The sequence below is a fragment of the Streptomyces sp. NPDC052682 genome (assembly GCF_040678435.1).
Classification (GTDB): Bacteria; Actinomycetota; Actinomycetes; order Streptomycetales; family Streptomycetaceae; genus Streptomyces.
The window spans coordinates 1-55,795 of the sequence record NZ_JBFATS010000028.1 but is presented as its reverse complement, the minus strand read 5'-3'; the positions used below and the strand labels follow the sequence as shown (position 1 = coordinate 55,795).

The window sequence follows — 55,795 nt, the reverse complement described above, 5'->3', positions numbered from 1 at the left end:
TCGGCGGCGGCAGGGTCATCTTCGGCTGTGCCCGGCGAAGTTGGCTGTAGGGCGGCTGTGAGCGCCTGCTCGATGTCGCGGCGCAGGATGACGCCGTAGGGCCCGCTGGGCACCACGCGTGTCAGGTCCATGCCGTGCCGTCGTGCCAGCGCGCGGACCAAGGGGGAGATCACCAGCGGTGCGGCGCCCGGGGTCCGGTGGGCGGCCCCGGTCGTTGCCGGTGGCGTCACCGCACGCTGGCTGCGCGGGCGGGGCAGCGTGGCGGTCGGGCTGGTCCCGTAGCCGACGAGGACGTTCCCGCTGCCGGACGGTGTCTCCTCGCCGCCGACGGTGATCAGGGGTGCGCCCACCGGGAGCATGTCGCCGGCTGCGCCGTGCAGTTCCAGCACCACGCCCTCGTACGGGACGGGCACCTCGACCACGGCCTTCGCCGTCTCGACCTCGGCGACCACCTGATCGACCGCGACCTGCTCGCCGGGGGCCACCCGCCACTCGACGATCTCCGCCTCCGTCAGCCCTTCGCCGAGGTCGGGCAGCCGGAACACCCGGACGTCGGACCCGGTCGTCATGCCGGCTCCGGGGCGAGGTGCCGGAGGTCTGGTTGCTCGTCGAGTTGGAGGCGGTGGACGGCGTCCAGTACGCGGTCCACGCCGGGCAGACAGGCGTGCTCCAGCTTCGGCGGCGGATACGGTATGTCGAAGCCGGCCACCCGCAGCACCGGCGCCGCCAGTGAGTGGAAGCAGCGTTCCTGCACCCGCGCCGCGATCTCGGCGCCCATGCCGGCGTACCCCTGCGCCTCCTGGACGACCACGCAGCGGCCGGTGCGCCGTACCGAGGCCGCCACCGTCTCGTCGTCGAAGGGGACGAGCGTGCGCAAGTCCACCACCTCGACGTCGATGCCGGCGCGGGCCGCCTCTGCCGCGGCCTCCAGTCCGACGGGCACGGCGGGGCCGTACGCGACGAGCGTGACGTCGCGGCCCGGGCGCCGGATCACGGCCTGGCCGCAGGGGGCGGCGTGCCGTCGCCCCAGGTCGGCGTCCTCTTTGGTCCAGTACAGCTTCTTGGGTTCCAGGAACACCACGGGGTCGGGGTCGCGGATCGCGTCCCGCAGCAGCCAGTAGGCGTCCTCGGCGGTGGCCGGGGTGATCACCTTCAGGCCGGGGGTGTGCGCGTAGTACGCCTCGCTGGAGTCGCTGTGGTGCTCCACCGCGCCGATCCCGCCGCCGTAGGGGATGCGGATCACCATCGGCACCGTCATCTTTCCCCGGGTGCGGTTGCGCATCTTGGCCACGTGTGAGGCGATCTGCTCGAACGCCGGGTACGCGAAGGCGTCGAACTGGAGCTCCACCACCGGGCGGAACCCGCCCGCGGCCAGGCCGACTGCGTACCCCACGATCCCGGACTCGGCGAGCGGTGTGTCGAAGCAGCGCTGCTCGCCGAACTCGTCGCGCAGCCCGTCCGTGATGCGGAAGACCCCGCCGAGTCGGCCGACGTCCTCGCCGAGGGCCAGCACGCGGTCGTCCTCGCGCAGCGCGTCCCGCAGCGCGGTGTTGAGGGCCTGCGCCATCGTCAGTGTGGGCATGTCACTCCTGCCTGGCTTTCAGTTCGGCCTCCAGCTGCCGGCGCTGCTCTTGCAGCTGGCTCGTCGGCTCGGCGTAGACGTGGTCGAAGAGTTCCAGCGGGTCCGGCCCGCTGTCCGTGCCGATGCGGGTCCGCAGGTCGGCGGCGAGGGCCTCGGCCGCCGTCCGCGCGGCGTCGATGTCCTGTTCGCTCAGGGCTCCGCGGCCGCGCAGCCAGGTCGCGAGCCGCTCGATCGGGTCCGCGGCCGCCCAGCGCCGCACCTCCGCCTCGTCCCGGTAGCGGCGCGGGTCGTCGGCGTTGGTGTGGCCGCTGACGCGGTAGGTATGGGCCTCGATGAGGCAGGGGCCGTGCCCGGCGCGGGCCCGCTCCACGGCCTCGGTCACCACTGACAGCACAGCCACCACGTCGTTGCCGTCGACCTGCTCGGAGCGCACTCCGTAACCGATGCCCTTGTAGGCCAGTGCCGGTGCCGCCGTCTGGTCCGCGAGCGGGACGGAGATGGCGTACTGGTTGTTCTGGATGAGGAAGACGACGGGGGCGTTGCGGACCGCGGCGAAGTTGAGCGCCTCGTGGAAGTCGCCCTCGCTCGTGCCGCCGTCACCCACGAAGGCCATCACGACGCTGTCCGCGCCCTGGCGGCGCAGCGCGTCGGCCATCCCGACGGCGTGCGGGAGCTGGGTGGCGAGCGGGGTGCACAGGGGTGCCACGCGGGTCGCCGCGGGGTCGTAGCCGCAGTGACGGTCGCCGCGCAGCAGGGTCAGGACCTCCACCGGGTCCAGGCCGCGGGCGACCACAGCGGCGGTGTCCCGGTAGGTCGGGAAGAGCCAGTCCTGCCGGCGCAGCGCGAGGACCCCGCCCACCTGGCATGCCTCCTGGCCGCGACTGGACGGGTAGACGGCCAGCTGCCCCTGCCTGGTCAGGGCGGACGCCTGCTCGTCGAAGCGCCGGGCGATGACCATGCGGCGGTAGGCCTCGCGCAGTGTGTCGTGCGGGGGCGGGGCGAAGTCGGGGGGCGGTGAGTCGGCATCCGTGCCTGCCTCGGTGACGAAGCGCAGTGGCAGGGGCGAGGGCAGCAGTGCTTGGGGCAGCGGGCGGAGGTCGTTGAGTGGCTCGTCGGCGAGCGTGGTCATGAGCTGTGCTGGCTCCCTGTGCGCGTTGCGGACGGTTTTCTGTTGATCCAGGTGCGTTCCAGCTTGGCCACCACGTCGGGGCTGTGCATGCGGGTCGACTGCTCCAGCGCGTACCGGCTCATGTAGGTGCGGAAGAGGTCGTCGGGCTCCTCGGCCAGGTTCAGCATGCGGCGGTTGCCGACGACGGCGGGGTCGGCGAGGCGGTCGGCGGCCGTCGCCACCGCGGCTCCGACCGCGTCCGGCGCGACGACCTCGTCGCACAACGCGAGGGCCTGGGGGCTGTCCGCCTCGACGCGCTCGCCGAAGAAGATCAGCCGTTCGGCCATGCGGCGGCCCACCACGCGGCCGAGCCGCATGTTGGCCGCGCCGGGGATGATGCCCTCGGTGAGGGCGGGCAGGGAGAAGTAGGCGTCGCAGCCCGCGATCACCCGGTCCAGCACCAGTGCGACCTGGGTGGCGCCGCCGATGGCGAAGGTGTCGATGGCGCCCACCCATGGCTTGCCGCCCGGCAGGTGGTACAGGTCGTCGGCCGGGCCGTGGGCGAGGCCGTGGACCAGTTTGCGGATGTAGCCGAGTTCACGGCGGAGCATGAAGTCCAGGAAGGAGATCCGGCCGGTGTAGAGGTGGGTGAGGTTGATTCCGGCGCCGAAGGCGCGTCGGCCGCTGTAGCGCGGGTGGGTCAGGACGCTGCCGCGCAGTACGCCCACCTTCACGCAGTCGTCGAGCAGGGCGAGGTCGACGGCTGTCTCCAGGGCCTCGACCACCGCGTCGTCCTCGGCGTTGAGGGCGTGCTGGTTGCAGATGGTCACCTCGGCCACGCAGCCGTCGCGGCGGATCTGCGCCTGGCCGAGGTCAAGCCGGCCGGTGCGGCCGAATTCGGGGAGGAGTTCCAGCGCCCGCGGGGTGGGTGCGAGCATCGCGCGCATGAGGTGCTCGCCGGTGTCGCGGCGGTCCAGCAGGTGTCCGAAGAAGATTCCCTGGTCGACTTCCCCGCCGGACTTCGCGGCCTGCGGCAGCAGCCGGTCAGCGGCGTCCTGGGCGCGGGTGGGGACCAGGCCCGGGTACTGTGCCGCTGCCTGGAAGGCGAGTTCGTCCAGCCGGAGCCGGAGCCGGCGGGCGTCGGTCAGCTCGTCGTAGACCCGCCCGGCGTGCACGGCGAGGAAGTCGTGCCGGGCGCGGCGGGCCGTGCGCTCCGCGCGGTCGGCGGTGTCCCGCTGGCCGGGCGTGCGTTCGGCGCGGGGCGGCAGCCTTGCGGTCAGCTCCGCGCAGGCTTCGGCGCAGCCGCTCAGCAGTCGCGCGTCGGTCTCGACGGCACCGCGGAACTGCGGCACTTTCAGCATCTGGTCGCCCTCCGCGCCGGACAGCTGCGGCGGCGAAGGTGATCGGGTGGTCACAACGGTGTCCATGCCGGGTTGTCTCCTCATCGTTGGCTGCGCACGATCGTGTGGAAGAACCCACCGGAGGGGTCGTAGACCGCGTAGTGATCGCCGGGGCCCCGGTGCGTGACGAACTCCCCGGCCGTGTAGTGCTGCCAGCCCTCCATCTCCGCCGGTGACACCACGGGGTCGTCCTCCGCGGCGAAGACGGTGACCGGGCAGGGCAGGGCCGCGGCGCGGGTGGGTTGGAACTCGGCGGCGATCCGCAGGTCGGTGCGGACAACGTCGAGCAGGCGGCGCACGAACGTAGGGTGTTCGAGCAGGGGTGCGCAGATGCCGCCCGTGTCGCGTACGTGGCTGAGCAACTCGTCGTGGCCAAGTGCGTGGTAGGCGTCCTTGGCCGCGAGGTGCGGCGGTCGCGCGCCGGAGATCAGCAGCTGTCGCGGCAACGGGTGCCCGCGCCGGTGCAGTTCGGCCGCGAGGGCATAGCAGACGAGGCCGCCGAAGCTGTGGCCGAACAGCAGGTAGGGGGGCCGGAGCAGCGGCAGCAGGTCGTCGGCCAGCCGGGCGGCGAGCTCGTCGAGGGTGTCCGGCATGGGTTCGCCGCTGCGGTTCTCCCGCCCGGGCAGCTGCACCGGGTACAGCTCCACCGCCTCCGGCAGGTGGGCGCGCCAGGCCGTGAAGGCGCTCGCGCCGGAGCCGGCGTGCGGGAAGCACAAGAGGCGATCCCTGTCGGGGCCGCCGGCCGGTGTGCCGAGGATCCAGCGGGTCGGATCGCCGCTCATGCACGTCCCTGTGCTGTGTCCAGGAGTCCGGCGATGCGGGCGCCGGTGCGGTTGTCGAGCAGGTCCGCGAGTTCCAGGCCGGCGTCGGGGAAGCGTTCCTGGAGCCGGGTGAAGAGGTCGACCAGGAGCAGCGAGTTGCCGCCGTACTCGAAGAAGTCGTCGTCCGGGCCGATGCCTTCCGTCTGGAGGACCTCGGCCATGGCCGCCAGGACCTGGCCCTGCGGCGTGTCCGCCGGTGCTGTGGCGGGGGGCGGTGCGCCGCCGCTCCTGGGTGCCGGCAGGTTCCTGCGGTCCAGCTTTCCGTTCGCCGTCAGCGGCAGCTCGTCGAGGCGGACGAAGGCCGCGGGCACCATGTACGACGGCAGCCGGGACGACAGGTGCTCGCGCAGCGCCGCGTCCTGGGGAAGGTCGTCGCCGACGAGGTAGGCCGCCAGTGCCCGCCCGCCGGGCGCGTCGTCGCGTACCACGACGGCCACCGAACGGATTCGGGGATGCTCCGCCAGCGCCGCCTCGATCTCGCCCAGTTCGATCCGGTAGCCCCTGATCTTGACCTGGTCGTCACCGCGGCCGAGGAACTCCAGCCGCCCGTTGGGCAGCCACCGGGCGAGGTCGCCGCTGCGGTACATCCTGCTGCCCGGCGCGCCGAACGGGCTCGCGACGAACCGCTGCGCGTCGAGGTCCGGCCGGCCGAGATACCCTCTGGCCAGTCCGTCGCCGCCGAGCCACAGCTCACCGGGTACGCCGACCGGCGCCGGGTTCAGCCGCTCGTCGAGGACATACGCCTGGGTGTTGGCCAGCGGCCTGCCGATGGGGATGGTGGGGCGGAGGGTGTCCGCGGCCTCGATGGGCTGCCAGGTGGCGAAGAGCGTGCACTCGGTGGGGCCGTAGACGTGCAGGAACCGGGTGTCGTCCAGGTGCGGCAGGAGGCGGGCGGCGGCGGCCGGCGAGAGGACGTCGCCGCCCACGAGCAGCTGCCGCACTCGTGCCAGGTCCTCGGGAAACTGCTCGGCCCCCACTTGCAGCTGCGGGGAGATCAGCAGCAGCGTGGTGATCCGGTGGTTGCGCAGCGCCGCCTTCAGCTGGTCCGGGAAGGGCAGGCCGGAAGGCGGCAGCACCACCGTGCCGCCGTTCAGCAGCGGCCCCCACACCTCCAGCAAGGAGGCGTCGAAGGTGAGCGGGGACAGGTGCAGATGCGCCTCGCCGGGGCCGAGCCGGGCGTAGTCGGCGCCCTTGACGAGGCGGCTGAGGGCCCGGTGCGTGACGGCGACGCCCTTGGGCCGCCCGGTGGAGCCGGACGTGTAGATGACATACGCGAGGTGCTCGGCCGTGGCCGCCACCCGCGGGTCGGCCGGTTCGGGGCCGGGCGCGTGCGGATCCGGCTGCTCCGGGCGCAGGACGGTGGCCGGCGTGTCGGCGAACGCGTCCGCGTGGGCCGTGTCCGTGACGACGATCCGGGCGCCGGCGTCCTGGACGACGAAGGCCAGCCGCTGTGCCGGGTGGCCGGGGTCGAGGGGCAGGTAGGCACCGCCCGCCTTCAGGATGGCGATGAGCGACACCACCATGTCGACCGAGCGGGGCAGGCACAGCCCGACCGGGTGGTCGGGGCGCACGCCGGCATCGATCAGCCGGTGTGCCAGCCGGTTGGCGCGCAGGTTGAGTTCCCGGTAGGTGAGCTGTTCGTTGTCGTGCTGCACGGCGATCGCGTGCGGAGCGCGCGTGACCTGTTCCTCGAAGAGAGAGGAGGTGGTACGGGTCCGGGGGAAGTCGCGCGCGGTGCGGTTCCATTCGGTGACCACCAGGGCCCGCTCCTCGGGCGGGAGCACCGGCAGTTCGGCGACCGGGCGGTGCGGGTCGTCCGCGACCGCGGCCAGCAGGTGTTCCAGGCGCCGGATCAGCCGCCGCGCGGTCACCGGCTCGAAAAGGCCGCTGTCGTACTCCAGCGTCGCGCTCAGCGCCTCTTCGTGGAGGTCGAAGCGGAGCGAGAGGTCGCGGGCCGCCGTACCGGGATCGGCTTCGACGCAGGTGCAGGAGGCGCCGGGGTATTGCAGCGGCGGACCGGCCGGGGCACGGGCGGCGACCTTGACCGGTACGGGCTGGCGGCCAAGGTCGCCGCCCGTGCCGACGGCTGCCGCCAGAGCGCCCGCAGTCAGCGCGCCCGCGTCGGCGCGGGCGCGGGCGAGTTCCTCACGGATGTGTTCTGCCAGCTGGTGGAAGGTCGGGTTCTCCGCCAGCCGGAGGGTGAGCACGACGTCCGTCTCCGGCCGGCGAAGCACCGTACCCGGCTGGTCCTGCTCGGGCGACACCGGCACCAGCAGCGGTACGGCGCCCTGCCCGGTGTGGCGGGCGAGCAGGACGGCCGTGGCCGCGTACAGCACGCTTGGGTCCTGCGGTGCCGCGGCCAGCGCGTGCAGCCGCCGCGCCAGCGGGTGCGGGAGAGTACAGCGCACCACGGCTGCGGCGCGTTCCGGGCGCGACGGCCGGGGGTGGTCGGTCGGCAGGTCGAGGACGGGCAGCCCGGCCGCCTCACGCAGCCCGCGGTCCCGGGCGGCGGCTGCCTCCTCGGCCGCCGGCCAGACCGCGTCCGCGGGCTGGGCGGGGCCCCGGCCGGCGGCCGGGCCGCCGCGCAGCACGGCAGCGTACGTGCGCGCGTGTTCGGCGAGGAAAGCGTCCAGCGTGCCGGGGTCGAGCACCAGTCGGTGGGCCACGGCCACCAGCAGCCACTCGCCGTCACCCAGTCCGAGAACACGCAAACGCAGCAGCGGTCCGCGGGCGAGGTCGAAGGGCTCGGCCGCCACCGTGGCTGCCCGGGCGAGGGCCTGTGCAGCCGGCACCTCGCTCGTGCCGAAGTCGACGCGCGCGGGGTCCGGTGCGGTGACAGCCGGGACGGCGGCACCGCCCGGGAGCACGGTGCGCAGCAGCGGGTGCCGTTCGAGCAGCGCCGCGAAGGCGGTCCTGGCCGCCTGGATTTCGAAGTCGCCCTTGATGTGCAGGCAGCGCACGACGTGCTGGGCCGGGTGCGACCAGGTGCCGGACGCGGACGCCGGCCGGGCGGATTCCGGCAGGGCTACGGATGTCACTGCGCTTCCTCCATGGGGTTGCCGAGCGGCGGCAGGTCTTTCAGCGCGTGCCCGTCGGGGCTGAGCACCGAGCGCACGGGGAGGTTCTTGATCCCCGCGATGAAGGTCGAGTGCAGATGGCGGGGTTCACCGGCCAGCTCGATCCGCTCGAAGTTCTTGTCGATCTCCTCGAACAGCACGTTCAGCGCGAGTCGGGCCAGGTGGGCGCCGATGCACCGGTGCACTCCGGCCCCGAAGGCGATGTGCCGGTTGGGGCTGCGGTCGGCGCGGAAGCGGAACGGCTCCGGGAAGACGTTCTCGTCGCGGTTGGCGGAGCCCAGCCAGGCCGTCACCGGCTGTCCGGCGCCGACGGCCGTGTCGTTCAGTCGGGCCGCCTCGGTGGTGTGGCGCAGCGCGTGGTTGGCGGGTGAGGACCAGCGCAGGATCTCCTCCACCAGGGTCACGGTGTCCCCGCTGTGCTGCCAGCGGTCGTATTCGCGCGGGTTCTCCAGCAGCGCCAGCAGACCGGCGCTGGCCGCGTGGGAGGTGGTGACGGTGGCGCCGATCAGCAGGCTGTAGGCGTTGAGGATCACCTCCTCCTGGGTCATCGGCCGCCCGTCGGGGGCCGCCCGCAGCAGCGCTCCGATGAGGTCGTCGGCCTCGGCGCGCCCCGGGCGGGACACCTCGGTGCGGAAGTACAGGAAGATCTCGGAGTGGGCCCGGCTCAGCACGGCGGCGCGGGACTTCCCGGCCACGGCGAAGTCCGGGTCGGACTCGGCGACGGCCGCGTAGGTGAAATGCCTCAGCTTCTCCCAGGCGGATTCCGGGATGCCCAGGAGCAGACCACCGAGGGCGATCGGGAAGTACGTCGCTTCGGCCGCGAAGTCCCAGGTGCCCTCACGGGCGCCGACCGACAGCAGGCGGCGCGCGAACTTTCGCAGCTGGGGCTCCAAGCCGCCCACCGCCCGCTTGCTGCCCAGGTAGGGGGTGAGCGGGCTCTTGAGCCGGTGGTGGTCGGGCGGATCGCTGACCGCCAGCATCTTGCCGCCCGCTATGTCGGTACGGCCCAGCGTGGTCAGGATGTTGCCCTGGGAAGCGGTGAACTCCTCGTGCCGGCTCAGCACCCGGGACACGTCCGCGTACCGGGTCACGACCCAGAACTCCGTCTGGTCACCCACGGGGCACGTACGGCGAACCGGTCCGTCACGACGCAGCCGGGCCCATACCGGGTGCGGGTCGCCGGTACCGTAGAAGTGCGGGTCGGACAGGTCTGGTTCGACTTCGCCCTCCGCGTCCTGGCCAGAGGTGATGCGCATACTTCAGTCCTCCCTGCGAGCGGGTCGGGGGCCTCGAAAAGGGGGCGAGGCGGGCGAGGCGGGGGCGCCGCCGGGCGGTGTCCTGCGCACCAACACCGGGCGACGGGGCGCACGGGACGCCTCACCGTGCGAGGGCTCCGCCTCCAGGCGGCCGGCCAGCTCGGCGACGGTGGGTGACTCGAAGATCCAGCGCACCGGCACGTCCAGGGACAGCGTGGTGCCGATCCGGTTGACCAGGCGGGTCGCCAGCAGCGAGGACCCGCCGAGCTCGAAGAAGCCGTCCCGCACGCCGACGGTGTCGACGCCGAGGACCTCCGCGAACAGACGGCACAGCAGCCGCTCGTGGGCGCTGCCCGGCTCGCGGCCGGCACCGCCACGGCGTGCCGGCCGCGGCAGGCTGCGCCGGTCCAGCTTGCCGTTGGCTGTCAGCGGCAGCGCGGGCAGCAGCACGAAAGCCGCCGGGACCATCGCCTCGGGCAGTGCACCGGCGACGAAGCGGCGCATGCGGGTCCAGCAGCCCCAATCAGGATAGATTCAGTGCCTCCTGCCGGAAATGATGAGAGCCAAAATATAATGATTCATGGCGATGACAGTGAAATGCCCGAACTCATGGGCCTTTATCTCCGCGTTTCTCGTCGCCGAGTGCACCTCACTTCTGCCGTTTCCGATAATAGACAATAATTCCGAAAACGCACGCGAGGGCAGCGATGAAGATGAGAGGCCCCCATCCTTCGGGAATCCACCACCCTTTACCCTCTGAGGCGATCTGAATCACGGTTTCTCCTTGCCGTGAGCGGGGCGGCGTATGGTGACGCCACCCCGTCGGGAACTATTTAGGACCAGGCTTTCACAGTCTGTTCCTCTGCGAAGGAACCGGCATACTCGCCAGCCACCATGCAGGGAACAGCAGAAGCTGCTGCTCCGGTACCTCCCGTAAGGGCCCCGGCGACACCGATGCAGGTTCCCTCGACCGCTTTACCGAAGGCCAAACCGAAGGTGATACCGGCGGCCCTGCCGTAGTCACCGTCAACTGCCGCATTCCATGCTTTGCCCACGGTTGCGGCATCGTTGCCCAAAGAGATGGCGTCCAGAACTGGCCCGAACGACAGTGTTCCGTTGGGGTCGATGCGGTTGACGGGATCGCCTTCGGCGTAGAGGTAGGGGTTCTTCTCCTGGCCGGAGGGGTCGGGCTGGGTGAAGCGGCCGATGTTGGCGTCGTAGTAGCGGGCCTGGAAGTGGTACAGGCCCGTGGGGTCCTGGAAGCCGCCGGCGAAGCGGTAGGGCTGGGCGACCGGTTCGGAGGACTGGGCCAGGATGCGCACTCCGCGGGGGCTGTAGGTGTAGGTGTTGACCTTGTTGCCGTCCGCGTCCGCCAGGGCGACCACGCTGCCGATGGCGTCCGTGAGGTAGTAGTACGTCTTGCCCCCGGTCGTCATGGAGTTCAACGTGCCCCCGGGTTCGCGGTTGAAGCCCATGTCCACACCGGCAGTGGTCTTCGCCGACAGGCCGAGCGGGCCGTTGTGGAAGAAGGTGTCACCGAGCTTGATGCGCTCGCTCTGGTCGGTGGAGCCGTACTGACCGGCGTATGCCTTGCCCGCCACCGTGATCGACGTCAGTTGCGAGTGGTCGGTGTACGACTCTCCCGTGCGGGCGTAGTCGTCCGTGGAGGCGCCGGCCGTCTCGTTGCCGATGGCGTCGTACGACCAGGGGCCGCTCGTGGTGGACTTGGACGTGAGCTGCTGGGCGTCGTTGTAGGTGTAGGTGGTGCCGCGCGGGCAGCCCTGCTCGGTGCCCTGGGAGGTGAGGTTGCCGGCCAGGTCGTAGCAGTACTGCCAGGAGTCCGTGACCGCTCCGGACTTCTCCTCCTTGGCGTAGGAGAAGCGGCCCGCGCCGTCGTAGGAGTAGGTGCGCTTGGTGCCGCGGACGTTGTCCGTGGAGGTGCGGATCTTGGCGCCGTCGGTCTTGCCGTCTGTGCCGTAGTTGTAGGTGTAGGCAAGGTCGACCAGGGTGCCCTGCGGTGAGGTCGCCTTGATGGACTTGGGACGGCTGGAGTTGTCGACGTCGACCTTCTGGACGGTGCCGCCTGGGTAGGCGGTCGTGGTGCGGACGTCGTTGTTGTTGTACTGGTACGTCGTCACGCGGCCCTGCGGGTCCTTCAGCTCCTTGAGCTTGTTGACCTCGTTCCACGTGTAGTCGACCGTGCCGGCCGGGTCCTGGTAGTAGTCGACGTTGCCGGCGGGCGTGTAGGCGAGCAGGGTCTGCGAGCCGTCCTGCAGGTGGCGGACCGTCTCACGCTGCAGCGGGTCGAAGTCGTACTTCACCGTTCCCGTGCCGTCCGAGCGCTGCACCAGGTTGCCGTCGCCGTCGTACCAGTACTCGACCTTCACGGTGTTCGGGGAGGTGACGGTGCGGATGCGGTCGAGGTTGTCGTACGTGTACGTCTTGGTGATGCCGCGGGCGTCGGTGACCGTCCTGGTGCGGCCCAGGTCGTCGTAGGTGAAGGTGGTCTTGTCCAGCGGCGCGGGGGGCTTGACCCACTCCAGGTTGCCCTTGTCGTCGTAGTGGAAGTCGGTGACGACGGTCTTGGTGGACGTCATCTTCGTCTTCGCCTTGCAGCGCTGGCCCTCGAAGCCGCCGCAGGTGGGTGTGGCGGGGTTGTACTCGTAGGTGACGCTGCCGCCGCCGGTGCCGGTCTGCGCCACCGACGTGGTGTTGCCGACGGTGTCATAGGTGAAGCTGGTCTTCTCGCCGTCGGCGTTGGTGGAGTCCTTGGGCACGTCGCCGCCGGCGATGGTCTGCCAGGTGTTGACCGTCTTGGCGCCGGTCGGCAGGGTGACGGTCTCCAGGTTGTTGCGGGTGTTGAAGCCGTAGTCGGTGACGTTGCCCGGGGTGGTGCCCGAGCCCATCGCGTCCGTGGCGGAGTCGATGTTGTTGTTGGCGTCGAACTTCGTCGACCGCTTGCGGCCCAGGGCGTCGGTCACCTCGGTGACCCTGCCGTCGCCGTCATGGACGTACTTGGTGGCGTGCAGCTCCGGGTCCTTGGCCGTGGTCGTCCCGGCGGCCGTCGGGGATGCGGCGCTGTAGCCGTAGGTCCAGGTCGGGCCGGTGTGGCCGTCGCTGTTGAAGCCGGTGCCGCGCAGCATGGAGGTGACGCGATTGGTGTCGTCGTAGGTGAAGACCGTCACCCGGCCCTCGGCCGTGGTGATCTTGTCGATCCGGCCGGAGGAGTCGTAGCGGAAGGTGACCGTCTTGCCCTCGGTGTCGGTGGTGGAGGTCAGGTTGCCGTTCGCGTCGAGGTTGTAGACGGCGGTGCGGCCGGTGTTGTCCTTGGCCTGCCACTGCGACGGGTAGGTCTTCACCAGGTCGATGAAGCGGCCCGAGCGGGTCTCGGTGAGCTTGAACCCCTTGTTCTGACCGTTCTCGTCGTGCTGCGTGACGGTGATCGTGCCCTTGTTGCGGTCGGTGATCTTCGTCAGGCTGCCGTACTGGTTGTAGGTCTCCTTCGCGCCCGACTTCCACTTGGTCAGCGTGTAGGTGCCGTCCGCGTTCTTCTTCAGGTCCTGCGAGTAGCCCTTCGGCGTTGTGAAGGAGCCGTCGCTGTTCTTGGTGAAGCGGACCGTGGCACCGGAAGCGTCATAGAAGATCACTTCCGAGGAGCCGACGGACAGGTAGCGCTCGTACTGCTGCCACCAGCGCTGCGAGACCCGGCCCCAGGGAGCGTCAAGGGAGTTGTAGGTCCGCGCCAGTTGCAGGCGCTGGCCGACGCCGGCGATGTCGAAGTCCGTCGCCGTCAGCATCAGGTTGCCGGTCGAGTAGTCGATCTTCGCGGTGAGCGCGTCCGTGATTGCGAAGCTGGTGTGGCGGTGCCAGGGAACGTTGCCCTGGCCCTCGGGGACGACGCTCGACGTCGAGGTGTCCGCGGCGGCGGCGCGCTCCGGCGCCTGTTTGCCGCCGCCCGCCTTGCCCGCGCTGCCCCTGACGCGCTCGCGCTGCTCGCGCTGCCACGGCAGGAACTTGTCGTCCGTCGGGTTCTGGGACGGCTCGGAGGCCACCGGCCGGTTGGCGCCGACCTTCACCGCCGGCATCTCGAAGTCCGGGCTGTCCTTGCCCCATACCGACACCGGCTTGTCGTCGGCCACCGCCGGGCTCGCGCCGGGCAGCACCGAGACGGCCAGCGCTGCCGAGGTGAGCGCCGCCAGGGCGACGCCGGTGGCTGATCTCTTGCGGGCACGCCGAAACGGCATGCCGAAGGCACGCTTGTGCATCCTTCCCCCACAGGAAGACAGACCCCGGTGGCCCCACTGGTCACCGGGCGCCCACAACCTGTCACAGGACTCGCACAAACGTCCGGGCCATGCCCGGCAATTCGCCTCTCATGCGGGCAGGAATCAGCCCCTCCCGTTCACTTGGCAAAACGGCGTGAACAGGACACATCAAAGTTCCGACGGCTCTGGGGCCACCGCTATGGGCAGGTACAGCTCGTGGCAATTGGCCAATACCCCTCTCCTCAGCAGTGGCCTTAGCGCTCGGCGCGCTGTGCGACCCAGTCCCGCCCTCCCGTGCGTCGCGACCGGCCACCGGTCGGGCGCCGGCCCCCGGCCGCAGAGGGCACCCGGCGCGCCCTGAACCCGACGGCGGTAACGCAGTTCGCGGCGGGCCGCTCGACGGAGATCGAGACCGTACCCGTTGGTCCGCAGCCCCGTTGTCGCCGTCGATCACCGTCCTGCACAATCTGTGATCCGGCATGGCGCACCGCACGCCGGAACGGACGGAGCGGGGGGCCGCATGTCACTGAGTTCCACGAGACTGCGCAGAACGGCGGAGAAGGAGAGCCGGGCCGCCGTCGAGCACTGGCAGAGCGGAAGCATTCAGCGTGCGCTGGTGAGCAGCCGCAAGGCGGAGCAGGCGGTCAGGGCACTGCAGACAGCCGAGCCCAACGACGTCCAGCACGCGCTGGTGCTCGGTTCGGTGCTGTACAACCAGGCGGCGATCCTGGCCGCGGGCGGCGCCGTCTCCGAGGGGGTGCGGGTCGCCCGTTCCGCTCTCGCGACCTACGAGTCCCTGGTGCCCGGCATCGGCCCCCTGGACGGCCACGTCAGCCGTGATGCGCTCCGCCGGAGGTTTCCTGCACGGCCCGCCGGACGGCGTGCCCGCCCACGAGGTCGCGCTGTACGCGGCCGACGTCAAGGCCCGTCTGTGCCGCCTGCTGGCCGAGGATGAGGGCCCGTCCGCCCTGCAGGAGGTGCACCGCCTGGGGCAGGAGGCCGTGGAGACGTACGAACGCGTCTGCGCCGTCCTCCCTGACCAGCGGTTCGGCCTGGAGAGGGTGCGGAGCCAGTACGCGGCCGCCGTGCGCAAGCTGGCCCCCACGGAGGAACTGAGGGAGGTCACGCACCTGCGTGGCCTGGCCCGTTTCAGGGTGCCGAAGGACTGGGTGGTCGCCCAGGCCGACGGTGTCACCACGGCCGACGCCGCGGGCATCGGCCGCCTGTCCGTGCGGGCCAGGATCGTCGACAGTGACCCGGGGCCGGCCGACGATCCCGGGACCCGGCTGCCCAACGGCTGCACCCCGCACGGGAGAGACCGCGGAGCCGTCGCCGGACCGCCCTGCCCGGCGGGTACGGCACTGGGAGGTCGTCCAGCCCACGGGCGACCAGGTGCGGATCCTGACGTTCACCTTCGACTACGACGCGGAGGGACGGCACGCCGCCGCACTCGCCGTGCTGGACCGCGAGATCCCCGCGGCCGCGCTCGGGCCCGCCTAGCCCTCCCGGCGTGGGTCGCGCGGCGACCTGGTCGACGGCGCCGTCAGGGTACGGCGGCGCCTGCGTTCGGTCATCATCCCGGGTCTCTCCCTTGCGTCGTGGCGTCCTCACGGGCAAAGTCCCCGACCGGCCAGGGCTACAGGCACCGCGGCCCGGCTCTACGTCCTGGCGGACTTCCTGCCCGCCGTTGAGTCCGCTGGTCAGATACGCAGCTCAGTGCGCCAGCAGCCCCTGTCTGGCCAGCAGCGTCATCGCCTACCACACCAACCGGTGACCGGCCGGGCGCGGTGACGCCCGGGTGCACGGCTCGTTGAGCAGAATGCCTCCCCGGCACAGCGCGGGGCCCCGGCGCTGTCATGGCAGAGGGAGCCGGGGCCCTGCCTCACCTCCTCAGCCGGATTGCACGAAGTCACGTCGGCTGCGCTGATGGCGGTGTCGCTGAGTGCCCGACAGGGTGAATGCGGGCCGTGATGCGCTCGTCGGCCTCGGGCTGTAGGGCGCGTACGGTCAGTCCTCGCCCAGAATTGCGTCGAGCGCCGCCCTTTGCCGCAGTTCAAGCAGCACTCAGCCTTGTCCCAAAGGGTGCCGGTCTGTGCCCGAAGTCCAAGGGGCCACCGGTCGATGTCCAGGCCCCGCGGGACGGTGCCGGGCGAACCTGCGGCGGCGCAGGCCATAGGAGTTCGCGGTGAGGTGCGGTGGTGGGTCAGGGTGCGGTGAAGACGACGCTGGCGAAGGCCAGGCTCGCCGAGCCCTTCGGCGGCAGCGTGCCAAGCGGCTCGCCCTGGCAGGCAGGGCTGGGCTACAGCGTGACGTTGCTGCTGGTGTTGTTGGTCGTCGGGCCGTTGGCGGTGGTCTGGATGCAGGATGCGTCGGCTGGGTTGTTCAGCGTGACGGGCAGCTTGGTGTAGGCGTGTGTGTAGGTGAACGTGCCGGTCGCCGCGTGGGCGCTCGTCGGCACCGCAACGGTCAGCAGTGCGGCAGCGCCGGCAGCGGCTATGACCGCGGGGATGTGTCTTCTCATGACGTCCTCCTGTGAGGGGAAGGGATCACCTTTCACAACAGATACGGCAGACGCGCAGGTCCGGCCTTTCGAAGCTCGCCGTTCGAGTCCCATGGCCGCTCCTCAGGGGGTTGTGGTGGCCTGGTCGGTGGCTGTGAGGGGCAGGCGTGCGGTGACCGTGGTGCCCTGGCCCTGGCGGGAGTGGATCTCGGTGGTGCCGCCGTGGTTGTCGATGATGGTGCGGACGATGGTCAGGCCCAGTCCGGTGCCGGGGATGGCCGCGTCGTTGGCGTTGGAGGCGCGGAAGAAGCGGGTGAACAGCTGTTTCTGCTCGGCGTCGGGGATGCCGATGCCGGTGTCGCTGACGCTGATGACGGCGTGTCCGTCCTGCTGGGCAGCATGGACGCGGACCTGCCCGTTGTGGGGGGTGAACTTGACAGCGTTGGAGAGCAGGTTCATCAGGACCCGGTCGAGCTGGTCGCTGTCGGCTTCGCACACCAGCGGGCGGTCGGGGCAGTCGGCGTCGAGGTGCACGGCAGCGGCTTCGGCGGCGGGCCGGATGGCGTCGACCGCGGCAGTCACCAGGTGGCGCAGGTCGACCGGTTTCTTGTGCGAGGTGTACTTGCCGGATTCGATGCGGGAGAGGGTCAGCAGGTCCTCGATGAGCGTGCGCAGGCGGTGGGCGTTGCGGGCGATGACGTCGAGCATCTTGTGCTGAGTGCCGGTCAGCGGGCCGGTGTCTTCGTCTTCGAGGAGTTCGATGTAGCCGACGATGCTGGTCAGCGGGGTGCGCAGTTCGTGGGAGACGGTTGACAGGAAGTCGCTCTTGGCCCGGTCCAGGGCACGTAGTTCTTCGACCAGGTGTGCTTCTTGCTCGTAGAGCATGGAGGTGTGCAGGGCTCGGGCCACACTGATGGCCATGGCTTCGGCTGTTTCGACCTCCACGCGCTGCCAGGGACGCTCGCGCCGGGTGCGGGCCAGGCAGATCGCTCCCAGGGGTTCGTCGCCGACGCCGAGCGGGACGACCGCCACCGCGTGCAGGCCCAGCCGGGCCGAGACGGTGCGGTTGGCCTCCGGCAGGCCGATCTCGCCGAAGGAACCGGGCGCGCCGGGCACCGGCCGGGTGGTCGCGAGGTAGCCGGTCAGGTCCGGGACCAGCCAGGCCGTTCCCTGCTGGTAATGGTCGCGGACCACGTCGGCGGGGATGCCCGGCAGGGCTTGCTGGTCGTCGGCTGGCAGCAGGCCTTTTTCGGCCGACCAGGCCCGCACGACGGGCACGAGCGGACTGTCGCCGTCCCGCAGGAGGAGGAAGACGTAGTCGGCGTCCAGGCCCTCGCCGATTCCGGCACACGCTTTGTCGAGCACCTCATCGACGTCCAGGCGCTCGCGGATCCGCATCCCGGCCTGCCGGGCGATCTCCGCGAGCCGGTTGCGGTCCTGCTCGATGCGGCGCAGGCGGTCGCTCTCGTCGGCCAGCTGGTTCACAGACTCGGCCACCGCCCGGGTCTCGCGGGGCCCCTCCGGCCGGACACGGGCGGAGTGCTCACCGGCCGTCAGCCTGGCAAGCGCCTGCTGGATCTGCCTCAGCGGGCTCACCACGCCACGCGTGGCCCGCCTCGCCGTATACAGAGACAGGGCAAGGGCCGCGGCGACCAGCGCCGTAAGCGCCGCGATGCCAGCAGTGATGGTGGTGTCCGAGCGGTCCTGCAGCCGCTGAATCTCGCTGCTGAGCTGGGCCTGCAGCTGCTGATTGGTGTCAGCGAAACGCTCGAGCGCGGCACTGCCCGTGCGGGCGAGCTTCACCGCCTGATCACTTCGGGGCGACGCCTTGCCCTGCTCGTCAGCGATCCTCACATACGCGCGCAACTGCCGGTGCTGCCTGTCGAGATTGTCCTCCATCGCGGGCGTGGCGTAGCGGCGTACCACAGCCAGCAGGTCCGGATAACGGTCGCGGGCCTGACGGTAGTCATCGAGCAGGCCACGGTCGCCGAGCAGAAGGTAGCCGCGCATCGAGCGCTGCATCTGCACCGCCTCCTGGTGCAGGCGCATATTGGCGGCCCAAGCAGGCTGCACACGGTCAGCGATCCGGTCCTCTACCGCGTTTTGCATGACCGCCCCGGTCACCGCCCCCGCCCCCACCAGAGCGATGAGTGCGGTAAGCACGCCGAACGCAATGCCCAGCCGCCGCCCGACGCAGTCACGCTCCGCCCCCATAAAGCCCGGCCTCTTCACGTGTCCTCGCCTCCTGGCAGACGTCACCGGCCGGCCCTGGCCAGCACCGCCTCGACCCGGCTGGACAGCTCCCGCGGACTGAACGGCTTGGTGATGTAGTCGTCCGCACCCGCGGCAAAACCCGCCTCCACATCGTCTTCCTGGGAGCGGGCGGTGATCAGAACGATCGGCAGCACCGCGGTCGGGGCGGCGGCACGCAACTGACGGCAGACCTCCAGTCCGGACATTCCCGGCATGCGGATATCCAGCAGGGCAAGATCCACTTTGTGGTCCTGGATGGTCTGCAGCGCCTGCAGGCCGTCTTCGACGGCCGTCACCTCATGGCCGTCCTGCGTCAGCTTGAACGCGACCAGCTCCCGGATGTCCGTGTCGTCGTCCGCGACCAGCACGTGGGCCATCAGTCCTCCGGGGCCTGGGAGGCTCTGTAGGAGTCGACGATCTCGGTCACCGACGCCCGCCCGAACGGCTTGGCCAACAGCTCCGTCGCCAGATAGAGCAGATCCGGCGGATCAAGCACGGAGGAAACCACCAGATGACACCTCCTGGTCCGCTCGTCCGCACGCAGCCGGCGCACGATCTCCCGGCCGTCGATATCCGGCAGCAGAATGTCGATGATCACCATGTCCGGCGGATCCGCGAACGCCAGCTCCAGGCCCTTCACGCCGTTCTCTGCTGCCGACACCCGACACCCCAGTGCCCGCAGATGCCGCTCCAGCAGTACCCGCAGATCCAGCTCATCCTCGATCACCAGCACATGCGGATGCTCCACCACGGCCTCCTGTCAGGAGAGCGGGAACTCTCAAGATCAATGTCACATTGCTGGACATATACCGCATCCGCGCGAAAGGTTCCGCCTCCTGGCAACGACGCGCCGACGCACGACACACACGGCGCTTCGACACCACGTTCCTTATAGCCATCCGGACATCAATATGGACAAATCCGGCTCACGTACGTGTGCCAGCCGCTGAAGGAAGGGCCTGAAATGAGATTCCGGTTGCGCGGCCGCCGCGCATGTCTGACCCTCACGGCCGTGCTGGCCGTGTTCTCCCTGGGCAGCGGGGAAGCTTCCACCAGCGCGCTGCCCGCGCCGCCGCAGGGCGTTCCACCAGCCGTGGGCGACGGCCCGGCCGTCGACCGTGAGGGTGACCCGGTACCGGCCGGGTGCGGGAGTGGTCATGGGAGCCGGAGGGCCGGGACGAGTTCGGTGGTGGTTCGGGGCGTTGTCTAACAGCGTCGGGTAGGTGGCCTCTGCCAGGCTGCACTCGTCGAAGAACACCGACCGCTGCGAGTGGCGGGGGCCCTCCTTCGGGTACTGCGGCAACAGCCACACAGACAGGGCGGCCTCCTGGTGGTCGGCGTCGATGACGCGCACCCGGTACCCGGCCGCAGCCCACGCGGCGGCGAGCTCCACGGCGCTCGTGGTCTTGCCCGCGCCGCCCTTCTGGTTCACGACGACGTACACCCTGGTCGGCTCCGCCGGGCGGAACGTCGGTGGTACGAGGATCTGCGGCCGCCATGCTTGATACGGGGTGTCGGCGTCCCAGGCCGTGACGCTCTCCAGGCGGTCGCCCCCGGAGGGCTGTGCAGGGACGGCAGGGCCGTCCTCGGTGATTCGGTCATGCCCCGGAACCTAACCCCCTGGGGGGTCACGTCCGCCAGACACCCGGTCGACGCGCAGGCGAACCGGTTCGGTACGAGCGCCCGGCCTCCTCGCCCGGACGCCTCGGTGTCCACACTCCGCAGTGGGGCGAGGAGGCCGGCCACCTACTTTGAGGAGGCGCGGGTGTCACGACGGGCACGCCGTCACGGCAGCGGGGACAGGACCGGGCAGCACCACAACGCCGCCCCTGCCCTGCGGTCTTACAGCCAGCCGCCGGCGGGACCGGTCACCATCACGCGCCCGGACGGCACGGTCGAGGTGGAGGCGCCGCAGAAGGCGGTGCGGGACGTCCCGAAAAAACCGCGCCGTAAGGCGTTGGGGCAGAAGAAGCCGCCGCCCCTGCCCACGATGGAGCAGCTCCTCACGGTCGAGTGTCCCGCCTGTGGCCGCGAGCCGGGGCAGCCGTGCACGCTCCGCCAGGGCCACCGGGCACGGGTGGAGATGTACCGCGCGTCGACCGGCCAGGGCAGCAGTCCGGAGGCGGTCAGGGTGGTTGTGCAGAAGGGCGCGGAGGTCCTGGAGGACAAGCGGGCTGCACGTCGCACGGTGACTCCGGAGGAACGCGCCAAGCGAGCCGCGCAGTCCGCGGCCGCGAAGGAGGCCACCCGACGTAAGGGCAGCAGGGGGAACCCGTACAAGTCGGCGAACACCCGCGCTGCCTCGCCAGAGCAGGTCACGGCGCTCCGGTGCCCGGCGTGCGGGGCACCCAGTCGGTAAGCCGTGCGCCGCGCGCCTGGGCAACGGCCGCCCTGCGTTCCACATCGGGCGCCAGCAGGCCGCCCGGGCGGTACTCCAGAGGAAACTGGACGCGTAGCGCAAACGTACGACGAAGGGCCCCACGCCAGCTTCCCGGCGGCGGGGCCCTTCGATGAGTCTGGTGTTATCGCGGCAGGTCAGCTGGTCGATTCGCTGGCCTTCTGAGCCCGCCGGGCGGCTGCATCGTCGAGTCGCTTCTGCCGGGGGGTGAGTTCCTTCAGGCAGACTTTCACCGCGTCTTCGGCGAATCCCTGTTCCACCAGCTGGTGCCGGTGAGGCTCGTACCGCTCCCGGCTTATCCGGGCAATGTCAGCGAAATCCTCAGCGAATGGGTCATGTCGCTCATGTCAGGCTCCACTTCTGGTTGTTCTGACCGTTGCAGGCCCACAGCACGAGCTTCGTGCCGTTGGCGGTCGCCGCCTGGTAGGCGTCCAGGCAGAGCCCGGCGTTGACATTGGTGATCGTGCCGTCGGCGTTGACGTTCCACTTCTGGTTGGTGCCGCCGGTGCAGTTCCAGATGACGACGCGGGTGCCGTTGGTGGTGCCGTGGTTGTAGGCGTCGAGGCACTTGTTGCCGTACACCACCAGTTCCTTGCGGGTGCTGCTGTACGACCATTGCTGGTTGAGGCCGCCGTTGCAGGTCCACAGCTGGGCGTCGGTGCCGTTGGTGATGGTGTTGTCGTTGATGTCCGCGCAGCGGCCGGACTGGGTGCCGGTGACGAGGGTGGCGTCGGTGCCGGGCAGCGGCCGGACGACGATGCCTTCGAGGGTGGGGGCTCCCGAGAAGGCGATCGTGTTGGCGGTGCCCTTGGTGAGGCCGACCTGCACGGAGATGCTGCCGGGGGTGGAGCCGGTCGGCGGGAAGGAGACCTTCGTCGGGGTCTGGCCGTTGACCGTGAGGGTGCCGACACGGGCCGAGGACGAGGTGTTGGTGTAGGAGACGTCGACGGTCTTCAGGCCGGTGCTGCCGACGCTGACCCCGGAGAAGCTCGCCGTGCCGTTGTAGGTGGCCGCCGGCTGCTCGGTGCCCCCGGTGACCGTGAGCATCACGGAACCGCCCGCGGGGACGCTGGTCGTGTAGCTTGTGCCGGGTGTGCCGACGTTCTGCCGCGCCCACAGGTCACGTACGGTCGCGGCGGCGTTCGTCAGACCCAGGTCGGACCAGCGGACCGTCATGTTCTGCGTGGTGGAGGTGCGGTTGAGCAGGACGACGGCGCGGTTGCCGGTGCCGGAGAGGACCTTGCCGTACACCTGGAGGCCGGAGGTGTCCTCGGCGACCTTGACGCCCTGGAGACCGCGCGGGTCCTGGTCGACGGCGATGACCTCGGGGTTGGTCAGGACACTCCTGGTGTCGGCGGACATGGTGGTCAGATCGAGGCCGGTGAGCAGCGGCGCGCCGGAGATCGCCCACAGGTTCATGTGGGAGCGGTTCTGGGCGGCGGTCAGGCCGTTCATCCCGGCGACCATCATGTCGGCGTCGTTGTAGTAGCCGGTGTGCTGGGCGGTGGGGTGGATGTTGCGGTCGAAGGCCGTGAGGACGTTGGCGTACGACGGTGTCCCGCCGTGGAAGAAGATGTCGGTGTTGGTGCGCCACATCGGGCCCATGCCCGGCGCCCAGTTCCAGGGGTTGGAGTAGCCCCAGTTGCACAGGGAGAGGGCGAGCGGGCGGCCGGTGGTGGCGGCGGCCTGCGTCACGGCGTCGCTGATCGCCTGGTAGGTGGTCTTCGGGTCGAGGCCCTCGCGGTCGCCGCCGCACCAGTCGACCTTCACGAAGTCGAAGCCCCAGCGGGAGAACTGGGTCATGTCCTGGACGTAGTGGCCCTCGCTGCCGCTGCCGGGCGCGGCGGGGCGGCCGGTGGGGAAGTAGTAGCCGCAGCCGTCCTTGCCGGCGTCGGTGTAGATGCCGGCCTTGAGTCCCTTGCTGTGGATGTAGTCGGCGATGGCCTTCATGCCGCCGGGCCACTCGGCCTCGTCGACCGTGATGTTGCCCGCGCTGTCGCGGGTGCCCTGCCACCAGCCCTCGTCGATGTTGATGTACTCGTATCCGGCCTCGGGAAGCCCGGCGGCGACGAACGCGTCGACCTGCTTCTTGATGACGTCGTAGTCCACCTTGGCGGCGAACGCGTTCCAGGAGGCCCAGCCCATGGGGGCTTCCGGTACCGGGATCTGACGGTTGGTCACGGCCACGGGCCGCACGTCGAGCGGGGTGTCCGGGGTCGGTGCCGGCCCCGGCTGAGCGAGGACCAGAGCGACCGTGGCGGTGGTCGCGAGGGCGAGGGCGCGTACTGCGGCGGATCTGCAACGCCGCCTGAGGTCAGGGGCGCCGGTGCGGGGGGCGGGGAACATGCGGCTCCTTCGAGCGATTTCGGATCGATATCTCGAACAAGGATCGGCGTGCCGAACGTTTTGGCTGGCCGAAAGTAGAGCTGCACGGGGTGGAAGTCAACGGCTGTGGCAGAACGGGGTGATAGCCCTTGGCGGCCGTTCGGCTACGTGCCCCGGCGCCACTCCCTACAACCGGTGCCCCGGCACGCGGGGCGAAGCGCCTCGCCCCGCTCGTTGCCCCGGTACCCGCCGGCCGTGCTGACGAACGACGTCGTTGCGGCGCTGCTTCGTCCTCCTGGACGTCGTCGGTGATTCGGTCGGGAGTCGGTGGTGCCACCGGGCGTGCTCTTCGGTCGTCATGCGGTCCTAGAACGGCGGTCCGTCCGGGTCGCGCGGTTCGCCGCGCTCGGGCCAGATGCGCAGCACAACGGCCTCGTCCTCGGGTGTGGGTCCGCCGTGGACGGCGATAGCGGTCTGGTCCTCGGGGCGGCGGCCGCCGTCGCGGAGGATCGCCCGGGCCGTCGCGATGACGTGCGTATCGCCCTCGCACGGGCCGTCCGCGACACCCGCCAGGAACTTGCGGCCGCCCGGGATGCGGCCACGGCGGTCCGCACCGAAGGTGATCACATGGCGATCGTCGTGCTGCGCGAGCTGCGCAAGGAACTGTCGGAGGACTTCGGCCCGGGCGATCCGCTCTCGTACATCGAGGCGGTACACGCGGCACCGGCCGACCCTGACGCCTCAGAAGATGCGGACGACCGGACGTTCTTGCCCTGGCTCCAGGAAGACGCAGCCCGGGCCCTGGCCGACGACCTCCGTGCCCAGCTCGACCACCTGCAGACCCGGTTGCGGGAGGCCGAGACGCACCTGGACCACCTCACGATCACCCGCAAGGCCGTCACCGGCCTCGCCGACCGGCTCCCGGCCGTCGCACCGGACCTGCCCGAGCACCCGGACTACCCCCGCATCCTCGCCGCCTTCAACCACGCGACCGGACCACTGCGGGCCAAGGACGTCTGCGAAGCCCTCGGCCACGAACTGCTGCCGAAGAACGTCGAAGGCACCCGCGCCAAACTGAAACGCCTGGTCAAACTCGGGATCCTCACCGAGGCCGACACCGGCAACTTCGCCAGGAAGCAATAGCCGACAGAACCTTCACCAGCGGCCTTGCTCCCACCTAAGCCAGAAACGCATCACCTTACGAACCGCCCGCTGAGGTCCCACAGGGCCTACGACAGAGCCCCGGTCCAGATCCCGTCTGGACCGGGACTCTCGGCGTTTTCACTGCCTGGCTGACAGTTGGCTCAGCCGACGCTCAACCCCGAACTGACGGGGCCGCCCTGCTCTGACGCCTCGCCTGGTGGGCAGCCGCGGTCCTCGACTTACTTGGTCGTCTGGTCGTCGAAGATCTCCTGGATGTACTGGTCCATGGTCTTGGCGTCGACGTCGTCGCAGGCGTCGGGGCGCTTGCTTTGTGTGCCCTTGAACTCCTTGACCTGCTTCTCCAAAGCGGCCTTACAGGCGGCGAGGTCGGGCTTGTCGCTGCTGCTGCTGCAGGCGGCTGTCGTAGCGACGAGGGCGAGCAGGACGGCTGTGATGGCTGTACGGGTGCGCATGTTTCCTCCTGGGACTGTTTGGCACTGATGGGAATGGTGCGGCAGGTGGGAGCCAGGTGACGGCGCTGTCGTTGTTCTGTGACGTGAACCTGCCGCCCGATTGCCGCGCACGCGCAGCAACGGCCGGGCAGTTGCCGAGCCGCAGCGACGGTGTCGGCCCGTTGATGCTCGAGGCGACGGCACAGGCAGCGGCGTGGAAACCGTGCAAGAGCGAACATGGAGGAACCGATCACCGAAACCGCCGTTCATGAGCTCTCAAAAAGAGACCGGCCTTGTCGATGTGGGTCGGTTCGGCGTTTCGCTGTTGTGACAGAAGCGTTGACGAGGTGCTGCGCAGGACCTCTCTTCTGGCCGAATTCACGAACGTGGTTCGAAATGCGGACGGCGTGACAGTCGGCATCCCTGCACCACCCGCACCAGAGGGAGTCCTGCGCCTGGTCAAACTCGGGATCCTCACCGAGGCCGACACCGGCAACTTCTCCTACGAACCGCGCAGCGCGTTGCTGAGCGACCACTCCGCGGACTTGGCCGCACAGTAGGCGCCGGACTGCGGGAAACTGAACCAGGACAGGACGGACAGGATTTTTCCCGACCTGCTCGTTCGTGGTCACCCCTGGGGGCACCGCCCGGCCGAAGGCCCTTGCGAGCAACTCCGCGGATGTCCCCGGCAGGCCGGGCGAGTGGCGAAACTCGCGAAGTTCCGGGGAGCCCCGGAACTGGACTCGGCCCCTGACACGGAGCTGAGGCCGCCACCGGAGACAGCCGCAAGCGCCATCCATGGAGGTCAGGACCGCACAGAGACCTCGGCGTGGGCAGCGCGCAGCGAGACCTTGTCGATCTTTCCGACCGCGTTCTTCGCGATGGCTTACACCACGAAGAACGCGGTCGGGCGCTTGAAGCCTGTGAGGCTGTGCGCGCAGAGCTCCTGCAGTGCCGTCGGATCGACGGTCCGGCCCGGTCGGGGCTGGACGTAGGCGACGACCACTTGTCCCCATTTCTCGTCAGGACGCCGATCACGGCGGCCTCGAGCACAGACGGGTCACCGGTGAACGTCCGACCAGGGTCAGGTATCCGTCGGCGTCGAGCCGGCCCACATCGCCGGTGTGCAGCCAGCCGTCGACGATGACTTTGGCTGTTTCTTCCGGGCGGCCGAGGTGGCCCCGCATGACGTTGGGGCCCGCACGACAACCTCTCCCTCTACGTCCGGCGGCACTTCGCTGCCGTCGGCGTCGACGATCCGGATTTCCTGGCCGGGGAAGGGCAGTCCCACGGTTCCGGCGCGTTGAGGGCCCGCGACAGGATTGATGGTGGATGCGCAGGTTCCCTCGGACAGACCGTACCCCTCGACAAGCGGGAACCCGTAACGGACCTCGAACCGGGTCAGCAGCTCGACGGGGGCGGGTGCCGCGCCGCAGACTCCGAAGCGCAGGGACGAAGTGTCGGAGCGGACCTGGTTCCAGCCCTCCGACTACTCACCTGGTCCTTGAGGGTGCCCACGTCAACGCCGGTGTACCGTGGCCTGCACGGAAGCAAGGAGAGAGCATGGCGGCCGAGGTCGTAGCCCGCGGGGTGGACGAGCTCGTAACGGAGCACACGCCTGCCGAGGTGGTCGGCCCGCTGATGCGTGGGATCGCCGTCCTCAGGGCGCTGACAGAGGCAGGCGGGCGAGAGGACTTGCAGCAGCTCGCCCATCGCACGAGCCTGCCCCGGGCCACTCTCGACCGCATCACGAGCACCTTGGGCTCTCTGGGCTATCTCCGCGTCGAGGGACGCGAGGTAATGCTGGCACCCCCGTTGCTGGAAGTGGGCAATGCCTACCTGTCCGCCGTGAGAATTCCCGAGCTGCTTGGGCCCCACGCCGACGCTCTGGCCGAGGAACTGGACGAAGTCGTCACGTTGACCGTCCCGGACCAGCACGGCGCCCACTTCGTCCACTCGTCCAAGCGGGACCGCCGGATGGGCATCGTCTGCAGCATCGGCGACCGGCTGCCGCTCGACGCCTCGGCGCCCGGCGCTCTGCTGGCCGCTACCTGGAGCTCTGACGAGTGGGAACGGCATCAGGCAGAGCACCACTGCGTGCGAGGGCCGGGGCACGCTCAGGCGTGTACGAATGACCTTCGCGAACGTGCCGCCGCTGCCAGATCCGAGGGCTGGTCCCTCGACGACCAGTGGTTGGAACCGGGCCTGATCGCCTTCGGCGTCCCCGTCCACGGTCCCGACGGAGACCTCCTCTGCGTGGTGAACGTCGTCAGCCTCATCGGGCGCTATCCGAGCGCCGAAGCCCTGGCGCGGGCCGCACTGCCGGCCGCCCGCCGTGCCGCAGCGGACATGGAGCGGGAACTGGGCCGACAGCAACCGGTGTCACGGTCCGGACCCATGGGCAGGCGGGTGGAGGACACCAGGACTCTCACGACCGGCCGCGACTTCGTCGAGTCCCTCGCCCGCGGCCTGAGCGTGCTGACAGCCTTCGGTGAGGGCCGCCACGCCCTCAAGAGCTCCGACGTCGCTCGTATCACCGGTCTGCCGCGTGCCACCGCGCGGCGTGCTCTCATCACCCTGGACCACCTCGGCTACATCACGAACCGGGGAGGGCTGTACCGTCCCAACGCCGCGATCCTTTCCCTCGGCTACGCCCCGCTGTCGCGTCTGACGTTGTCGCAGTTGGCCCAGCCACATCTGACGGAGCTGTCCCGTCGGCTCTCGGACTCTGTGTCGATGTCAGTGCTTTCCGGCTCGGAGATCGTCTACGTCGCCCGCGCCGCCAGCTTCCGCTTGGTGACGGTCGAGGCCTCCGTGGGCACCCGCCTGCCCGCTTACGCCACCTCCATGGGCCGGGTCCTGCTCGCCGACGTCCCCAGAGACGAATGTGCCGCACTGCTCGCCGCCTCGCCGCTCGCACGGCTCACCCCGAACACGGTGACGGAAGTCGACGAACTTCTCAGGCTTCTTGAGAGGACGGCCGACTGCGGCTACGCCCTGGTCGACGAGGAACTCGAAGTCGGCCTGCGATCGATGGCCGTACCCGTGCGCGGCAAGGACGGCGAGGTGCTGGCTGCGATCAACGTAGCCATGCACCCCAGTCGGCGCACCATCGCCGAGTGCTTCGAGCAGGTCCTGCCAGCACTCCTTGCGACGGCTGAAGCGGTCGAGGCTGATCTCTCTGCCGTACCCCACTCCGGACGCTCCAGCTGACCTGACGGACCACCGCGTCCAGGTGTCTCCTCAGCCCTGGCACCGAGGTGTGCTTCGTTGCACTCCTGCGTGCTGCGGTCTCATCGCCTTGCCGTTCGGCATGTCGGTCTGCGAGGTCCGGGCTCTGAGAAGAGCTGGCGTGGACCCCTGGGGTCGCGAGGCCCCCTTCTTCAGCATTGACACCGAAGCGTGTCGGTCCCACACTCATGCCCACACCGCACAGCGAAATCCATTTCGCTACGCGAACAAGCAGGGAGGTGGGAGGCTACACGCGGTCGGCCCCTTCCGCCCGCATTTCGTATGCGCACCGCTCGCCAGGCGAAACGTCTGTACGTCACGCCCGCCGTCACCCCGGCCGCTCCGCCGGCTCCGACGACGGCATCTGCCGACTGCGCCGCACTCGAAGAGGAGCGAACATGATGTTCCGGCGTCTACTGCCAGCCGTGCCGAGGAGCCGCCTTCTGCTGGCCCTTGCAGGGGGGGTCATGGCGGTGGCGATGACCGCCGCGTCCGGATTCGCGACCCCGTCCACGCCCGCGCCCGTGGCGGTGAATGTCACCAAGGACGTCGCCTATGCGCCTGCCCAGCCGGCCGACAGCCAGGGGCACCTGTTGGACCTCTATGTCCCGCGTTCATCGCGGCCGGTACCGCTGGTGATCTTCTCTGCCGGCTCGGCGTGGATGGCCGACAACGGTCGCCAAGGGGCCGACAAGGTCGCCGCCGAGCTCAACCCGTACGGGTTCGCGGTCGCGGGTGTGTCGATCCGTTCCAGCTCTCAGGCCAAGTTCCCGGCCCAGCTCTATGACATCAAGGGCGCCATCCGCTGGCTGCGCGCGCACGCGAAGACCTACAACCTCGACCCCCAGCGCTTCGCGATCATGGGCGACTCCTCTGGCGGCTGGACCGCGGCGATGGCCGGGGTCACCGGGGACATCCCGGCGCTGGAGGGCGATGTCGGTGTACGCGGTCCCTCGAGTGCGGTTCAGGCGGCCCTGCCGTTCTATCCGCCGACCGACTTCTCGCAGATGGACGCGCACATGCTGGACAACTGCACGTTCTTCAACACCGTCTTGGGACTCACCGGTTGCCATGAAGACGCGCGTTCGCCCGAGTCGCTGTTGCTCGGCTGCCCCATCAACGACTGCCCGGACAAGGTCGCGGCCGCGAGCCCGCTGACCTACGTCGGCGGTCGGCGCACACCGCCGTTCCTGATCTTCCACGGCGAGCAGGATCCTCTGGTGCCCTATCACCAGGGCCGGCTGCTCCGCGACGCACTGGCCTCCGCAGGCGACGAGGTGCGTTTCGTTTCCTTCCCGCACGCCGGCCACGGCCCGCTCTTCGACATGCTGAGCGACCCCGACACCCGCAAGGACGCTTATGAGGAGACCACGTGGGACGGTCACACCACACCGCCTCGTCCGGTGACCCCGTCCTGGCAGACCATCGTCACCTTCCTTGAGGCGCAACTGCGCCCCAGCGCACGCTAGACGGCCGACGGCCGCCACCGATCATGTGGCTGGTGGCGGCCGCCGTGGTGACGCCCGTGCTCGTTCAGGTGATCGGAACCCGAACGAATCGTCGAGCCGTGTGCAAGTCGGCTTCAATGAGCGCAGCTGTGGCACGCAGTTCCGGAAGAGTGGTCGTGACGCACTCGTCAGCCGATCCCCGGCTCCTGTGCCCGGTGACGTTGATCGCCGCGAGACAGCTGCCGTCGCGGTCGCGTACCGGTACGGCGACGGAGCGAAGACCTTCTTCCAGTTCCCCGTCGACCAGGGCGTGCCCCTCCTCACGCACAAGGTCGAGGACGGCTGTGAGGTCGTGGGCGGTGGTGATGGTGAACGGGGTCGGCGCCCTCATCTGCGTACGCGCCAGCAGGGCCGAAAGTTCCTCGTCCGGCAGGTTCGCGAGCAGGACGCGGCCCGTGGAGGTCGCGTGGGCGGGCAGGCGTGCGCCCACGGCGATGTCGGCGTCCATGATGCCTCCCGCTGCCACCGCGGCCGCGCACTGGACGTCGTTGCCGGTGAGCACGGCCAGAGATGTCGAGTCCCGAACCCTCCCGGTGAGAGCGACGAGGTGCGGGTGTGCGATGCGGGCGAGTGACGTCTTGGACAACGGGGGGAAACCGAGGGAGAGCACCCGTGGAGCGAGTCGGAACCCCCGTTGGTGCCGTGTGACATAGCCGAGGTACTCCAGAGTGATCAGGGCGCGTCGCGCCGTGGCACGGGGCAGGCCGGTGGTTTCGGCGACTTCTGAGAGCGTCAGCTCGGCACGTCCCTCACCGAACGCGGTGACAACAGTCAAACCCCGGGCCAGGGAGGTGATGAACTCCCCGCCCAGTTCCTGTTTCGCGGTGCTCGCCCATGCGGCGAGGCCGGAGGGCGCGCTGAGAGGTTCGCAGGGCGGGGAGTCTGCCAACTCCTGTTCCATGACCCTCACTGTGCTGCGAAGGCTGGGCAACAGAGATTCACGCAGTGATGCCGCGCTGTGCCGGCTGGTGTGGCTCACGAGGCTCGCCACACACACGATCCGGCCGTCCGGGGCGCGAACCGGGACGGATACCGCGACAAGGCCCGGCTCGATCAGTTGGTCGTCCAGCGCCCAACCGCGCGCACGCGCCTGTTCCACCCGCTGTCTGAAGTCCGTGGCCGCGCCTTGCGGCCGAGGGGGAACGGTCGGGAAGCCGCGGTATTCGGAATCGTCGATCTGTCGCTGCTCCCAGAGCGCCCAGCCTTGCGTGTCCCATTCGGTTGCCAACAGCGGGCCCGGTGCCGTGCGTTCGGCCGGCAACAGGTCGCCGAGGCGGAAGCTCAGCGACAAGGTGCGGCGGCGGATCGCCTGGTGGATGAAGCGAATGCCGTCCCCGTCCGCCACCGCGAGGGAGACCGACTCGTCGAGTGCGTCGGCAAGGCTGTCCGCGTGGGTGCCCAGAAGGTCTGGGAGACGCAGAGCGGCCAGGTAGGCGTTACCCAGCTCCATGAGTCGAGGAGCAAGGACCGCGCTGCTGCCGCCGAGGCGTAGGTAGCCCATGTGGGCAAGTGTTCCGGTGACGCGATCGACGGCGCGTGCGAGGCCCGTTGCCCGGCCCAGGTCGCTGAGGCTCGCCGACCCACCGACGTCGGTGAGCTCGCGCAGTACGAAGATCCCGCGCATCAGAGGTGCGACGGCAGCCTCCGGGGGCGGCGCCTGAGCCACCACCGGCAGTGCAGGAGGGAGGGCACGGATCCGTGGCATGAGCTCTCCGCGGCGGCGGTCGGCGGTCTCCTACAGGTGGTCCGGCGGGCCGGGGGAGGGCTGGTCGGGCCTGTCCCGGCAGTGAAGCGTCGGCCCAGGCCGGCCACCGCTACGGACTCCGCACGGACCGCCGTCTTCGAGGTGTCGCCGTGCCGCGCAAACGAGTGTCGATCAAGATGTCAGGATTCCGGTCGCTGCAGGTCCTGGGGGGAGGTTCTGACTGCGGGCGAACGGCGATGCGTCAGCGTCCCCGGTCCCGTGTTTGGCCTTCTGGATCTGCTCGTACACGTGGGCGCGCAGCTCGGTGAACCGGGCGCTGGAGCGAGTGTGCAACTGGTCGCGTTCGTCCGGCAGATCGATGGTCAGGTCCTCCTGCACGACGGTCGGTGACGTGGAGAGGATGATGGTGCGCTGACCGAGGTAGACCGCCTCGTCGATGTCGTGAGTGACGAACAGGACGGTGACGCCCAGTTCGTGCCACAACCGCCGGATGAGGTCCTCCAGTTCGGCACGGGTCTGCGCATCGACCGCGGCGAACGGCTCGTCCATGAGCAGCACCTTCGGTTCGAAGGCGACGGCGCGGGCGATGGCGACGCGCTGCTGCATTCCTCCGGAGAGCTGCCACGGGTAGGCCTGGTGGGCGTCGGCGAGACCGACCACTTCCAGGGCGTGGTCGACCAGCTCCTTCTCGCGGGCCTTGCCGAGTTTCTTGCGGCGCAGCGGGAGGGCGACGTTGTCGCGGACGTTCATCCAGGCGAACAGGGAGCGGCCGTACTCCTGGAAGACCACTGCCATGCCGGGCGGGGGCCCGGTGACCGGGCTGCCGTCCAGGCGCACCTCGCCGCCGGTAGGGGTCAGCAGTCCGGCCATGCACTTCAGCAGGGTGGTCTTGCCGCATCCCGAAGGGCCCACGAGGCAGACGAGTTCACCGGCACCGATGTGAAAGGTCAGGTCCCGCAGGGCCTCGACGTTGCGGTGCCGTCCGGTGTAGATCTTCTGCAGGTTGCGTACGTCGAGCATCGCTCGTCTCCTTGTCAGGGGTTGCGCTGGGCGCGGCGCAGGCCGTGGTACCAGGCCAGGACCCGGTTCTCGGCGAGCCGGAAGAGCAGCGACAGGACGAATCCGAGCAGGCCGAGCAATAGGACGCCGCTCCACATCTCGGGGATGGCGAAGGTGCGCTGGAACTGCACGATCGTGAAGCCGAGCCCGTTGCTGGCGGCGAACATCTCGCTGATGACCATGAGGATGATCCCGATCGACAGCGACTGCCGCATGCCGGTGACGATCTGCGGGCTCGCCGAGCGCAGCACGAGGTGCCACAGACGGGAGGGGCCGGTGATGCCGTAGGACCGGCAGGTGTCGCTGAGCACCTCGTCGACGGCGCGGACGCCTTCGACGGTGTTGAGCAGGATCGGCCACATGCAGCCGCTGACGATGACAAGCACCTTCATGGTGTCGCCGATGCCCGCGAAGAGCATGATCACCGGTACCAGCACGGGAGGCGGAATGGCCCGGAAGAGCTCCAGGACCGGCTCCAGGACGTCCCGCACGAGGCGGCTCGTGCCAACCACCAGTCCGAGGCCGACTCCGATGACAACGGCCAGTAGGTAACCGGCGGTCAAGCGGACCAGGCTGGGCCCCACGTCCGAGGCCAGCCGCTCACCCGTCCATACCTCCGTGAACTTCTGAAGGATGACGGACAGAGGCGGGACGTAGAAGTCCGTGCTGCCGGCGGTGGCGAGCCACCACACACTGAACAGCGTCAGAGGCAGGCCAAGGACCAGCAGGGCCCGTCGGGTCATATTGAGGACAGACGTCCGGATCATCCGGCTACCCCTCCCTGCGGACGGATTGATGCCAGTGCAGCGTCCGACGCTCCACGATCCGTGCCACCAGATTGATGGCGATTCCCAGCAGCCCGGTGACCAGGACCAGGGCGTAGACGTCGGGCACGGCACCGGAGGTCTGGGCGACGGCGATCTGGTTGCCCAGGCCCGGCGAGCCGATGACGAGTTCCGCGGTGATCGCCAGGACCAGAGCCACGGTGGCGGCAAGCCGCACACCCGTCATCACATACGGCAGTGCGGTGGGCCACATGACGTAGCGCACCCGCCCCCAGGTCCCCATCCGGTAGCTGCGGGCAGTGTCCTCGGCGACCGGGTCGACGTCTTGCATCCCGGCCAGCACCTGGACAATCACCTGCCAAAAGGAGGCGTACACCACCAGCAGCAGCTTCGACCTCAGGTCCGTGCCGTACAGCAGCACCGCCACCGGGATCAGAGCCACCGACGGGATGGGCCGCAGGAACTCGATGGTCGACGCGGTGGCTGCCCGCAGCAGGGGCACCGACCCGATCACGATGCCGGCTGCCACGCCCGCCACGACGGCGACGGCCAACCCGATGCCCCACCCGGTCAGGGTGTCGCCGAAAGCGGTCCAGAACGCTTCCTGGGCGAGCAGACGCCACAGAGCCCGGCCCATCTCGGACGCCGGAGGGAGGTAGTCGGCGGAGACCAGACCGGTGTGCGGCAGCACCTCGAGCAGGACCGCCAGCCCCACCAGGCCGGCTGCCCCGCGCAACGGAGTGGCGGCCTTCTCCCGGATGCGCCGCTCCCGGCCGGACCCCGGCCCGCCGGGACCGACACCGGTCCCGGCGGCGCCGGCGGTCTTCGACAGCACAGGAGTGCTTCCGCGACCGCTCATGAGAACAGGGCGTTCAGATCGGGCTTCTTGCCGCCGAAGATGCCGTCCTTCTCTCCGAGGGAGGCCAGCTTCTCCAGGGACGCCATGTCGTACTGCGCCGGCCAGTTCGGCAGCGTCAGGCTCTTCAGCACGTCGCCGTTGATCTTGGTGTAGGTGGTGAGCGTCTGGCGCGCTTCGTCGGGGTGGTCGGAGGCGTACTGCAGCGACTCGGTCATCGCCTCGGTGAACTTCTTCACCAGCTCGGGGTTCTCCTTCGTCAGCTTGGTGGAGGCGAAGTAGGTCGCGACGGTGAGCTTGGGATCGGTGTCGGCGAACGGCGACGCCACGACACGCGCGCCCTGGCTCTTGGCGATGGCCAGTGCGGGCTCGGCCATCCAGGCGGCGTCGACCCGGCCGCCGGCCAGCGCGGCCGGCATCTGGTCGAACGGCATCTCGACGAACTTGACCTTCGAGGGATCGCCGCCGTCCTTGCGCACCGCCTCGCGGACCGTGGTGTCACCGATGTTCTGCAGGGTGTTGACCGCCACTGTCTTCCCGGCGAGGTCTTTGGCGGACTTGACCGAGCTGCCCTTCTTGACGGCCACCCCGGTGAGGTCCTTGCCGGTGACACCGGTGGTGGCGGCACCGTTGACCACGGACTTGACCGGCACCCCCTTGGTCTGGGCGATCATCAGCGAGGTGACGTTGCTGAATCCGAACTGGAACTGGCCGCTCACGACACCAGGGATGATCGCGGCTCCACCTTGGGCCGTCACCATCTCCAACTTGATACCGCGACTACTGAAGAACCCCTTCTTCTCCCCCAGGTACAGCGGCGCCACATCGACGATGGGGATGACTCCTACTTTGACCTGCGTGGTCTTGCTCCCGTCCGAGGGCGACGCCCCGCCGGTCGCAGAAGACGAGGATCCGCATCCGGTCGCGACCGCGACCGTCACCACCGCTGCGGCAAACCCAAACGCGCGCCTTCGCATGGCCCCTCCTGACGAGACTATGTGCGCACTGCGAAATCTTGTCCGTGTGCCGAACAAGACGTGCGGAGGCTATGGCCCCGCCCGGGGTGCGTCAATAGGTGGCCTACAGGTAGCCGGGGATCAAGCGCTACGCGTTCCGGCGCGGGGGCCCACGACGATCTCCGTAGCGGCTGAATGCCAGGGGTCAGTACTCAGTGGCGACCCTCGGGCGGCTGTCGCGGCGACACGGCTTCACCCCGCAGCGTCCCGCGTCTGCCCACTTCAATCACCCTGAGCATCGGTCAACTCCTGCCATCGCAGCCACCCTGCCCAGGCCCGGCCCTGCACCGCTACCTGCGCTGGCGCACCGCCACTGCCCGCCATCCCGACACACTCACCGCCCCACGCAAGAAACGCGCCCGCATCCGCAGTGAGAAGGGCAGACGGAGATCGCCCAGATCTTCACGGACCGCTGCGTCGGCGAACTGACCGCCGACCGCCTGACGGCCACCGAGACGGCGATGGCCACGTGGTGGGTGACCGAGCGCCTGCAGCAACTCGCCTCCCGGTGCCCGCAACTGCACGGCAACTACGGCTACATGACGGAGTGCCCGATCGTCAGGGACTTCGGCGGCACCCGCGCCGGCACGCCGTTCGCCGGCACCACAGAGATCATAAGGAGGCCATCGGCAAGCCTCTCCTTCACTGACGCGCCACGAGATACGACGGGCGCGCAGTGGTCCGCTCGGTTCTCTCCCTTGCCAATGCGGGACGAGCCACCCATCATCAGGAAACCTGTTATTCAAACTTTGGAAGAAGTGGGCACGCTCATGGTGTTCAGCTCAAGAGTCCAGGCCAGAGGCGTCCAACTGCTGCTCGGCCGCATGATGGCCCGCGTGCACAAGGATCTGCGCTTCACCGACGTCCCGAAGCGCACGGAAGCACTCCGGGTGGAGACCGGTGCCGGACCGGTGACCTGCACCGTCTACCGCCCGCCGGCCACGACCGAATCCCACGCTCCCGTGTACGTCAACTTCCACGGCGGCGGTTTCGTGGTCGGCCGCCCGGAGCAGGACGACCACATCTGCCGCTACATCGCCGCCACGGCCGGCTGTGTCGTGATCAACGTGGACTACGCCGTTGCCCCGCAGCGGCAGTTCCCCGTACCGGTCACCCAGGCGTACGACGTCACCGCCTGGGTCGCCGAGAACGGCGCCGCCAATGGCTGGGACGGTTCGCGTCTTGCGGTGGGCGGACACAGTGCCGGAGCCAACCTGACCGCTGCGGTCTGTCGCCTGGCCCGGGACCGCGGCACGTTCTCGCCCCGTCTGCAGATCATCGACTCCGCACCGCTCGACCAGCTCGCCGACCCGGCCACCAAGCAGTCCCTCATAGACAAGCCGCTACTCAACCCTAACCTCATGCGGATTTTCACCGCCGCCTACGTCCCGGATCCCGCCGACCGTGCGCATCCCCTCGTCTCTCCCGGGCTGGCCGACGACCTCGCCGGACTTCCTCCCGCGCTGGTCATCACCGCGGAGAACGACCGCCTGCGCGACGAGGGCGATGCCTATGCCAAGGCTCTGGAGGCCGCCGGCGTCCCGGTCGCCCACCATGTCTTCGAGGGTGTCGACCACTACTTCACCCACACCGGCCCGGTACCGGCAGCGAAACAGGCCATCGATCTGATGGCCACCACCCTGCGCACCGCACTCAGTGACTGACACCGGTGCTCCGGCTGGCGGTCTTACCGTCGTGATACGTCGGCTCGACGACCCCGGCAGGAGCATCCTCCCGGGCCGATGCGGATGACGCGTCCGGGCACTTTGCGCAGGTAGGCAGCGAGTTTACGGATCGACGGAGCGAGTGTCGGCAGACGTTCGTCTGCCGACACTTCGCAGCCCGCCCAGGAGTGCCGCTGATTCATGTCGGCCGGTCAGCTGGTGCTCGGCGTGGGTCCGGCCAGGCCGTGCAGTAGCAGGGCGGTGAGGGTGTCGACGATCTCCTCGTCGGTTACCTGCGGGCCGCCTTCCCCCGCGGTGATGACGGCGTAGCCGAGCAGCGAGACCATCGCCCCCCATGGCCGCGGCGACGAGCTCGGGGTCGCCCGGGAGCGGGTGCCCCCGTCGGCGGAGCCAGTCCAGGTGCTCGCGGAGGGTGCTCGTCTCCCCGGTTAGGATCGCCCAGGCGCGCCCCTCGCCGGGCGGGCCGGCGAAGTTCGTCTGTATCAGGGCCCGCGGAGATCGGCGCGGACGGCCACCCGGCCGACCGTGATCTGACCGGCGGCAGGCAGCTGCGCGAGCATCTGGCCGTCACCTGGCGCGTGATCCGCGACCATCTGCCAGTGGTCGCGATCACCCCGGTCCGTGAGGCGGCGCTTGGCAGGGATCGCGGCGCCGGAGCCTCTCCCCGTGAGATCGCACGGACAGTGTGTGCGGTGGCGGAAGTGCGTCGAGTGTCCGTAACAGCGGTGAAGAAACCAGGGAAATCGGCTGCGTGTTCGTCGATTGATCGGGCATCTGGTGCATCGGAGGTTGATAACTATGGTTCCCCTGCTTCTGGTTCTGCTGCTGGCTCTGATTCTGTTTGGTGCGGGTTTCGCGCTGAAGGCACTGTGGTGGATCGCCGTGATCGTGCTGGTGGTCTGGCTGCTGGGCTTCGTCGTGCGGACGGCGGATGCCAGCGGCCGTAAGGGCCGCTGGTATCGCTGGTAACCATCAAGCGGCAACGCGCCACTGCGGGCCCCGGGTGCACCCGGGGCCCGCAGATATGTCCGGCACCAGGACATCCCACCGGTGAAAACGGTGTAATCGCCACCTTCATGGGCACCAGGCCTCATAGCTGGGGCCCGGTGAAGCAGCGGAACCTGCGCCTCCATCCATCGGCCCCAGCTCCCTCCTGTCGGCCTCCCCATCGGGCCCCTATGGCGCAGTGCGGCCGGCGATGTTCCCGCCGGGGTCATCGGCCAGAGCGATCAACGCCGTGACGCGTTTGCCGACCGGTTCACGGTGGACTTCATAGCCCTGGCTGACGGCGAGGGTGATCTCCAGGCCGTGCCGGCCCACTCGCTGCGGGTCCGTGGCGGAGACGTCCGGCAGGACCGGGTCGCTGTCCCACACCGAAACCCGTACCGCACCGCCGATCTGCAGATCCAGCATGGGCGGCCCAGGCGCGTAGTTCACCGCGTTGGTGACCAGTTCGCTGACCACCAGCTGAGTCATGCCCATCGCCCGCTCGGACACCGGCAGCCCGTGCACGGCCTGCACGTCGGTGAGGAAGCCGATGGCCGGGCGCCGCGCGGCGGCCCCGTGACGCCTGCCCCGGCACCGAGGCGACAGCGCCTTTGGACCATGTCCTTGGAACGCCGCACAAGCCTCTGGTGTGGCAGACCAGAGGCTGCTTACCTGTTCGCGGAGGCGGGTGGGCTGTCGGTCGAGGCGGCGACCGCGTCGGCGGGTGTGGCATGGACAGGCAGGAGTGAGTCGACGCCGGTCATGCTGAGCATGCGCATCAGGCGGTCGGGGACGGCTGCGAGGCTGAGTGAGCCGCCCGCTTCCTGAGCTGCGTGCCAGATGCCGATGATCGCGCTGAGACCGGCGGAGTCGCAGAAGCCGACCTGTGCCAGGTCCAGGGCCAGGCGCGCATGCCCTTGCTGAATGATCTCCAGGGCCCCGGAGCGCAAGGTGGGCGCGGTGTGCACGTCCACATCGCCGACGACCGTGGCGAGGGCGAGGCCGGGGTGGGGATGCTGGACGGTCAGGTGAAGCGTGTGAGTCACGTCGGTCATCACTCCTGGCCGAAGTGTTCGGGTGCGGCGGTGGTGTGGGCGGTGGCGGCGACGCCGGTGTCGGGTGCGGTTTCAGCGTCGGGCACGGACAGGGCCAGCAGGGCCACGTCATCGCCGGCTCCGTCGGGCAGTGAGGCCAGCAACGTGACGGCGTCTTCGACCAGGGTGGCGGCGGTAAGCCGACCAGTGCGCTGGTGGAGGAAGCCGGTCAGGCCCTCCTCACCGAGCATCGTGCCCTGGGCGGTGCGGGCTTCGGTCAGCCCGTCGGTGTAGAGGAACAAGCCCTCCCCGGGGGCCAGCAAGAAGGTGGACTCGGCGAAGAGTGCCTGAGGGAAGGCTCCGATGAGCATGCCGCCCTTGGGGCGTACCGCCTTGACCCATACCGCGCCGCTGTCGTCGGGGCGCAGGTGGTAGGCCGGCGGGTGGCCGCCAGTGGCCACGGTGACGGTGAAGCCGCCGTCCTCCCGTGGTGCCAGCAGGCCGAAGAGAGCGGTGCAAAAGCGGCTTCCGGCGGTGACATCCGTGAGCAGGGCGGTGTTGAGCGTGCGCAGGACGGCGACCGGGTCCGGATCCATCTGGGCCGCAACGCGCAGGGTGTGGCGAGCCAGGGCGGTGACCGTCGCCGCCTCGGGGCCCTTGCCGCACACATCACCGAGGAAGAACGCCCACCGACCGCCGCCGACGGGGAAGACATCGTAGAAGTCGCCGCCCACGTCGTGGACGGAGGCGGTGCGGTAGTGGCAGGCCAGCTCCAGGCCCGGCACCACGGGAAGCGCCGGGGGCAGCAGGGTCCGCTGGAGAGTGGAAGCGAACGCGGCGATGGCGGCCTTGTCCCTCTCCGCCTGTTCCCGCGCCGCCCGTTCCGCCTCCCTCCGCTCCTGCTCGTCGCGTAGTGCGCGCAGCGCCGACAGCCGCAGCTCCATCTCGTCCAGCACAATCGCGGCGAGGTCGGCCAGTGTGGCGGTGTCGTCCTCGGTGATGGATCGCGGTTTGGTGTCCAGGACGTTGACCGTGCCCAGCCGGTGGCCGTCGGGCGTGATGATTGGTGCGGCAGCGTAGAAGCGCACACCCATCTCCCCGGCCACCAGCGGATTGTTTGCCGCCACGGGGTCACGAAGGGTATCGGGGATGACCAGCGCGTCATCACGCAGAATCGCCGAGCCGCACAGGCCCGGATCGCGGCCGATCTCCTTGACGCCCTCAAGGCCGTGTGCGGCCTTGAACCAGATGCGGCCCGTGTCCACGATCGTGACCGTGGCCACGGGGACATCAAAGAGGCGGGCGGCCATCGCCGCCACCCGGTCGAACGCGCCGTCGGGCGGAGTGTCGAGAATGTCGTAGCGGCGTACCGCCGTGATACGGGCCGCCTCCACCCCCGGGTCGGGGACCAGCTCGGGGCGCTGCCCGGGAGCCGCGTGGGTGGCCGAGGCCTGCTGGGTCATCGGCTTTCCTCTCCGTCGATGGGCCACCGCGGGCGGCATGAACCGACGCAGCCTAGATCGAATACACGTCCAAAAGCCAATGCCAGGAATGACAGGCTGGGCTGCTGGGCTGCTGGGCAGCGTCCTGTCAGCCCTGGTGACGGCCATTAGGTGAGCTGTGCGCGCTTCCCCTGGGGCGCATAGGACACTGCCACGTCCGGACCGTAACGGTGTGCCGTCCGCGGCCGCCGCCGCCACTCCGTGTGCCCCGGTTGTCGCTTGAGCAGCTGCTCAGCTCGTTTCACTGCACCCTGCTCTGCCGCCCGTCGTGTGCGCAGCCCGCTGGACGGCAAGCCGCCTTGCTCGAGGCAGCGCGCACCACCACCGCCGACAGCGCCCACGGCTGCGCAGGGCACTGCGGTGGTCAGGTTCAGAGCTCCCGGGGTGCTGGGTGCCGGGCGGGAGCGAGGCACTCTTCGGCGAACGCCAGGGCTTTGAGGTGGTAGGCGCGGGCGGTCCAGCCGAGGCTGATGTTGTGGCCGGCCTGCGGCAGACGGTCGATGACGATCCGTGGCGCGGCGGACAGCCGCGTTCTCAGGTCGGTGATGTCTTCATCACCGTGGTGCCACCAGGCCTCGTGTTCAGCGAAGGTGAGCCGGACGGGGACGCGGATGCGCGGCAGGATGGCCGCCGACAGGCGTATCCAGCTGGCGACGGTGTTCACTTCGCGTGCGGGCATGGGCGCGACGACCTGCCGGCTCGCCCAGAAGGTCTGCGGCGGATACAGGTCCAGCGGCCCCCAGTTCAACCGCCGCAGGCTGCCCCCACGGTCGCCGTCGACAAGGCCGCTGTTCACGGCCAGTCGGCGCCCGCACCCGGAGACGTCCATGCCCAGCAAGTCCGGCGTGTCCCAGTCAGCTGCGGCCGCGAAGGCCACCTTGGCCCCGAAGGAATGCGCCAGCAGGAATGTGCCAGTACCGGGTGCATAGCGTGCCGTGAACGCTTGGACGGCGCGACGGACGGTGACCGCTTGGGCGGTCAGCCGTTGTCCAGCGGGCAGGCGGGCGGCCGAGGCCCCGTACCCGGGCCGGTCCAGAGCCAGCACCGTGTACCCCAGGCGTGCCCCAAGAGTCAGCAACGACACGTCCGGGTGTGCTTGTCCGTCGAAATAGCCCGCGTTCATCCCGCCGCCGTGCAGGGCAATGATCACCGCGTGCGGAGCCGTCTGTGCGGGCTCACTCAGCAGTCCGGACAGGATGATGCCGCCCGCATCAAGGGTGACCGGGCGGACGCCGGGTGAGCTCCGCGGGTGGCAGGCCTCTAGCGTATTCGTCGGGCTGGCGGAAGCGGGCTGCATGGTGGGGACATCAACCATGGCAGTCAGTCCTCAAACTCGGGTGACGGCGTGCAAGCTGCACTCTCGCACCGGCACGCGAAGCACGCTCGCCGGGAAGGTCTGTCCTGGCGCGGGCCCGGCCACGTCCCCAGGCCGCGCTGTTCATCCTGCGTGTCGCGACGACCGCCCCAGCCACCCATCAGGGTTACCTTCGGTTGCGATCTTTCCCGGCCCGTCTTTGGCTGTAGTGCACAGTCAGCTTCTGTGGGCCATCCGACCCCCGGCCCGGCCAGGACCACCGGTTGCGTCTGCGGAGGAGTCATGCAGGAGGCGCAGAGCAAGCAACTACGCAAGCACGCCTGGTGGTGCTTTCTGGCGGCCGGCGCCGTGGTGATCATCCTCTACTTTTTCGTCACTGCGCCCGTGCGTCACCTGTTCTCCCCCATGCTGGCGGCCTGCGCCACGGTGGCGATCCTGGTTGGCATCCGGTGGCACCGGCCGCGCCCGAGCCGGTCCTGGTATGTGATCGCCGCGGGAATGGGGCTGTTCGCGGTGGCGGACGCCTTGTTCGGCGCCTACCAGGTGGCGGGCAGGGTGCCGTTTCCCTCAGTGGCCGACGTGCTGTACCTGGCGGCCTACCCGTGCTTCGCCGCCGGGCTGATCAGCCTGATGGCGGCATGGGGCAGCGGCGTGCGATGGGGAGCCGTGCTGGATGCGGGGATCATCACTTTGGGGATGTCCACCCTGGCATGGGCGTTCATCGTCATGCCCTACCTGCACGGCCAACTGTCGCCGCTGCCGCTGGCGGTCTCCCTGGCCTATCCGCTGGCCGATCTTCTGCTACTGGGCATCGCCGCCCAGCTGGTACTCGTCGCAGGAGTCCGTCTGCCGGCCCTCGCACTGTTCACACTGTGGGTGGGCGCCACACTGGCTGCCGACGCCCTGTATTACTCCACCCTCGCCGCGGCCGGCGCGCCAATCGCCTCCGACGTCTCCTACGCCCTGTGGATGGCCTCCTATCCGCTGCTCGGCGCGGGCGCCCTGCACCCCTCCATGGCCGGCACGACCCAGTTGGTGCCGCGCAGCCAGGAGAGGCTGTCACCGGCCCGCATGATCGTCCTCATCCTGCCCGCCCTCCTCGGTCCCGCACTGCTGATTGCCGACGCCGGCGGTGTGCGCGGGCAGCCCGTGGACGCCGCGGCCATCGCGAGCATCGTGGCCGCTTTGACCGTGCTTCTGGTCGTGCGCATCATGTTTCTGGCACGGTTCGCCGAGGCCCAGGCCGACCAGGCCAGAGCCCGTGCCCGCACGGCCGAGGATGCCTTGCGCCAGCAGACGGCGCTGCAGCAGCAGCTCACCCACCAGGCCTTCCACGACGCACTGACCGGCCTGGCCAACCGGGCACTGTTCTTCGAGCGCCTCGAACACGCCCTGGGCCGCCCCGTGGCGGCCCAGAACACCGTCCTGCTGCTGATCGACCTCGACCACTTCAAAGACATCAACGACAGCCTCGGCCATCCGGTTGGAGACGAACTGCTCATCACCGTCGGCCACCGGCTCCTGGGCGCGGCGCGCCGCAACGACACCGTCGCCCGCATGGGCGGCGACGAGTTCGCCGTCCTCGCCGAAGACCTCAACGAGATACCCGCCGCGACCTATGCCCAGCGCTTCCTGGAGCGATTCCGGGAGCCCTTCGTCCTCTCCGGCCATCGCAGCGTCTTCATCACCGTCAGCATCGGCGTAGTCGCCATCACCGACCCGACGACGTTCCACGAAGCCGTACGCGACGCAGATATCGCCTTGTACGCGGCCAAAGAACGCGGACGCAACCGCGCGCAAGTATTCGAACCTGCCATGAGCCAGGCCCAGGAAAGCCGAGCCCGTATCGCCCAAGACCTGCGCCACGCTCTGCCCCGCAACGAACTGTCCGTGCACTACCAGCCGGTCATCCACCTGCCCACCGGCCAGGTGACAGGCGTGGAGGCCCTGCTGCGCTGGCAGCGCGGCGGCCTCTCCCCCACCCCGCCCGAAGTGTTCGTGCCCGTCGCCGAAGAAACAGGCCTGATTCGCCCCATCGGCACATGGGTGCTTCGCGAAGCCTGCCGCCACGGCCGACACTGGCACGACACTCTCCCGAAGGGAGAAACCTTGAGCGTGGCCGTCAACGTCTCAGGCTGGCAACTCAAGGACCACCGCTTCCCCGACACCGTGCGGCAGGTCCTGCACGAGACCGCGTTCGCCCCGGACGCCCTGGTCCTGGAGATCACCGAGAGCACCATCGTCACCGACGCCGACACCACATCCACTCACATACGCGCACTACGCGACCTCGGCGTACGCATCTCCATCGACGACTTCGGCACTGGATACTCCTCCCTGTCCTACCTACGCGACCTCGATGTCGACATCGTCAAGATCGACCAAAGTTTCGTCCTGAAAAGCAGCAGCAACGCCAACAAGAGCCTGATTCAGGCCATCCTTCACATCGGACACGCCCTTGACCTGGACGTGATCGCAGAAGGCATCGAAACCCCCCACCAAGCCCAGCGGCTCCACACACTCGGCTGCCCCCACGGCCAGGGCTTCTACTACTCCCCACCCCTGGCCCCCAAAGCCTTGGAGGCCTACCTCACCACCCAAGCAATCATCACACCTCTCGAACACACAACCCGGCTCAGAAGTGCTGAGCCGAAATAGTGCACTCCAGGAATACTGCCTCTTCACCGGCCACCGGCCGTGCCCTGGCCGACCTGATCGACTGGAGCATGGTCAGCGTGGACTTCACCTCCTGCCGCGCCCATCAGCACGCAGCAGGCGCTCGCTCAAACTCACCAAAACCCGGGACAGCACAGCAGACCAGCTCGGCATCGATTGGATGAGGCCGTTCCACGGGTGGAATGACCTGCAAGATCCACCTGGCGGATGAGGGCAGGCGGCGCCCGCTCGCCTTCATCATCACGCCCGGCCAGTGGGGCGACGCCCCGCAACGACGTCTGCGCTCCTACCTGCGCTTACGGATCTGTGCCGCGCCGAAGATGACGAATGCCAGGATGGCGACTCCGAACAACAGCCACAGATGGACACCATCGAGCCCTTTATAGGCCAGTGACATCGAATCGGTGTGTGCGTGCACGAGACCTCCCTCCTTGTGATGCGTTGACGCAGGTGCGGTACTAGCTCGTGGCGTCTTCGTAGGCAGCCTCCGTGGCCTCACCGACTGTCATTCCCCCGACCGCGCAGGGAATCGCTCCCGCTCCGCCGGCAACCCGCGCTGACAAGGGGAAGTACCGGGTGTGTGGCTGCCGGGCACGGAGGTGGCTTCGGCAGTGGGAACGCAAAGGGCCTCGCGGGGGTTTGCCCAGCAGCCGACGCGACGGGCGTGGTCGGGCCGGGCGAGGACGGCGTGCGGCGTCGGGCACCAGGATCGCGGCCGCGGGGCGGAAAGGGGTGGGTCGGTCGGGTTCGGGCACGGTGTCCTCGTCTCTCCGGTCTGCTGGCCGGGTCGGTGGTCGTCCGGCTCGCGCGCGGATGTGCGCACGGGCCGGGGCCACCGTGAGGAAGGACCCCCTGTCCGCGGTCTGACCGTGACCGGTAGCGGGCGTGGTCAGGACCCTTGCAGCCCTGCTTCGTCCGTCCGGCTCGGGGTGGAGAGCATTCGGCGCGGAGCGCGGTACCGGTGTTCTCCACCGGCCCGTTTCTCCGTGCCGCTCGCCGAACCCGGCGTGCGACTCTCACCGCACCGGATCATGCCCGTCTGGCGAAGGACTACTCCTTATTGCGGGCCCTGCTCACCGAAAACCCCACCCCGACAATGAGCACTAGGGCGACAGCGATGATCCAGAAGGGCGGAGTGCCCTCCCCGTGCGGGCGTAGTCGTCCGTGGAGGCGCCGGCCGTTTCGTTGCCGATGGCGTCGTAGGACCAGGGGCCGCTCGTGGTGGACTTGGACGTGAGCTGCTGGGCGTCGCTATAGGCCCTTGTGTCCGCCGCCGTCGGGGATGGGCTCGAGTTCCTTGACGTCGATGTGACCGGCTCCTGTCCGGCTGGGCCCGTAGCGGCGAGCGGGTTCGCCGGTGACCCGGTCCGTCGCTCCGAGGGCGGGGACGGCGCGGCGGAGTGTGAGGCGGAGGGCGCCGGCTTGGGGTGTGGAGCGTCAGGCGTGCAGGACGACCTTTCCGGCGACGGTGCCGGACTCGGCCAGCCGCATCGCCTCGGCGGCTTGGGTGAGAGGCAGCTCGGCGGCGATCTGCGCGGTGATCTCGCCGCGCCGGAGCGCTTCGAACACCTCGGTGAGGTCGGCGCGCAGTCGGTCCTGGAAGCGGCTGCGGTTCAGGGACCGGCCGGCCCAGACGTTGAAGAAGCAGGCACGGCGGCGGTTGGGCAGGGCGTTCCACAGCCACACCCGCCCGAGCAGCTTGAGTACCGGCCACTGCCTGGAGCCCTCGTCGTCGCGGGTTGAGGCGCTGCCGTAGGCGACGAGGGTGCCGCCGGGTGCGAGAAGGCTGAAGGAGTCGACGATGCTGCGGCCGCCGACGTGGTCGAAGACGGCGTCCACACCGCGCGGGGCGAGTTGACGGACACGGGACGGGATGTCTTCGGTGCGGTAGTCGATCGGGATCACTCCTCGCTCCCGCAGGGCTGCGTGGTGGCGCGCGGAAGCCGTTCCGATCACCTGCGCGCCCGCGGCCTGGGCGAGCTGGACCAGGACGGAGCCCACTCCCCCGTTGGCGCCGTGCACCAGCACGGTCTGCCCGGCGCGCACGCGGGCCTTGCGGTGCAGCATCTGCCAGGCCGTGATGCCGTTGATCACCACGGTCTCCGCCTGCGCAGGTGTGATGCCGGCCGGCACCGGGACCACGTCGGCGGCGTCGACGACCACGTGGCTGGCCCAGCCACCGACCTTCAGCAGCGCGGCCACCCGGGTGCCGACCAGGCCGGGATCGACCTTGCCCCCGGTCGCCACAACGGTGCCCACCAGGTCGTAACCGGGAACGAAGGGGAAGGGCGGCTGGTCGTAGTAGCGGCCGCGGCGCATCTGCTGCTCGGCGAAGGAGACACCGGTCGCTTCCATACGGACGACGACCTGGCCCGGGCCGGCGGTCGGGACGGCCCCGTGCCGCACCTGCAGCCCCTCCGGCTCGACCTTGCCCGGCAGCACAACCTCGATCAGTTCCTCAGCGTTCATGACGACCTCCGTCCGTCCCTTCACCAGGGCGGTTGGTTAGTGGGTGACTCTTTCGTTAGAAGTTATAACCTGACGCCGGAGTGACGGTCAAGAGTGTTCGTAATAGGGTCTAACTCGGAGTGTGCGGGGCGGGGAGCAGCTCGCCGCGCACAAGGGCCTGTGATCACAAGGGACGGACGACCATGAGCACTGCGGACCGGCAGACCCCGCGCGAGCGCTACCGGGCCCAGCTGCGGGCCGAGATCAAAGAACACGCCTGGGAGCAGATCGCCGCGTCCGGAGCGCCCGGGCTGTCCCTGAACGCCATCGCCAAGCAGATGGGCATGAGCGGCCCGGCGCTCTACCGGTACTTCGCCGGCCGGGACGAGCTGATCACCGAGCTGATCCGCGATGCCTACCGCAGCCTCGCCGACGCGATCCGCGCCGCCGCGGCATCGGGCGCGGACCTGACCGGACTGGGGCACACCCTGCGCGCCTGGGCGCTGGAGGACCCCCAGCGCTACTTCCTCATCTACGGCACACCCGTCCCCGGCTACCACGCACCCGACGACGTCACCACGATCGCCTCACAGATCATGGACACCCTCCTCGACGCCGCCCAGCCGGCCGGCACAGCCGCCGCCGCACCCGACGACGGCCACCCCGACCACCGCCTGGAAACCCACCTCGCCGAGCACCGGCAGTGGGCGGCCGGCCACCCCGCACCCCCGGCCGCCCTGCGCCGCGCCCTGCACTTCTGGACCCGCCTGCACGGCATCCTGTCCCTGGAACTGGCAGGCCACTTCACCGGCATGGGCCTGGACCCGGCCGAGCTCTACGACAACGAACTGCGCCACCTCAGCCAGTAAGCGGCACCCTCCGCAAGACCACACGGGCGGACCCGCCCCGTGCGGGACATGGTGCTGCCGCTCGGCATGCCGCCTCACACACCTCCCGCGCAGACAAGGGTCCCCTGCTTCGTCGGGGCGGGAGCCGGGCGGCCGAGTCCAGCAACTGTGACCCCAGGCCCTACCGCCCCACTCGCCGCGCCTCGGCGGCGGCGACGTTCAGCGACCCGCCCAGACACCAGCAGCCCGCGCACGGATCCGACGGCAGCGGGGCCGGAACGGATGATCCCGGCCCCGCCCGCACCGCGTTCGGCCTTCACCGTCTCCCGTCGGCCCGGCCAGTTACATGAGGCGTTCCACCCAGATGAAGGCGAGGCCGATCATGCCGGTGCCCATGCCGTAGCAGGCGCCGCGCAGGAGGTGGGCGAGGGCGGTGCGCCGACGTCGGGTGAGCCACTGCAGGGCTGCGGTGAGGCGTTTCGTACCCGCGCGGGGCGGACGGTGGTCAGAGTTCACGCGAGGCGTCCCTTCTGAGGTGGCGTCGTGTGGGGAGTCCGCCCGGCCGGTGGCCTCGGAACCGGTGGCCGGGGCAGGAGTCCCCCTTTCTGTGTGTGGGTGCCGGGGTCAGCGTCCTGCAGTGAATTCCTCGAGGCGGGCCACCAGTTGGCGGTCGGGCCGGGCGACGATCACTGAAGAGCCGGGGGTGCGGGCGGCCAGCCGGTCGACCTCGCTCTCCAGGCGGCCGCTGGGAGCGAGCGCGAGGGAGCCGTTGTCGCGTACGTACCGGGCGAAGATCTCCAGGCCCTCGAGGAACGCGGCGTCGGGCGGTGCGGTGTCGGCCATGGAGTGGGTGAGCTGGTGGAACCAGTGCCACGCCCTTTTCGACTCGCCCAGGCAGAGGTGGTGCAGGTGGAGGCAGTAGGCGGCCGCCCGGCTGCCGGCGCCGGCGGCGAGCTGCCACCAGAACTGGGCGGATTCCGGGTGCCCGGTCAGGTAGAGCAGGCAGGCGAAGACGAGTGCGCCGTCGACGTCCATCTGCTCTTCCGTCAGCGGTCCTCGTTCCGGGCCCTCGGCGATCTTGTCGACGTGGGCGGCGGCGTCCGGCTCGTTCAGCACCCATCGGCACACCACCTGAAGGCGCTGCCCGGCCTGTGCGGCGCGGGCGATCTCCGCGGTGGGGGTGCGGCGGGAGGCATCGGCGGCCAGCCGCCGCAGGGCGGCGGCGACATCGAAGTCCCTCGTGGTGGAGAGGGGGATCCGCGCGTCGGTCAGGAGGGTGTCGAGGGTGGCGGTCACGGTCCTTCCCCTTTCTGCTTGGGCTTCTTGCGCTCTTCGGCCAGGCCGAGCTTGATGCGCAGGCGTTCCTTGCCGCGGCGCAGGTGGTGTCCGACGGTGCGGTCGTCGATCCCCATGAACCAGGCGACCTTGGAGGTGGGATAGCCCAGCAGATAGCGCAGGACGATCACCTCGAACTGGCGGCCCGGCAGGTCCGCGATCGCCTCGTACAGGCCGGTCGTGGACTGCATCCTCTGCAGCCGGTCCTTGGTCGTGGCCAGCACCTGGGCGATGGGGCCGTTGATGATGAACGCCGGCGCCCGGCCCTCGGCCTCCAGGCGGTCGTGCACGGCCCGCCGTACGATCGCCCACGCGCCCTGCTCGAGGTTGCCCGCGCTCAGCAGCTCCGTCCAGCCGGCGTGGATCTCCAGGAAGACCTCGTGGATGACCTCCTCGGCCGTCGCGCGGGTGCCGAAGTGGACTTCGGCGTAAGCGTGGAAAGCCTCCTGGTGGCCGAGGTAGAACGCCTCGAAGTCGATCGGCAGGTCCAGCGGTACGTACATGGACTGGGCCAGCCCTAAGCCATACTCCTGCGAGGAGTCCTCCTGAGCGTCGTCGTGACTCACGAGAGCCTCCCGTCGGCTGGGGACATGAGCGAGTTCCTCTCCATTGAGGTTCGTGGGACCGGCGCCAACTCGCGTGCGCCGACAGGCCATTGGGCCTGATCCCTACCTAAGTGATTCGCGGGCCCGGACACTCATGCCGCCCTCTGAAAAATCACCGACTGTTCCCGTCCGGCAGCGATGTGCAACGTTCAACAAGCAGCGCTAGTAACCGTGTATAGCCCCTTGACCAGGCATAACCTCCCGGGATCGTCCTGTGTGCGAGTACGAACACATCTCCACCTATCGAACGTGTTCTGCGTCACACCTCTGCACGGCCCGGGGACTGCGGATCGACACCGTCGCCGAGATACTCGACCGTGACTTCGACCTCGCCGCGGACCTGCTGGTCGCGGGGGTCGAAGCCATGGCCGAGCGCGGCTGCTTCAGGCGTCAGTTGCTGAAGCAGAGGTACTTCCAGCTGCCGTACGTCGTGGAGTTCACCGAGTCGCCGGACGAGCCGTTGACGTAGACGGACCGCATGCGGACCTTGACGCCGGCCTCGCCGGGGGCGCCGAGCTCGACGACGGACTTGCCGTTGGTGCCGAGCGCGAAGTACTGCGAGTCCAGCGAGTGCCAGGAGCCCTGGTAGTACATCTGGAGGTCGAAGCGCTGGTGACGGCCCGGGTAGTACGTCATGCTCGTCGTGAGCAGCGGGTCCGTGCTCTTGCGGAACCAGTGGTAGGTCGTCGAGCCGATCCTGCCCGTCTTGTAGTGGCGGGAGACGGCCGTGGAGACGCGGACCTTGGCGTACGCCGTGACCTTCACGGTGCGCGGCTTGTAGCGCGAGTCGCCCTGGAAGACGGCGTAGACGCTGGTGTCGCGGGCCATGTCGACCACGGCGGAGACGTTGCCGTCTCTGTTGACCGTGCCGGACGTGATGAGCTTCCTGGGCCGGTCCGAGCCGAACGGGTCGGCCCAGATTTCCACCGTGCGGTTCCTGTACGTCGTGCCCAGGTGCGCGGTGAAGCGCACGTCGGCGCCGTACGCGTACACCTTGCCGTTGTTGTTCAGGCTCAGCGACGGCGTGGCGCGCGAGACCGAGACGTCGTCGTAGGCGCTCGCCGTGGTGTGCTCGGCGTCGCCCGCGTAGGACACCCGGTAGGTGACGGTGCCGCCGGAGGACGGGGTGTCGGAGAAGGAGTACGTGCCGTCCGCCTTGACCGTGTCGGCGACGCCGTCGATACCGCTCACCGAGTCGACCAGGTTGCCGTCGCAGCCGCGCCCCGGGACGCCGCCGCCTCCGGCGCCGGGCTCGGTGAGCAGCCGCGCTCCCCCGCACACCAGGTCGCACCCGTCAGGGGCGGATCAGGGTAGTGATCAGGGTGATCACTCATGGGCGACGGCTACTGCACGCAGCAGAGTTGGCGTTGTCAACAAGTCCCGTCAGCGCCGTGGAGAAGAAGCTTCGATGCGCATCCGCCTTGCCGTCCCCGCCCTCACCCTGGCCACCGCTCTCACCGCCGGCGCGGCTCTGCCCGCGGCATCCGCCACGCCTGCTTCCAGCGCCCCGGCGTCCGCGGACCTCACCGTTCAGGACATCCTCGACCACTTGCCCGACGACGTCGTTGCGGGCGCGCTGATCAGACGGGACGGCGTGGGCGCCGGCGCCGGCCCGGTCACCGCTGTCGCCCATGCCCGGATCGGCAGTGTCACCAAGGCGTTCACCAACACGGTGGTTCTTCAACTCGTCGCCGAGCACCGGATCGGCCTGGACGCGCCGGCGCGAAGGTACGTCCCTCACGTGCTGCCCGAGACGTACGACCGCGTCACCGTGCGCCAGCTCCTGAACCAGACGAGCGGCCTGCCCAAGCCCGCCCCGACCCCTGTTCCTGCCGACGGACCCGGATGGCAGCTCAGATCTGTGAAGCCCGACGACTTCTTGCGCGACTCGTTCGCCGCAGCCACCGACGCGCCGCCCGCGCCCGGCTCCGAGCAGCAGTACAACGGACTCAACTCCTTTGTCCTCGGCCTGACCGTCGAGGCAGTCACCGGCCACTCCTTCACCGACGAACTGCAGCGCAGGATCATCCGGCCGCTGCATCTGAGGCACACGAGCCTGCCCGCCGCCGACGACCCGACCATCCCCTCGCCCCACGCGCAGGTGTACCTCGATGGGCAGGACGTGACCGAGCAGAGCCCGCACCCGTGGGCCGAGGGAGGCATGATCTCCACCGCCGCCGATCTGGACCGCTTCATGACCGCCCTGTTCCGGGGGAGCCTGCTCCCGCCCGCTCAGCAGAAGCTGGTATTCGCGGTACCGAACGTGAAGGGCGCCGCCGGCAACACGAACTGCGTGGGCCAGGCGGCCTGTTACAGCATCGGCGGACTCCTGCGCCACCAGCTGCCAAGTGGCGAGTACGTGTGGGGCAAGACCGGTTCCCGTCCCGGCTGGGACAACGGGTTCTTCGCCACCCGCGACCTCCGGCACCGCGTGGTGTACTCCCTGAACCCGACGGGGACCGGCAATGACCTCCCGTACATCACGGCGATCGTCAACGCCGGGCTCGCCGACTGACAGCCGGGCCTCCCCTCCAGTAACAGTCCAGGGCGCTGCCAGGTGCCCACGCTGGGGGGACCCTGGAGTGCTACGCGGCTTTCCTGGCCAGTCCGGCGACGATGAGGTGCTCCCAGACGGTGAGTTCCCGTTCGCCCTTGCCGGCCCAGGGACTGTCTACCGCGTCAGGACGCCATCGGGGCGCGGGGACGATGCCGGGGTCGAGGATCTCCAGGCCGTCCAGCAGGGATGCGATCTCCTCGTCGGTGCGCCACCTGCCGCGGCCGAAGGTCTTGTGGAGGACTGCCTCGGCCTGCCTGGTCTCCGGGTTGTCGCCGGAGCGGAAGTGACTGACGAAGAAGTAGCTTCCGGCGGGTACGTGGTCGCGCCAGTAGCGGACGATTCCCGCCGGGTCCTCGTCGTCGTTGACGTGGTGGAGGATGGCGCTGAACATGACGGCGACGGGGCGATCGAAGTCGATCAGTTCCGTGGTGTCCGGGTGGGTGCGGACCTGTTCGGGGTTGCGTACATCGGCCAGGACGACGCGAGTTCGTTCGTTCTGCTCCAGCAGCGCACGGCCGTGGACCAGCACCTGGGGATCGGTGTCGACGTACACGACCCGGCACTGGGGAGCGTGTCGTTGTGCGACCTGGTGCACGTTGTCGGCGGTCGGAAGACCACTGCCCAGGTCGATGAACTGCCGTACGTCGGTGCCCGTCACGATCTCCCGGACCGCCCGGGTCAGCGCCGCCCGGTTGGCGAAGGCGATGGCCACCGAGCCGGGGAGGTCACGTTTGAAGATGTCGCCGATCTCCCGGTCCACCGCGTAGTGGTCCTTGCCGCCGAGGAGGTAGTCGTAGACGCGGGCGATGCTGGGCTTGGTGGGATCGATGGTGGAGCCTTCATCCGTCATGGCGAACATCCTTGCTGCAACGCTGCCTGTCGGCCATCACTTCGCAACGGTTGCCGCTGGTTCGCTCCTGCCGGCCGCTCGGGGTTGACGGCGAATCGGCGCAAACAGGTGCGGGCCAGTGCGGCACCGCGCCGGGCGGCAGCAGTTCTCTCCGCGTACCCGGCCCTGTCGGCGACAGCGGTGCGCGTCTGTGTTCAGGTGTCGGAGCGGCCTCGGTGGTGGATTTGACACCTCTCCTATGAAAGTGGTTACTTACTTCTATGAGTACCGCGAGGACAAGGCAGCGCTCCACGGCCGAGGAGCGGCGGGCCACCGTGATGCGCACGGCGATCAAGACGTTCGCCGTGCGGGGCTACTACGGCACCTCGACCATGGACGTCGCCAAGGCCGCCGGGATCTCGCAGGGCTACCTCTACCGGCTCTTCCCGGACAAGGAGAGCCTGTTCGCCGCCCTGATCGACCACTGCTCGCAGCTGCTGCGGGAAGCCGCCGCCACCGCGGCGGCCAAGGTCGCCACCACCGACCCGGACACCGTCCTGGCCGCGATCAGCGCCTCCTACGAGGACGTCATCGCCGACCGTGAGGTGCTGATGATCCTGATGCACGGCAACTGCGCGGCCGGCGAGCCCGTCATCGGCGAGGCCGTGCGCGCCTGCTACGCCAAGCAGGTCGAGTACCTCCGGGCCGTCTCCGGAGCCTCCGACGAGCAGCTGCGGCGCTACTTCGCCGACGCCCTGCTCGGCAACGTGGTGCGGGCCGTCGGCGCCGACACGGTGGACGCCCCCTGGGCGCGCACCCTGCGCGGCTGACCCTGCCCCTTTCCCGGGCCGCTTCGGCGGCCCGTCTTTCGACCCAATAAGTAAGCGGTCAACCGCTTATATCTTTCGTGCTTATGCGAGAGGACCTGTGATGACCAAGCGTCGGGGAACCGGGCTGCTGCTCGCGCTCCTGGCCTTCGCGCAGTTCATCAGCGCGATCGACTACAACATCGTCTATGTGGCGCTCCCCGAGATCGGCCGCGCCGTCGGGTTCGACGCCCACAGCCTGCAGTGGGTGGTCAGCGCCTACGCCGTCGCGTTCGGCGGATTCCTGCTGCTGGGCGGCCGGATGGCCGACCTGCTGGGCCGGCGCCGCATGTTCACCACGGCCCTGGTCCTGTACGGGCTGGCCTCCCTCGCGGGCGGCCTCGCCACCGGGCCGGGCACGCTCGTCGCGGCCCGCGCCGTCCAGGGCCTGGGCGGAGCCCTGCTGCTGCCCGCCACCCTCTCCCTGATCAACACCAGCTTCGACGAGGGCGCCGAGCGCAACCGGGCCCTGGCCGTGTGGGGCGGCGCCGGCGCCGTCGGACTGGCCCTGGGCTCGCTGCTCGGCGGTGTGCTCACCAACAGCCTCGGCTGGCAGGCCGTCTTCTACGTCAACGTGCCCCTGGCGCTCGGCGCGGCCGCAGTGGCGTGGCGGACCATCACACCGGACGCGCCCCGCGAACGCGGCCGCAGCTTCGACCTGGCCGGCGCGCTGTCGGCGACGGCCGGCTCCACGGCCCTGGTCTTCGGCGTCGTGCAGGGGCCCGAGGCAGGCTGGACCTCCGGGACGGTCCTCACCGCCCTCCTCGCGGGGCTGGCTCTGATCGGCGTCCTGTTCGCCGTGGAGGCCCACACCGCGCATCCGCTCATGCCGCTGCGGCTGCTGCGCAACCGCAACCTGGTGGCCGCCATGGGCGTCACCTTCATCTTCATGGGCACCTTCGGCGCGCAGTACTACTTCTTCACCCTGTACCTGCAGAACGTGCACCACTACAGCGCCATGGCCACCGGCCTGGCCTTCCTGCCCTCCGCGCTGACCGGCATGGCGGGCACCAAGGCCAGCGAGAAGCTCCTCGCACGGGCCGGCATCCGCACCACCCTGACCGCCGGACTGCTGCTGGGCGCCGCCGGCATGGCCATCCTGGCGCTGAGCCTGTCGCCCACCGGCCACTACGCCGCGCTGCTGCCGGGCATCATCGCGTTGAGCCTGGGCCAAGGCCTGGCCTGGACCGCCATGTTCGCCGCCGCCGGCACCGGCGTCGACGCGGCCCACCAGGGCATCGCCTCCGCCATGGCCTCCACCACCCAGCAGATCGGCAGCGCCGTCGGCCTGGCCGTCCTGATCGCCGTCGCCTCCCACGCCACCCACGCCACGCACGGCCCCGGCCTGGTACCCGGTCTGCGCCTCGCCGGCTACGCCGCAGCGGCCCTCACGCTGCTCGGCGTCGCCATCGCCCTCACCCTGCGGCCCGGCACCACCCCCCGGCCCCCCGCCGACACCGGCACCGACCCGCAAACCACCTCCCCCGCTCTGTCCGCCTGACACGAACGAGGGCCGCTTCCCCGACCGGAAGCGGCCCTCGAGCGGCGGGATATCTGGAGTGCTCCTGCTCAGCGCAGTTGCTCGGCCAGGCCGACGATGATGCCCTCCGGGCCGCGGAGGTAGCAGAGCAGGTAGCTGTCCTCGAACCGGGCGATCTCGCCGACGAGTTCGGCGCCGTGCGGGCGCAGGCGGGCCACGGTGTCCTCGATGTCGTCGACGGCGAACATGACGCGGTGTGTGCCCACGATGTTGTGGGGCCGGTTGCGCGGCCCGGGGCTGATCGCCGCGGGGCTGCGGTACTTCGCCAGTTCGAGCCGGCTGTGGCCGTCCGGGGTCCGGACCATCGCGATGTCACAGCGGACGCCGTCGAGTCCGGTGCACTGGTCGGCGAAGCGGCCCTCGACCGCCGCCCTGCCCTCCAGTTCCAGACCGAGTTCCACGAAGAACGCGATGGCGGCATCCAGGTCCTCCACGACGATGCCGACGTTGTCCATCCGCTGAACCGCCATGCCGGTCTCCCTCTTCTCGTGCGGCCGGTGGAGGTGAGTGCGGCGCATGACCACTGGCATGAAGACGATCAGGCCGCAGCATGCCCCTGTCCCGCATTCCATGTTTCCGCGACGATGCGCGGTGTGCGCGTTTGAGAGGGAGGGGTCAGGGAGCCTGGCCGGGGGCGGTTCCGGTGGCGGGTCCGGTGCTGGACCGCAGGGAGATCGGTGGGGTGAGGAGGTGGTGCCGGGGAGGCGCCCCGGGGTGGTCGAGTCGCTCGATGAGCAGGTCGACGGCGCGGCGGCCCATCTCCTCGGCCGGTACGTCGGCCGCGGTGAGCTGCGGGGTGACCGTCTCCGCCCACCGTCCGGCCACCAC

General features: G+C 69.5%; 49 protein-coding genes and 7 pseudogenes (1 of these 56 cut by a window edge). 17 read left to right on the top strand and 39 right to left on the bottom strand.

What is annotated here, in order from left to right; genetic code table 11:
• The 9 genes from AB0K80_RS31595 to AB0K80_RS31555 form a co-directional block, all read right to left on the bottom strand.
• Positions 1–569 carry the 5' end (the start) of a dihydrolipoamide acetyltransferase family protein gene (locus tag AB0K80_RS31595; RefSeq protein ID WP_365675589.1) on the bottom strand. 712 nt of this gene lie to the left of the window's left edge, so 569 of the gene's 1,281 nt are visible here — the first part of the coding sequence; its start codon is at positions 567–569; its stop codon lies beyond the left edge, outside the window.
• Positions 566–1,582 (bottom strand): alpha-ketoacid dehydrogenase subunit beta, encoded by a 1,017-nt coding sequence (locus tag AB0K80_RS31590; protein ID WP_365675588.1) that lies wholly within the window; start codon positions 1,580–1,582, stop codon positions 566–568. The genes AB0K80_RS31595 and AB0K80_RS31590 overlap by 4 nt, the downstream gene beginning before the upstream one ends.
• Position 1,583: 1 nt before the next feature.
• The gene (gene pdhA / locus AB0K80_RS31585) at positions 1,584–2,711 is read right to left on the bottom strand and encodes a pyruvate dehydrogenase (acetyl-transferring) E1 component subunit alpha (RefSeq protein WP_365675586.1); all 1,128 of its coding nucleotides are present in this window, start codon (positions 2,709–2,711) and stop codon (positions 1,584–1,586) included.
• Positions 2,708–4,117, bottom strand: a complete 1,410-nt coding sequence (locus AB0K80_RS31580) for an enoyl-CoA hydratase/isomerase family protein (protein ID WP_365675585.1) — start codon at positions 4,115–4,117, stop codon at positions 2,708–2,710. The genes pdhA and AB0K80_RS31580 overlap by 4 nt, the downstream gene beginning before the upstream one ends.
• A gap of 14 nt (positions 4,118–4,131) precedes the next feature.
• Complete coding sequence (locus tag AB0K80_RS31575; protein WP_365675583.1) at positions 4,132–4,872, bottom strand: alpha/beta fold hydrolase; 741 nt, start codon at positions 4,870–4,872, stop codon at positions 4,132–4,134.
• Positions 4,869–7,949, bottom strand: a complete 3,081-nt coding sequence (locus tag AB0K80_RS31570) for an amino acid adenylation domain-containing protein (protein WP_365675582.1) — start codon at positions 7,947–7,949, stop codon at positions 4,869–4,871. The genes AB0K80_RS31575 and AB0K80_RS31570 overlap by 4 nt, the downstream gene beginning before the upstream one ends.
• Positions 7,946–9,244, bottom strand: coding sequence for a cytochrome P450 (locus tag AB0K80_RS31565; protein ID WP_365675580.1), 1,299 nt, complete (start codon positions 9,242–9,244; stop codon positions 7,946–7,948). Before AB0K80_RS31565 ends, AB0K80_RS31570 begins: the two co-directional genes overlap by 4 nt.
• A gap of 3 nt (positions 9,245–9,247) precedes the next feature.
• Entirely contained in the window at positions 9,248–9,748 is a 501-nt protein-coding gene (locus AB0K80_RS31560; RefSeq protein WP_365675578.1) for a phosphopantetheine-binding protein, read from the bottom strand.
• 329 nt (positions 9,749–10,077) lie between these two features.
• Positions 10,078–13,488 (bottom strand): RHS repeat-associated core domain-containing protein, encoded by a 3,411-nt coding sequence (locus AB0K80_RS31555; protein ID WP_365675576.1) that lies wholly within the window; start codon positions 13,486–13,488, stop codon positions 10,078–10,080.
• 541 nt (positions 13,489–14,029) lie between these two features.
• Here AB0K80_RS31555 and AB0K80_RS31550 point away from each other — a divergent pair.
• The gene (locus AB0K80_RS31550) at positions 14,030–14,464 is read left to right on the top strand and encodes a hypothetical protein (RefSeq protein ID WP_365675574.1); all 435 of its coding nucleotides are present in this window, start codon (positions 14,030–14,032) and stop codon (positions 14,462–14,464) included.
• A gap of 1,344 nt (positions 14,465–15,808) precedes the next feature.
• Here the strand turns inward: AB0K80_RS31550 and AB0K80_RS31545 are convergent.
• From AB0K80_RS31545 to AB0K80_RS31525, 5 genes and pseudogenes are all read right to left on the bottom strand, one after another.
• On the bottom strand, positions 15,809–16,030 hold the full coding sequence (locus AB0K80_RS31545; protein ID WP_365675572.1) for a hypothetical protein: 222 nt from the start codon (positions 16,028–16,030) through the stop codon (positions 15,809–15,811).
• Positions 16,031–16,132: 102 nt separating this feature from the next.
• Positions 16,133–18,241 (bottom strand): ATP-binding protein, encoded by a 2,109-nt coding sequence (locus AB0K80_RS31540; RefSeq protein WP_365675571.1) that lies wholly within the window; start codon positions 18,239–18,241, stop codon positions 16,133–16,135.
• Between the two features lie 23 nt (positions 18,242–18,264).
• Entirely contained in the window at positions 18,265–18,639 is a 375-nt protein-coding gene (locus tag AB0K80_RS31535; protein ID WP_365675569.1) for a response regulator, read from the bottom strand.
• Positions 18,639–19,010, bottom strand: coding sequence for a response regulator (locus tag AB0K80_RS31530; RefSeq protein WP_365675567.1), 372 nt, complete (start codon positions 19,008–19,010; stop codon positions 18,639–18,641). Before AB0K80_RS31530 ends, AB0K80_RS31535 begins: the two co-directional genes overlap by 1 nt.
• A 579-nt stretch (positions 19,011–19,589) precedes the next feature.
• Positions 19,590–19,748, bottom strand: a pseudogene (locus tag AB0K80_RS31525) (ParA family protein); the annotation flags it as partial.
• Positions 19,749–20,027: 279 nt separating this feature from the next.
• On the opposite strand from AB0K80_RS31525, the gene AB0K80_RS31520 reads away from it, so the two are divergent.
• Entirely contained in the window at positions 20,028–20,621 is a 594-nt protein-coding gene (locus tag AB0K80_RS31520) for a hypothetical protein (protein ID WP_365675566.1), read from the top strand.
• Positions 20,622–21,002: 381 nt separating this feature from the next.
• On the opposite strand, the gene AB0K80_RS31515 is transcribed toward AB0K80_RS31520, so the two are convergent.
• Both AB0K80_RS31515 and AB0K80_RS31510 read right to left on the bottom strand, forming a co-directional pair.
• Positions 21,003–23,006: a ricin-type beta-trefoil lectin domain protein gene (locus AB0K80_RS31515; protein ID WP_365675564.1), complete on the bottom strand. Its 2,004-nt coding sequence runs from the start codon at positions 23,004–23,006 to the stop codon at positions 21,003–21,005.
• A 345-nt stretch (positions 23,007–23,351) separates the two neighbouring features.
• Positions 23,352–23,612: a hypothetical protein gene (locus tag AB0K80_RS31510; RefSeq protein WP_365675562.1), complete on the bottom strand. Its 261-nt coding sequence runs from the start codon at positions 23,610–23,612 to the stop codon at positions 23,352–23,354.
• A 141-nt stretch (positions 23,613–23,753) separates the two neighbouring features.
• Between AB0K80_RS31510 and AB0K80_RS31505 the strand changes: the two genes are divergently transcribed.
• Positions 23,754–24,128, top strand: coding sequence for a hypothetical protein (locus AB0K80_RS31505; RefSeq protein ID WP_365675606.1), 375 nt, complete (start codon positions 23,754–23,756; stop codon positions 24,126–24,128).
• A gap of 239 nt (positions 24,129–24,367) precedes the next feature.
• Here the strand turns inward: AB0K80_RS31505 and AB0K80_RS31500 are convergent, their stop codons facing one another.
• Positions 24,368–24,601 carry a hypothetical protein gene (locus AB0K80_RS31500; protein ID WP_365675561.1) on the bottom strand — a complete coding sequence of 78 codons (234 nt, stop codon included), beginning with the start codon at positions 24,599–24,601 and terminating at the stop codon, positions 24,368–24,370.
• A gap of 386 nt (positions 24,602–24,987) precedes the next feature.
• Here AB0K80_RS31500 and AB0K80_RS31495 point away from each other — a divergent pair, with 386 nt between their 5' ends.
• On the top strand, positions 24,988–25,140 hold the full coding sequence (locus AB0K80_RS31495; RefSeq protein ID WP_365675559.1) for a hypothetical protein: 153 nt from the start codon (positions 24,988–24,990) through the stop codon (positions 25,138–25,140).
• Positions 25,141–25,466: 326 nt separating this feature from the next.
• Here AB0K80_RS31495 and AB0K80_RS31490 read toward each other — a convergent pair.
• Together AB0K80_RS31490 and AB0K80_RS31485 are read right to left on the bottom strand one after the other, a co-directional pair.
• A pseudogene (locus tag AB0K80_RS31490) lies at positions 25,467–25,598 on the bottom strand (hypothetical protein); the annotation flags it as partial.
• 66 nt (positions 25,599–25,664) lie between these two features.
• A pseudogene (locus tag AB0K80_RS31485) lies at positions 25,665–26,039 on the bottom strand (AMP-binding protein); the annotation flags it as partial.
• 104 nt (positions 26,040–26,143) lie between these two features.
• Here AB0K80_RS31485 and AB0K80_RS31480 point away from each other — a divergent pair.
• On the top strand, positions 26,144–27,793 hold the full coding sequence (locus tag AB0K80_RS31480) for an IclR family transcriptional regulator C-terminal domain-containing protein (protein WP_365675557.1): 1,650 nt from the start codon (positions 26,144–26,146) through the stop codon (positions 27,791–27,793).
• 485 nt (positions 27,794–28,278) lie between these two features.
• Positions 28,279–29,280 carry an alpha/beta hydrolase gene (locus tag AB0K80_RS31475; protein ID WP_266529911.1) on the top strand — a complete coding sequence of 334 codons (1,002 nt, stop codon included), beginning with the start codon at positions 28,279–28,281 and terminating at the stop codon, positions 29,278–29,280.
• A 64-nt stretch (positions 29,281–29,344) separates the two neighbouring features.
• On the opposite strand, the gene AB0K80_RS31470 is transcribed toward AB0K80_RS31475, so the two are convergent.
• The 5 genes from AB0K80_RS31470 to AB0K80_RS31450 all read right to left on the bottom strand — a co-directional run bounded on the left by AB0K80_RS31470 (position 29,345) and on the right by AB0K80_RS31450 (position 34,701).
• The gene (locus AB0K80_RS31470; RefSeq protein ID WP_365675555.1) at positions 29,345–30,943 is read right to left on the bottom strand and encodes an IclR family transcriptional regulator C-terminal domain-containing protein; all 1,599 of its coding nucleotides are present in this window, start codon (positions 30,941–30,943) and stop codon (positions 29,345–29,347) included.
• 252 nt (positions 30,944–31,195) lie between these two features.
• Positions 31,196–32,044, bottom strand: a complete 849-nt coding sequence (locus tag AB0K80_RS31465; RefSeq protein ID WP_365675553.1) for an ABC transporter ATP-binding protein — start codon at positions 32,042–32,044, stop codon at positions 31,196–31,198.
• A 14-nt stretch (positions 32,045–32,058) separates the two neighbouring features.
• On the bottom strand, positions 32,059–32,850 hold the full coding sequence (locus AB0K80_RS31460; protein WP_365675551.1) for an ABC transporter permease: 792 nt from the start codon (positions 32,848–32,850) through the stop codon (positions 32,059–32,061).
• Positions 32,851–32,854: 4 nt separating this feature from the next.
• Positions 32,855–33,727: an ABC transporter permease gene (locus AB0K80_RS31455; protein WP_365675550.1), complete on the bottom strand. Its 873-nt coding sequence runs from the start codon at positions 33,725–33,727 to the stop codon at positions 32,855–32,857.
• Positions 33,724–34,701 carry an ABC transporter substrate-binding protein gene (locus AB0K80_RS31450; RefSeq protein ID WP_365675548.1) on the bottom strand — a complete coding sequence of 326 codons (978 nt, stop codon included), beginning with the start codon at positions 34,699–34,701 and terminating at the stop codon, positions 33,724–33,726. The genes AB0K80_RS31455 and AB0K80_RS31450 overlap by 4 nt, the downstream gene beginning before the upstream one ends.
• A 283-nt stretch (positions 34,702–34,984) precedes the next feature.
• Between AB0K80_RS31450 and AB0K80_RS31445 the strand changes: the two are divergent.
• The 3 genes and pseudogenes from AB0K80_RS31445 to AB0K80_RS31435 all read left to right on the top strand — a co-directional run.
• A pseudogene (locus AB0K80_RS31445) lies at positions 34,985–35,169 on the top strand (IS630 family transposase); the annotation flags it as partial.
• Positions 35,130–35,303 (top strand): annotated as a pseudogene (locus AB0K80_RS31440) (acyl-CoA dehydrogenase family protein); the annotation flags it as partial. The pseudogenes AB0K80_RS31445 and AB0K80_RS31440, both read left to right, overlap by 40 nt.
• 207 nt (positions 35,304–35,510) lie before the next feature.
• Positions 35,511–36,404: an alpha/beta hydrolase gene (locus AB0K80_RS31435; protein ID WP_365675604.1), complete on the top strand. Its 894-nt coding sequence runs from the start codon at positions 35,511–35,513 to the stop codon at positions 36,402–36,404.
• A 212-nt stretch (positions 36,405–36,616) separates the two neighbouring features.
• On the opposite strand, the gene AB0K80_RS31430 is transcribed toward AB0K80_RS31435, so the two are convergent.
• Positions 36,617–36,751 (bottom strand): hypothetical protein, encoded by a 135-nt coding sequence (locus tag AB0K80_RS31430; RefSeq protein ID WP_365675547.1) that lies wholly within the window; start codon positions 36,749–36,751, stop codon positions 36,617–36,619.
• A 472-nt stretch (positions 36,752–37,223) separates the two neighbouring features.
• On the opposite strand from AB0K80_RS31430, the gene AB0K80_RS31425 reads away from it, so the two are divergent.
• Entirely contained in the window at positions 37,224–37,394 is a 171-nt protein-coding gene (locus AB0K80_RS31425; protein ID WP_365675545.1) for a hydrophobic protein, read from the top strand.
• Positions 37,395–37,601: 207 nt separating this feature from the next.
• Here the strand turns inward: AB0K80_RS31425 and AB0K80_RS31420 are convergent, their stop codons facing one another.
• From AB0K80_RS31420 to AB0K80_RS31405, 4 genes are all read right to left on the bottom strand, one after another.
• Positions 37,602–38,018 carry an ATP-binding protein gene (locus AB0K80_RS31420; protein WP_365675603.1) on the bottom strand — a complete coding sequence of 139 codons (417 nt, stop codon included), beginning with the start codon at positions 38,016–38,018 and terminating at the stop codon, positions 37,602–37,604.
• A gap of 62 nt (positions 38,019–38,080) precedes the next feature.
• Positions 38,081–38,467 (bottom strand): STAS domain-containing protein, encoded by a 387-nt coding sequence (locus AB0K80_RS31415; protein WP_365675543.1) that lies wholly within the window; start codon positions 38,465–38,467, stop codon positions 38,081–38,083.
• Positions 38,467–39,909, bottom strand: a complete 1,443-nt coding sequence (locus AB0K80_RS31410; RefSeq protein WP_365675542.1) for a GAF domain-containing SpoIIE family protein phosphatase — start codon at positions 39,907–39,909, stop codon at positions 38,467–38,469. The genes AB0K80_RS31415 and AB0K80_RS31410 overlap by 1 nt, the downstream gene beginning before the upstream one ends.
• A gap of 409 nt (positions 39,910–40,318) precedes the next feature.
• Positions 40,319–41,245 (bottom strand): alpha/beta fold hydrolase, encoded by a 927-nt coding sequence (locus tag AB0K80_RS31405; protein ID WP_365675601.1) that lies wholly within the window; start codon positions 41,243–41,245, stop codon positions 40,319–40,321.
• Positions 41,246–41,545: 300 nt separating this feature from the next.
• On the opposite strand from AB0K80_RS31405, the gene AB0K80_RS31400 reads away from it, so the two are divergent.
• The gene (locus AB0K80_RS31400; protein WP_365675541.1) at positions 41,546–43,921 is read left to right on the top strand and encodes an EAL domain-containing protein; all 2,376 of its coding nucleotides are present in this window, start codon (positions 41,546–41,548) and stop codon (positions 43,919–43,921) included.
• A gap of 56 nt (positions 43,922–43,977) precedes the next feature.
• Positions 43,978–44,211: pseudogene (locus AB0K80_RS31395) on the top strand (IS5/IS1182 family transposase); the annotation flags it as partial.
• A gap of 14 nt (positions 44,212–44,225) precedes the next feature.
• Here the strand turns inward: AB0K80_RS31395 and AB0K80_RS31390 are convergent.
• From AB0K80_RS31390 to AB0K80_RS31380, 3 genes and pseudogenes are all read right to left on the bottom strand, one after another.
• Positions 44,226–44,357, bottom strand: a complete 132-nt coding sequence (locus AB0K80_RS31390) for a hypothetical protein (RefSeq protein WP_365675609.1) — start codon at positions 44,355–44,357, stop codon at positions 44,226–44,228.
• A gap of 842 nt (positions 44,358–45,199) precedes the next feature.
• Positions 45,200–45,307, bottom strand: a pseudogene (locus tag AB0K80_RS31385) (IS481 family transposase); the annotation flags it as partial.
• 69 nt (positions 45,308–45,376) lie between these two features.
• Complete coding sequence (locus AB0K80_RS31380) at positions 45,377–46,408, bottom strand: medium chain dehydrogenase/reductase family protein (protein WP_365675539.1); 1,032 nt, start codon at positions 46,406–46,408, stop codon at positions 45,377–45,379.
• Positions 46,409–46,590: 182 nt separating this feature from the next.
• Between AB0K80_RS31380 and AB0K80_RS31375 the strand changes: the two genes are divergently transcribed.
• The gene (locus AB0K80_RS31375) at positions 46,591–47,256 is read left to right on the top strand and encodes a TetR/AcrR family transcriptional regulator (protein WP_365675537.1); all 666 of its coding nucleotides are present in this window, start codon (positions 46,591–46,593) and stop codon (positions 47,254–47,256) included.
• Between the two features lie 321 nt (positions 47,257–47,577).
• Here AB0K80_RS31375 and AB0K80_RS31370 read toward each other — a convergent pair whose 3' ends face one another.
• From AB0K80_RS31370 to AB0K80_RS31360, 3 genes are all read right to left on the bottom strand, one after another.
• Positions 47,578–47,751 carry a hypothetical protein gene (locus AB0K80_RS31370; protein ID WP_365675535.1) on the bottom strand — a complete coding sequence of 58 codons (174 nt, stop codon included), beginning with the start codon at positions 47,749–47,751 and terminating at the stop codon, positions 47,578–47,580.
• A 108-nt stretch (positions 47,752–47,859) separates the two neighbouring features.
• On the bottom strand, positions 47,860–48,531 hold the full coding sequence (locus AB0K80_RS31365) for a hypothetical protein (RefSeq protein ID WP_365675534.1): 672 nt from the start codon (positions 48,529–48,531) through the stop codon (positions 47,860–47,862).
• Positions 48,528–49,136 (bottom strand): sigma-70 family RNA polymerase sigma factor, encoded by a 609-nt coding sequence (locus AB0K80_RS31360; protein ID WP_365675532.1) that lies wholly within the window; start codon positions 49,134–49,136, stop codon positions 48,528–48,530. Before AB0K80_RS31360 ends, AB0K80_RS31365 begins: the two co-directional genes overlap by 4 nt.
• A gap of 253 nt (positions 49,137–49,389) precedes the next feature.
• Between AB0K80_RS31360 and AB0K80_RS31355 the strand changes: the two genes are divergently transcribed.
• Positions 49,390–49,644 carry a hypothetical protein gene (locus tag AB0K80_RS31355; RefSeq protein ID WP_365675608.1) on the top strand — a complete coding sequence of 85 codons (255 nt, stop codon included), beginning with the start codon at positions 49,390–49,392 and terminating at the stop codon, positions 49,642–49,644.
• Here AB0K80_RS31355 and AB0K80_RS31350 read toward each other — a convergent pair.
• Positions 49,566–50,456, bottom strand: coding sequence for a hypothetical protein (locus AB0K80_RS31350; protein WP_365675530.1), 891 nt, complete (start codon positions 50,454–50,456; stop codon positions 49,566–49,568). The two genes, AB0K80_RS31355 and AB0K80_RS31350, sit on opposite strands and share 79 nt — an antisense overlap.
• A 127-nt stretch (positions 50,457–50,583) precedes the next feature.
• Between AB0K80_RS31350 and AB0K80_RS31345 the strand changes: the two genes are divergently transcribed.
• Entirely contained in the window at positions 50,584–51,690 is a 1,107-nt protein-coding gene (locus AB0K80_RS31345) for a serine hydrolase domain-containing protein (protein WP_365675528.1), read from the top strand.
• A 70-nt stretch (positions 51,691–51,760) separates the two neighbouring features.
• Here AB0K80_RS31345 and AB0K80_RS31340 read toward each other — a convergent pair whose 3' ends face one another.
• Complete coding sequence (locus AB0K80_RS31340) at positions 51,761–52,591, bottom strand: SAM-dependent methyltransferase (protein ID WP_365675526.1); 831 nt, start codon at positions 52,589–52,591, stop codon at positions 51,761–51,763.
• Positions 52,592–52,842: 251 nt separating this feature from the next.
• Between AB0K80_RS31340 and AB0K80_RS31335 the strand changes: the two genes are divergently transcribed.
• On the top strand, positions 52,843–53,391 hold the full coding sequence (locus AB0K80_RS31335) for a TetR/AcrR family transcriptional regulator (RefSeq protein WP_365675524.1): 549 nt from the start codon (positions 52,843–52,845) through the stop codon (positions 53,389–53,391).
• A 100-nt stretch (positions 53,392–53,491) separates the two neighbouring features.
• Positions 53,492–54,928, top strand: coding sequence for an MFS transporter (locus AB0K80_RS31330; protein WP_365675522.1), 1,437 nt, complete (start codon positions 53,492–53,494; stop codon positions 54,926–54,928).
• 68 nt (positions 54,929–54,996) lie between these two features.
• Here the strand turns inward: AB0K80_RS31330 and AB0K80_RS31325 are convergent, their stop codons facing one another.
• Positions 54,997–55,437 (bottom strand): VOC family protein, encoded by a 441-nt coding sequence (locus AB0K80_RS31325; protein WP_365675520.1) that lies wholly within the window; start codon positions 55,435–55,437, stop codon positions 54,997–54,999.
• Positions 55,438–55,582: 145 nt separating this feature from the next.
• Positions 55,583–55,795: substrate-binding domain-containing protein (locus AB0K80_RS31320; RefSeq protein WP_365675518.1), on the bottom strand; the 213-nt coding region annotated here is incomplete at its 5' end.

Bases quoted from the DNA above. Each gene is read 5' to 3' on its own strand.
- AB0K80_RS31515 (WP_365675564.1), bottom strand. From the start codon at position 23,006: ATGTTCCCCGCCCCCCGCACCGGCGCCCCTGACCTCAGGCGGCGTTGC.
- AB0K80_RS31345 (WP_365675528.1), top strand. From the start codon at position 50,584: ATGCGCATCCGCCTTGCCGTCCCCGCCCTCACCCTGGCCACCGCTCTC.
- AB0K80_RS31375 (WP_365675537.1), top strand. From the start codon at position 46,591: ATGAGCACTGCGGACCGGCAGACCCCGCGCGAGCGCTACCGGGCCCAG.
- AB0K80_RS31580 (WP_365675585.1), bottom strand. From the start codon at position 4,117: ATGGACACCGTTGTGACCACCCGATCACCTTCGCCGCCGCAGCTGTCC.
- AB0K80_RS31475 (WP_266529911.1), top strand. From the start codon at position 28,279: ATGGCGGTGGCGATGACCGCCGCGTCCGGATTCGCGACCCCGTCCACG.
- pdhA (WP_365675586.1), bottom strand. From the start codon at position 2,711: ATGACCACGCTCGCCGACGAGCCACTCAACGACCTCCGCCCGCTGCCC.
- AB0K80_RS31565 (WP_365675580.1), bottom strand. From the start codon at position 9,244: ATGCGCATCACCTCTGGCCAGGACGCGGAGGGCGAAGTCGAACCAGAC.
- AB0K80_RS31455 (WP_365675550.1), bottom strand. From the start codon at position 33,727: ATGAGCGGTCGCGGAAGCACTCCTGTGCTGTCGAAGACCGCCGGCGCC.
- AB0K80_RS31590 (WP_365675588.1), bottom strand. From the start codon at position 1,582: ATGCCCACACTGACGATGGCGCAGGCCCTCAACACCGCGCTGCGGGAC.
- AB0K80_RS31500 (WP_365675561.1), bottom strand. From the start codon at position 24,601: ATGCGCACCCGTACAGCCATCACAGCCGTCCTGCTCGCCCTCGTCGCT.
- AB0K80_RS31340 (WP_365675526.1), bottom strand. From the start codon at position 52,591: ATGTTCGCCATGACGGATGAAGGCTCCACCATCGATCCCACCAAGCCC.
- AB0K80_RS31535 (WP_365675569.1), bottom strand. From the start codon at position 18,639: ATGGCCCACGTGCTGGTCGCGGACGACGACACGGACATCCGGGAGCTG.
- AB0K80_RS31575 (WP_365675583.1), bottom strand. From the start codon at position 4,872: ATGAGCGGCGATCCGACCCGCTGGATCCTCGGCACACCGGCCGGCGGC.
- AB0K80_RS31430 (WP_365675547.1), bottom strand. From the start codon at position 36,751: ATGGTCTCGCTGCTCGGCTACGCCGTCATCACCGCGGGGGAAGGCGGC.
- AB0K80_RS31460 (WP_365675551.1), bottom strand. From the start codon at position 32,850: ATGATCCGGACGTCTGTCCTCAATATGACCCGACGGGCCCTGCTGGTC.
- AB0K80_RS31550 (WP_365675574.1), top strand. From the start codon at position 14,030: ATGTCACTGAGTTCCACGAGACTGCGCAGAACGGCGGAGAAGGAGAGC.
- AB0K80_RS31480 (WP_365675557.1), top strand. From the start codon at position 26,144: ATGGCGGCCGAGGTCGTAGCCCGCGGGGTGGACGAGCTCGTAACGGAG.
- AB0K80_RS31560 (WP_365675578.1), bottom strand. From the start codon at position 9,748: ATGCGCCGCTTCGTCGCCGGTGCACTGCCCGAGGCGATGGTCCCGGCG.
- AB0K80_RS31400 (WP_365675541.1), top strand. From the start codon at position 41,546: ATGCAGGAGGCGCAGAGCAAGCAACTACGCAAGCACGCCTGGTGGTGC.
- AB0K80_RS31405 (WP_365675601.1), bottom strand. From the start codon at position 41,245: ATGCAGCCCGCTTCCGCCAGCCCGACGAATACGCTAGAGGCCTGCCAC.
- AB0K80_RS31435 (WP_365675604.1), top strand. From the start codon at position 35,511: ATGGTGTTCAGCTCAAGAGTCCAGGCCAGAGGCGTCCAACTGCTGCTC.
- AB0K80_RS31325 (WP_365675520.1), bottom strand. From the start codon at position 55,437: ATGGCGGTTCAGCGGATGGACAACGTCGGCATCGTCGTGGAGGACCTG.
- AB0K80_RS31380 (WP_365675539.1), bottom strand. From the start codon at position 46,408: ATGAACGCTGAGGAACTGATCGAGGTTGTGCTGCCGGGCAAGGTCGAG.
- AB0K80_RS31330 (WP_365675522.1), top strand. From the start codon at position 53,492: ATGACCAAGCGTCGGGGAACCGGGCTGCTGCTCGCGCTCCTGGCCTTC.
- AB0K80_RS31410 (WP_365675542.1), bottom strand. From the start codon at position 39,909: ATGACCCAGCAGGCCTCGGCCACCCACGCGGCTCCCGGGCAGCGCCCC.
- AB0K80_RS31450 (WP_365675548.1), bottom strand. From the start codon at position 34,701: ATGCGAAGGCGCGCGTTTGGGTTTGCCGCAGCGGTGGTGACGGTCGCG.
- AB0K80_RS31545 (WP_365675572.1), bottom strand. From the start codon at position 16,030: ATGAGAAGACACATCCCCGCGGTCATAGCCGCTGCCGGCGCTGCCGCA.
- AB0K80_RS31425 (WP_365675545.1), top strand. From the start codon at position 37,224: ATGGTTCCCCTGCTTCTGGTTCTGCTGCTGGCTCTGATTCTGTTTGGT.
- AB0K80_RS31415 (WP_365675543.1), bottom strand. From the start codon at position 38,467: ATGACCGACGTGACTCACACGCTTCACCTGACCGTCCAGCATCCCCAC.
- AB0K80_RS31465 (WP_365675553.1), bottom strand. From the start codon at position 32,044: ATGCTCGACGTACGCAACCTGCAGAAGATCTACACCGGACGGCACCGC.
- AB0K80_RS31555 (WP_365675576.1), bottom strand. From the start codon at position 13,488: ATGCCGTTTCGGCGTGCCCGCAAGAGATCAGCCACCGGCGTCGCCCTG.
- AB0K80_RS31470 (WP_365675555.1), bottom strand. From the start codon at position 30,943: ATGCGCGGGATCTTCGTACTGCGCGAGCTCACCGACGTCGGTGGGTCG.
- AB0K80_RS31335 (WP_365675524.1), top strand. From the start codon at position 52,843: ATGAGTACCGCGAGGACAAGGCAGCGCTCCACGGCCGAGGAGCGGCGG.